Annotated in this window: 49 protein-coding genes, 4 tRNA genes and 1 riboswitch (1 of these 54 only partly in view); of the genes, 32 read left to right on the top strand and 21 right to left on the bottom strand. The window is 70.5% G+C overall.

What is annotated here, in order from left to right; translation table 11 throughout:
* The 3 genes in view from ACIBHY_RS14095 to ACIBHY_RS14085 are tightly spaced (each overlapping or abutting the next) and all read left to right on the top strand, a layout consistent with a single transcriptional unit that may run on beyond the window.
* On the top strand, window positions 1-482 hold the end of the coding sequence (locus ACIBHY_RS14095) for a D-arabinono-1,4-lactone oxidase (protein ID WP_397243398.1). 835 nt of this gene lie to the left of the window's left edge; the window shows 482 of its 1,317 coding nt (coding positions 836-1,317); its start codon lies beyond the left edge, outside the window; it ends in the stop codon at window positions 480-482.
* Window positions 482-1,138 carry an HAD family hydrolase gene (locus ACIBHY_RS14090; RefSeq protein ID WP_397307029.1) on the top strand — a complete coding sequence of 219 codons (657 nt, stop codon included), beginning with the start codon at window positions 482-484 and terminating at the stop codon, window positions 1,136-1,138. Before ACIBHY_RS14095 ends, ACIBHY_RS14090 begins: the two co-directional genes overlap by 1 nt.
* Window positions 1,135-2,118, top strand: coding sequence for a branched-chain amino acid transaminase (locus ACIBHY_RS14085; RefSeq protein ID WP_397306841.1), 984 nt, complete (start codon window positions 1,135-1,137; stop codon window positions 2,116-2,118). The genes ACIBHY_RS14090 and ACIBHY_RS14085 overlap by 4 nt, the downstream gene beginning before the upstream one ends.
* Before the next feature lie 47 nt (window positions 2,119-2,165).
* Here the strand turns inward: ACIBHY_RS14085 and ACIBHY_RS14080 are convergent, their stop codons facing one another.
* Both ACIBHY_RS14080 and ACIBHY_RS14075 read right to left on the bottom strand, forming a co-directional pair.
* Complete coding sequence (locus tag ACIBHY_RS14080) at window positions 2,166-3,272, bottom strand: FAD-dependent oxidoreductase (RefSeq protein ID WP_397306840.1); 1,107 nt, start codon at window positions 3,270-3,272, stop codon at window positions 2,166-2,168.
* Window positions 3,273-3,284: 12 nt separating this feature from the next.
* On the bottom strand, window positions 3,285-4,616 hold the full coding sequence (locus tag ACIBHY_RS14075) for a hypothetical protein (RefSeq protein ID WP_397306839.1): 1,332 nt from the start codon (window positions 4,614-4,616) through the stop codon (window positions 3,285-3,287).
* A gap of 287 nt (window positions 4,617-4,903) precedes the next feature.
* Here ACIBHY_RS14075 and panD point away from each other — a divergent pair, with 287 nt between their 5' ends.
* On the top strand, window positions 4,904-5,266 hold the full coding sequence (gene panD, locus ACIBHY_RS14070; RefSeq protein WP_397243406.1) for an aspartate 1-decarboxylase: 363 nt from the start codon (window positions 4,904-4,906) through the stop codon (window positions 5,264-5,266).
* Window positions 5,267-5,593: 327 nt separating this feature from the next.
* On the opposite strand, the gene ACIBHY_RS14065 is transcribed toward panD, so the two are convergent.
* The 5 genes from ACIBHY_RS14065 to ACIBHY_RS14045 form a co-directional block, all read right to left on the bottom strand.
* A tRNA-Val gene (locus ACIBHY_RS14065) sits at window positions 5,594-5,668 on the bottom strand.
* A 22-nt stretch (window positions 5,669-5,690) separates the two neighbouring features.
* Window positions 5,691-5,762, bottom strand: a tRNA-Gly gene (locus tag ACIBHY_RS14060).
* Window positions 5,763-5,811: 49 nt separating this feature from the next.
* Window positions 5,812-5,882, bottom strand: a tRNA-Cys gene (locus ACIBHY_RS14055).
* Between the two features lie 16 nt (window positions 5,883-5,898).
* Window positions 5,899-5,970: transfer RNA gene (locus tag ACIBHY_RS14050), tRNA-Gly, on the bottom strand.
* 82 nt (window positions 5,971-6,052) lie between these two features.
* The gene (locus tag ACIBHY_RS14045) at window positions 6,053-7,882 is read right to left on the bottom strand and encodes an N-acetylmuramoyl-L-alanine amidase (RefSeq protein ID WP_397306838.1); all 1,830 of its coding nucleotides are present in this window, start codon (window positions 7,880-7,882) and stop codon (window positions 6,053-6,055) included.
* A gap of 190 nt (window positions 7,883-8,072) precedes the next feature.
* Between ACIBHY_RS14045 and ACIBHY_RS14040 the strand changes: the two genes are divergently transcribed.
* Window positions 8,073-8,360: a hypothetical protein gene (locus ACIBHY_RS14040; RefSeq protein WP_184962258.1), complete on the top strand. Its 288-nt coding sequence runs from the start codon at window positions 8,073-8,075 to the stop codon at window positions 8,358-8,360.
* A 26-nt stretch (window positions 8,361-8,386) separates the two neighbouring features.
* On the top strand, window positions 8,387-10,195 hold the full coding sequence (gene glmS, locus ACIBHY_RS14035; protein WP_397306837.1) for a glutamine--fructose-6-phosphate transaminase (isomerizing): 1,809 nt from the start codon (window positions 8,387-8,389) through the stop codon (window positions 10,193-10,195).
* 3 nt (window positions 10,196-10,198) lie between these two features.
* Here the strand turns inward: glmS and ACIBHY_RS14030 are convergent, their stop codons facing one another.
* Window positions 10,199-11,386 carry a cytochrome P450 gene (locus ACIBHY_RS14030; protein WP_397306836.1) on the bottom strand — a complete coding sequence of 396 codons (1,188 nt, stop codon included), beginning with the start codon at window positions 11,384-11,386 and terminating at the stop codon, window positions 10,199-10,201.
* Between the two features lie 52 nt (window positions 11,387-11,438).
* On the opposite strand from ACIBHY_RS14030, the gene ACIBHY_RS14025 reads away from it, so the two are divergent.
* Entirely contained in the window at window positions 11,439-12,239 is an 801-nt protein-coding gene (locus ACIBHY_RS14025) for an SAM-dependent methyltransferase (RefSeq protein ID WP_397243414.1), read from the top strand.
* Between the two features lie 34 nt (window positions 12,240-12,273).
* Here ACIBHY_RS14025 and ACIBHY_RS14020 read toward each other — a convergent pair whose 3' ends face one another.
* Window positions 12,274-13,656, bottom strand: coding sequence for an alpha/beta hydrolase (locus ACIBHY_RS14020; RefSeq protein ID WP_397243416.1), 1,383 nt, complete (start codon window positions 13,654-13,656; stop codon window positions 12,274-12,276).
* 80 nt (window positions 13,657-13,736) lie between these two features.
* On the opposite strand from ACIBHY_RS14020, the gene ACIBHY_RS14015 reads away from it, so the two are divergent.
* The 5 genes from ACIBHY_RS14015 to ACIBHY_RS13995 all read left to right on the top strand — a co-directional run bounded on the left by ACIBHY_RS14015 (window position 13,737) and on the right by ACIBHY_RS13995 (window position 19,933).
* Window positions 13,737-14,306, top strand: a complete 570-nt coding sequence (locus tag ACIBHY_RS14015) for an ArsR/SmtB family transcription factor (protein ID WP_397243418.1) — start codon at window positions 13,737-13,739, stop codon at window positions 14,304-14,306.
* An 85-nt stretch (window positions 14,307-14,391) separates the two neighbouring features.
* Window positions 14,392-15,318 carry a Bug family tripartite tricarboxylate transporter substrate binding protein gene (locus ACIBHY_RS14010; protein ID WP_397306835.1) on the top strand — a complete coding sequence of 309 codons (927 nt, stop codon included), beginning with the start codon at window positions 14,392-14,394 and terminating at the stop codon, window positions 15,316-15,318.
* Between the two features lie 24 nt (window positions 15,319-15,342).
* Window positions 15,343-15,544: riboswitch (cobalamin riboswitch) on the top strand.
* A 112-nt stretch (window positions 15,545-15,656) separates the two neighbouring features.
* Window positions 15,657-17,819, top strand: a complete 2,163-nt coding sequence (locus ACIBHY_RS14005; RefSeq protein WP_397243422.1) for a ribonucleoside-diphosphate reductase subunit alpha — start codon at window positions 15,657-15,659, stop codon at window positions 17,817-17,819.
* A gap of 38 nt (window positions 17,820-17,857) precedes the next feature.
* On the top strand, window positions 17,858-18,814 hold the full coding sequence (locus ACIBHY_RS14000) for a ribonucleotide-diphosphate reductase subunit beta (RefSeq protein WP_397306834.1): 957 nt from the start codon (window positions 17,858-17,860) through the stop codon (window positions 18,812-18,814).
* A 54-nt stretch (window positions 18,815-18,868) separates the two neighbouring features.
* A complete protein-coding gene (locus ACIBHY_RS13995; RefSeq protein ID WP_397306833.1) occupies window positions 18,869-19,933 on the top strand; it encodes a mechanosensitive ion channel family protein in 1,065 nt (354 codons plus the stop codon).
* 86 nt (window positions 19,934-20,019) lie between these two features.
* On the opposite strand, the gene ACIBHY_RS13990 is transcribed toward ACIBHY_RS13995, so the two are convergent.
* Window positions 20,020-20,856: a cytochrome c biogenesis CcdA family protein gene (locus ACIBHY_RS13990; protein ID WP_397306832.1), complete on the bottom strand. Its 837-nt coding sequence runs from the start codon at window positions 20,854-20,856 to the stop codon at window positions 20,020-20,022.
* Window positions 20,853-21,608, bottom strand: coding sequence for a DsbA family protein (locus tag ACIBHY_RS13985; RefSeq protein WP_397306831.1), 756 nt, complete (start codon window positions 21,606-21,608; stop codon window positions 20,853-20,855). Before ACIBHY_RS13985 ends, ACIBHY_RS13990 begins: the two co-directional genes overlap by 4 nt.
* Before the next feature lie 111 nt (window positions 21,609-21,719).
* Here ACIBHY_RS13985 and ACIBHY_RS13980 point away from each other — a divergent pair, with 111 nt between their 5' ends.
* Window positions 21,720-22,511: an alpha/beta fold hydrolase gene (locus ACIBHY_RS13980; protein ID WP_397243432.1), complete on the top strand. Its 792-nt coding sequence runs from the start codon at window positions 21,720-21,722 to the stop codon at window positions 22,509-22,511.
* A 135-nt stretch (window positions 22,512-22,646) separates the two neighbouring features.
* Entirely contained in the window at window positions 22,647-23,255 is a 609-nt protein-coding gene (locus ACIBHY_RS13975; protein ID WP_397306830.1) for a helix-turn-helix domain-containing protein, read from the top strand.
* Here the strand turns inward: ACIBHY_RS13975 and ACIBHY_RS13970 are convergent.
* Window positions 23,209-23,991, bottom strand: coding sequence for a DeoR/GlpR family DNA-binding transcription regulator (locus ACIBHY_RS13970; protein ID WP_184962234.1), 783 nt, complete (start codon window positions 23,989-23,991; stop codon window positions 23,209-23,211). The two genes, ACIBHY_RS13975 and ACIBHY_RS13970, sit on opposite strands and share 47 nt — an antisense overlap.
* 48 nt (window positions 23,992-24,039) lie before the next feature.
* Here ACIBHY_RS13970 and ACIBHY_RS13965 point away from each other — a divergent pair, with 48 nt between their 5' ends.
* The 7 genes from ACIBHY_RS13965 to ACIBHY_RS13935 all read left to right on the top strand — a co-directional run bounded on the left by ACIBHY_RS13965 (window position 24,040) and on the right by ACIBHY_RS13935 (window position 33,693).
* Window positions 24,040-25,968, top strand: coding sequence for a DUF5107 domain-containing protein (locus ACIBHY_RS13965; RefSeq protein ID WP_397306829.1), 1,929 nt, complete (start codon window positions 24,040-24,042; stop codon window positions 25,966-25,968).
* Window positions 25,969-26,163: 195 nt separating this feature from the next.
* Entirely contained in the window at window positions 26,164-27,450 is a 1,287-nt protein-coding gene (locus ACIBHY_RS13960) for an extracellular solute-binding protein (RefSeq protein ID WP_397306828.1), read from the top strand.
* 14 nt (window positions 27,451-27,464) lie between these two features.
* Window positions 27,465-28,391 (top strand): carbohydrate ABC transporter permease, encoded by a 927-nt coding sequence (locus tag ACIBHY_RS13955; protein ID WP_397306827.1) that lies wholly within the window; start codon window positions 27,465-27,467, stop codon window positions 28,389-28,391.
* Window positions 28,388-29,203, top strand: a complete 816-nt coding sequence (locus ACIBHY_RS13950; protein ID WP_397306826.1) for a carbohydrate ABC transporter permease — start codon at window positions 28,388-28,390, stop codon at window positions 29,201-29,203. The genes ACIBHY_RS13955 and ACIBHY_RS13950 overlap by 4 nt, the downstream gene beginning before the upstream one ends.
* Before the next feature lie 13 nt (window positions 29,204-29,216).
* Window positions 29,217-30,701 carry a right-handed parallel beta-helix repeat-containing protein gene (locus tag ACIBHY_RS13945; protein WP_397243444.1) on the top strand — a complete coding sequence of 495 codons (1,485 nt, stop codon included), beginning with the start codon at window positions 29,217-29,219 and terminating at the stop codon, window positions 30,699-30,701.
* 26 nt (window positions 30,702-30,727) lie between these two features.
* A complete protein-coding gene (locus tag ACIBHY_RS13940; protein ID WP_397306825.1) occupies window positions 30,728-32,746 on the top strand; it encodes a DUF5107 domain-containing protein in 2,019 nt (672 codons plus the stop codon).
* The gene (locus ACIBHY_RS13935) at window positions 32,743-33,693 is read left to right on the top strand and encodes a Gfo/Idh/MocA family protein (RefSeq protein ID WP_397306824.1); all 951 of its coding nucleotides are present in this window, start codon (window positions 32,743-32,745) and stop codon (window positions 33,691-33,693) included. Before ACIBHY_RS13940 ends, ACIBHY_RS13935 begins: the two co-directional genes overlap by 4 nt.
* Here ACIBHY_RS13935 and ACIBHY_RS13930 read toward each other — a convergent pair.
* The 4 genes from ACIBHY_RS13930 to ACIBHY_RS13915 form a co-directional block, all read right to left on the bottom strand.
* Window positions 33,647-34,645 carry a hypothetical protein gene (locus ACIBHY_RS13930; RefSeq protein ID WP_397306823.1) on the bottom strand — a complete coding sequence of 333 codons (999 nt, stop codon included), beginning with the start codon at window positions 34,643-34,645 and terminating at the stop codon, window positions 33,647-33,649. The genes ACIBHY_RS13935 and ACIBHY_RS13930 overlap by 47 nt on opposite strands.
* Before the next feature lie 122 nt (window positions 34,646-34,767).
* Entirely contained in the window at window positions 34,768-36,390 is a 1,623-nt protein-coding gene (locus tag ACIBHY_RS13925) for a substrate-binding domain-containing protein (protein WP_397306822.1), read from the bottom strand.
* A 13-nt stretch (window positions 36,391-36,403) separates the two neighbouring features.
* Window positions 36,404-37,303: a carbohydrate ABC transporter permease gene (locus ACIBHY_RS13920; protein WP_397243454.1), complete on the bottom strand. Its 900-nt coding sequence runs from the start codon at window positions 37,301-37,303 to the stop codon at window positions 36,404-36,406.
* Window positions 37,300-38,271, bottom strand: a complete 972-nt coding sequence (locus ACIBHY_RS13915; protein ID WP_397097121.1) for an ABC transporter permease — start codon at window positions 38,269-38,271, stop codon at window positions 37,300-37,302. The genes ACIBHY_RS13920 and ACIBHY_RS13915 overlap by 4 nt, the downstream gene beginning before the upstream one ends.
* Window positions 38,272-38,407: 136 nt before the next feature.
* Between ACIBHY_RS13915 and ACIBHY_RS13910 the strand changes: the two genes are divergently transcribed.
* Window positions 38,408-41,161, top strand: a complete 2,754-nt coding sequence (locus ACIBHY_RS13910; RefSeq protein WP_397306821.1) for a glycoside hydrolase domain-containing protein — start codon at window positions 38,408-38,410, stop codon at window positions 41,159-41,161.
* On the opposite strand, the gene glgC is transcribed toward ACIBHY_RS13910, so the two are convergent.
* Window positions 41,130-42,365 carry a glucose-1-phosphate adenylyltransferase gene (gene glgC / locus ACIBHY_RS13905; RefSeq protein WP_379623734.1) on the bottom strand — a complete coding sequence of 412 codons (1,236 nt, stop codon included), beginning with the start codon at window positions 42,363-42,365 and terminating at the stop codon, window positions 41,130-41,132. The two genes, ACIBHY_RS13910 and glgC, sit on opposite strands and share 32 nt — an antisense overlap.
* A gap of 92 nt (window positions 42,366-42,457) precedes the next feature.
* On the opposite strand from glgC, the gene glgA reads away from it, so the two are divergent.
* The gene (gene glgA, locus ACIBHY_RS13900; protein ID WP_397243458.1) at window positions 42,458-43,633 is read left to right on the top strand and encodes a glycogen synthase; all 1,176 of its coding nucleotides are present in this window, start codon (window positions 42,458-42,460) and stop codon (window positions 43,631-43,633) included.
* A gap of 7 nt (window positions 43,634-43,640) precedes the next feature.
* Here the strand turns inward: glgA and ACIBHY_RS13895 are convergent, their stop codons facing one another.
* Window positions 43,641-44,006: a PH domain-containing protein gene (locus ACIBHY_RS13895; RefSeq protein ID WP_397243460.1), complete on the bottom strand. Its 366-nt coding sequence runs from the start codon at window positions 44,004-44,006 to the stop codon at window positions 43,641-43,643.
* A 100-nt stretch (window positions 44,007-44,106) separates the two neighbouring features.
* Between ACIBHY_RS13895 and ACIBHY_RS13890 the strand changes: the two genes are divergently transcribed.
* A complete protein-coding gene (locus ACIBHY_RS13890; protein ID WP_397243462.1) occupies window positions 44,107-45,585 on the top strand; it encodes an Nramp family divalent metal transporter in 1,479 nt (492 codons plus the stop codon).
* A 14-nt stretch (window positions 45,586-45,599) separates the two neighbouring features.
* Window positions 45,600-45,902 (top strand): hypothetical protein, encoded by a 303-nt coding sequence (locus ACIBHY_RS13885; protein ID WP_397306820.1) that lies wholly within the window; start codon window positions 45,600-45,602, stop codon window positions 45,900-45,902.
* Here the strand turns inward: ACIBHY_RS13885 and ACIBHY_RS13880 are convergent.
* Window positions 45,895-46,299 carry a nitroreductase family deazaflavin-dependent oxidoreductase gene (locus ACIBHY_RS13880; RefSeq protein ID WP_397243466.1) on the bottom strand — a complete coding sequence of 135 codons (405 nt, stop codon included), beginning with the start codon at window positions 46,297-46,299 and terminating at the stop codon, window positions 45,895-45,897. The two genes, ACIBHY_RS13885 and ACIBHY_RS13880, sit on opposite strands and share 8 nt — an antisense overlap.
* 144 nt (window positions 46,300-46,443) lie before the next feature.
* Between ACIBHY_RS13880 and ACIBHY_RS13875 the strand changes: the two genes are divergently transcribed.
* The 6 genes from ACIBHY_RS13875 to ACIBHY_RS13850 are packed head-to-tail and all read left to right on the top strand — an operon-like array spanning window position 46,444 to window position 53,733.
* On the top strand, window positions 46,444-47,442 hold the full coding sequence (locus ACIBHY_RS13875; protein WP_397243468.1) for a LacI family DNA-binding transcriptional regulator: 999 nt from the start codon (window positions 46,444-46,446) through the stop codon (window positions 47,440-47,442).
* The gene (locus tag ACIBHY_RS13870) at window positions 47,439-48,701 is read left to right on the top strand and encodes a sugar ABC transporter substrate-binding protein (protein ID WP_397243470.1); all 1,263 of its coding nucleotides are present in this window, start codon (window positions 47,439-47,441) and stop codon (window positions 48,699-48,701) included. Before ACIBHY_RS13875 ends, ACIBHY_RS13870 begins: the two co-directional genes overlap by 4 nt.
* 2 nt (window positions 48,702-48,703) lie before the next feature.
* On the top strand, window positions 48,704-49,582 hold the full coding sequence (locus ACIBHY_RS13865) for a carbohydrate ABC transporter permease (protein WP_397243472.1): 879 nt from the start codon (window positions 48,704-48,706) through the stop codon (window positions 49,580-49,582).
* Window positions 49,579-50,400, top strand: coding sequence for a carbohydrate ABC transporter permease (locus ACIBHY_RS13860; RefSeq protein ID WP_397243474.1), 822 nt, complete (start codon window positions 49,579-49,581; stop codon window positions 50,398-50,400). The genes ACIBHY_RS13865 and ACIBHY_RS13860 overlap by 4 nt, the downstream gene beginning before the upstream one ends.
* A gap of 12 nt (window positions 50,401-50,412) precedes the next feature.
* Window positions 50,413-51,924, top strand: a complete 1,512-nt coding sequence (locus ACIBHY_RS13855) for a glucoamylase family protein (protein WP_397243476.1) — start codon at window positions 50,413-50,415, stop codon at window positions 51,922-51,924.
* 18 nt (window positions 51,925-51,942) lie between these two features.
* Window positions 51,943-53,733, top strand: coding sequence for a hypothetical protein (locus tag ACIBHY_RS13850; protein ID WP_397243478.1), 1,791 nt, complete (start codon window positions 51,943-51,945; stop codon window positions 53,731-53,733).
* Here ACIBHY_RS13850 and gnd read toward each other — a convergent pair.
* Window positions 53,720-54,748: a phosphogluconate dehydrogenase (NAD(+)-dependent, decarboxylating) gene (gene gnd / locus ACIBHY_RS13845; RefSeq protein ID WP_397306819.1), complete on the bottom strand. Its 1,029-nt coding sequence runs from the start codon at window positions 54,746-54,748 to the stop codon at window positions 53,720-53,722. The genes ACIBHY_RS13850 and gnd overlap by 14 nt on opposite strands.
* A gap of 49 nt (window positions 54,749-54,797) precedes the next feature.
* Window positions 54,798-55,409, bottom strand: a complete 612-nt coding sequence (locus tag ACIBHY_RS13840; protein WP_397243482.1) for a TetR/AcrR family transcriptional regulator — start codon at window positions 55,407-55,409, stop codon at window positions 54,798-54,800.
* Between the two features lie 42 nt (window positions 55,410-55,451).
* Here ACIBHY_RS13840 and ACIBHY_RS13835 point away from each other — a divergent pair, with 42 nt between their 5' ends.
* Complete coding sequence (locus ACIBHY_RS13835) at window positions 55,452-55,859, top strand: RidA family protein (RefSeq protein WP_397243484.1); 408 nt, start codon at window positions 55,452-55,454, stop codon at window positions 55,857-55,859.
* The last annotated feature ends 91 nt before the right edge of the window (window positions 55,860-55,950 follow it).

The following is a 55,950-nucleotide window of genomic DNA, read 5'->3' as shown; positions in this document are numbered from 1 at the left end:
AGCGCGTCTCCTACGTGGACACCGCCCACCGGGTCTTCGCCTTCCCGCAGCCGATCAAGTTCCTGGCCATGGAGCACGCGCTGCCGCTGGAGAACATCCCCGCCGCGCTGGCCGGGCTGCGCGGCGCGCTGCGCCGCTTCGGCCACTACTCGCCGTACTCGGTGCTCGTGCGCGTCGGCGCCCCCGACGACTCCCCGCTCAGTCCCGCGTACGGCCGGCGGACCGGCTACGTCAACCTGTGCGTGCCCAGGACGGCGGGCTACATCGAGATCCTGCGCGTCGCCGAGCCCGTCCTGCGCGACCTCGACGCCCGGCCCCACTGGGGCAAGGCGCACACCGCCACCGCCGAGATCCTGCGCCCGCGCTACCCGGAATGGGAGAGCTTCGCGCGCGTGCGCGCCGCGCTCGACCCCGACGGCGTGTTCGCCAACGACTATCTCGGCCGCGTCCTCGGCCCCGTCCACGCAGGGCAGCCCGCGTGATGGCCGTCCGGGGACTGTTCTTCGACTTCGACGGCCTGCTCTGCGACACCGAACGGGCCGCCAGGCAGTCCTGGCGCGACCTCTACGCCCGCTTCGGCCTCGCCTTCCCCGAGTCGGTGTGGGCGGCGATGACCGGACGCTCCTCCGGCGCCGAGATCGCGGCCGGGCATCTCGGGCGCACGCTCGGCCGCGCGGTGACCGAGGAAGAGGTCGCCTGGCGGCTGGCCCGCAAGCAGGAGCTGTCCGACGCCGAGCCGCTGCGGCCCGGCGTACGGGCGCTGGCCGGGGAGGCCGCGCGGCGCGGCATCCGGCTGGCGGTGGTCTCCGGCTCGCCGCGGACCTGGGTGGCCGGGCACCTCGGGCGGCTCGGGGCGCTCGAGTGGTTCGACCACCTGGTCACCGCCGACGGCGGCATCGCGGTGAAGCCCGCTCCCGACCTGTACCTGCTGGCCCTGCGGCGGTGCGGGCTGCGGGCCGAGGAGGTGCTGGCACTGGAGGACTCCGAGGTGGGGGTCGCCGCCGCGCGGGCCGCCGGACTGCGCTGCGTCGCCGTGCCCAGCGCCGCCGGCCGCCACGCCGACCTCGGCGCCGCCAGCGCCGTTCTCGACACCCTGTACCAGATCTCGCTCGACGGCCTGGAGGTGGCGGCCGCATGACGCACGCACTGGAGAGCCAGGCACTCGACTCCCTGGCCGCCCGCGGCAGCGGGCACCCGGAGTGGATCTGGCGCGACGGCGCCCTCGTGCCGTGGGAGCAGGCCACCGTGCACGTCAACGCGGTCGGCCACGCCTCGGTCGCCGCCGTCTTCGAGGGCATCAAGGCCTACCTCGCCGCGGACGGGCGCCGCCTGCTGGCCTTCCGGCTCGACGACCACCTGCGCAGGTTGTTCGACTCGGCGCGGCTGTGCCGGCTCGACCTGCCCGGCAGCGTGGACAGCCTGCGGGAGGCCATTCTCGGCCTGCTGCGCGCCAACGCCTGCCGTACCGACACCTACATCCGGCCGTGGGCCTTCCCGCGCGGCGTGATCCGCGAGCAGATGGTCCCGGCCGGCACCCGCTGCGAGATCGTCGTCGACAGCTGGCCCTTCCACAGCCACCTGCTGACGCCGCGCGGCTGCCGCGCCGCGGTCAGCTCGTGGATCCGGGTCAGCGACGCGTCCATGCCGCCGCGGGCCAAGACGTTCTCCAACTACCACAACGGCCGGCTGGCGATGATGGAGGCCAGGGAGAACGGCCACGACTGGCCCATCCTGCTCAACGACCGGCACAAGGTCAGCGAGGGTCCCGGCGCCTGCGTCGCCCTCGTGCGCGACGGTACGGTGATCACCCCGTCGCTGACCAGCGGCCTGCTGGCCGGGCTGACCAGGGACAGCGTCTGCGCGCTGACCGGCGACCTCGGGCTGGCACTGGAGGAGCGGGAGGTGGACCGCAGCGAGCTCTACCTGGCCGACGAGGTGTTCTTCATGGGCACCGCCTGGGAGATCCTGCCGGTCACGACCGTCGACGGCCGCCGCGTGGGCGACGGGACGATGGGACCGGTGACGGCGCGGCTGGAGCGGGAGTACGCGGCGATCGTGCGCGGACGCTCCGAGCGCCACCCGGAGTGGCTGACCGAGATCCCGCTCGACCCCGGCTGAGGGGGCCCGCCCGGACCGCCGGGCCCCCTCGCCGTTCAGATCGCCGTTCAGATCGCGAAGGACTTCACCATGTCGACCGTCTCCCGCGCGCACCCCCACGAGAAGCTGAACCCGGCGCCGCCGTGCGCGTAGTTGTGCACGATCCGGGTCCCCGGCTCGCTCTCCAGGCAGACGTTCTGCTTGCGGAAGGGCCGCAGGCCGGCGCGTACCGGCTCGACCGGGTCGATCTCCGCCTTGCCGATCGCCGGCATGAACTGCACGCACCGGTTGTACATGTCGCGTACCGGCTGGTGGTTGTCGAGGTTGATGTCGGTGCTCCACTGGTCGGGCTCGGCGAGGCCGCCCAGCACGACGAGGTTCTCGCCGCGGGGCACGATGAACACGATGTCCTGCTCGTCCCCGTTGCGCTCGTCGTGGGAGACGCAGTGCGCCTCCTCGATCTTCGGGATCCGGGTGCCGTCGTTGAGCACCCGCACCAGCGCGCCGCGCAGCGGGTACATGGGTACCCCGTGCAGTTCCGCCGCGCCGAGGCCGGTGCAGTTGACGATCGCGTCCACGCCGTACGCCTGGTGCAGCTCGCGCTCCTGCTCACGCAGCAGGCCCGAGACCCGCGCCCGCACGACCTTGACCCCGGCCTCCTCCGCCTGCCGCAGCAGCCAGCCGGTGTAGGTGTCGGTGTCGATCATGGGGGCGAGGTGCCGGTAGGCGTCCTGGATCCCGTACGTCGGGTTCACGCCGTTGGCCGAGGCGAGGCCGGGGTCACGCTCGAACCCGCGTACCCTGACGGCCAGTTCGTTCATCTTGTTCTGGTCGTGGACGTGCTGCTCGACACGGTGGGTGAAGTAGAAGTTCGAGACCCGCATGAACACGCCCGTCGACGGGTCGGCGGCGAGGCCGTCGAAGATCTCGTACGACTCCATGCACCACCCCTTCGAGCGCGACAACGAGATCTGGTCATGGTGGTAGCCGCACACCGCCGGCGGCCACTCCCACAAGGCGCCCGCCACCACGGACACGCACTGCGAGGCGTCCTTCTCGGCGGCGACGACGACCTCGAACCCGGCCCGCGACAACGACAGGGCCGTGGTCAGGCCGCTCACCCCGGCGCCGATCACAAGGACGCGCTCGGCCCGTTTCCTGATGATGTCGGTCATGGCTGCAACCCCTCATTCGTGCGGAAAGGTGAAGACGCTGGTGGTACGCATCGGCGGCTGCGTGGACGGGCTGATGATCGGCCCCGAGCCGGCCGGGATGGCGCGGATGAACGACGAGCCCGCGTAGCCGCGGTCGGTGAAGAAGAAGCTCCAGGCGGCGATCCAGTCGGCCACCTCGCCGCTGCCGGCGTCGCAGACCGGCTCGGACTGCGGCGTCACCCGCCGCTGGACGATGTAGCCGTCGCCGGTGTGCGCCGCCACCGCCTCCCGCCACTCCCGCTCGCCGGCCGCCCACCCGGCGACCGTCCCGGTGCCGGCGTAGCCGACGCGCGGCTTGAGGATGAGCGAGTCGCGCTCGGCCAGCGCCTGCTCGACCACGTCCGCGCCCGACAGGGCCCGCGTCCACGGCAGCACCCGGTCGATCAGCGCGGCCTCCTCGGCCGTGAACGCCTCCCGCCAGCGCGGGTCCGACAGCAGGTACATGCAGCCCTTGTTGGAGTAGAGATAGCTGTCGAGCGTTGAATGGAGAACAGTCCGGCCCGATTCGTGGGCCCGCACAATCGGCTCCAAGAGCTCTTCCCCTGACGGGTCAGAACATATTTCGTCGACCGAGAAATAGCGCAGGACCATGTCGACCGGCGTGCCGTCCAGAAAGAGCTTTCCGGCCTTTTCCTTGAACTGCCCTGCCTCGGCGAGCCGTACGTCGAGACCGGCCGCGCCCATTTGCTCCCGCAGCACCTGCATACGGTGCCCATAGGCGGCCAGGCCGTCCGTCCATTCGGTCATGGCCACCACCGGGCTGTCGCCTTCCGCCACGGGCGCGGCGATGTCGCGCAGGGCGGCGGCGAACTCGGCGGCCGTGTCGGAGAACCCGAGCCGGTGCTCCTCGGCGAAAGCCCGGAACTCGGGCACCTCCAGCAGCGCCCGGTTGACCGCCGCCTGGTCGAGCCCGCCGAGCGCGCTGCAGATGTTGAGCTCCAGCAGCTTGAACGCCGAGCCGTCGAAATACACGTCAGGCCGGGCGTACCTGGGCGGATTGCGGGTCGCGTTCCTCGTCATGACCGCGGCGTGCCGGGGACTGACACCCAGCGTCGCGCAGTACGCCGCCAGGTCGCCGTCGAACAACCGCCACGGCAGCGACACCAGCAGATCCAGGAACGGCCGCAGATCGGCGGCGAACTCACGCAGCCGGGCCTCGCCGGCGAACCACGGCCGATCCGCCAGCCGCTGCCCGTAGGCGTGGGCGAAGGCCGGGGAGAACGGCGCCCGCCGTACCGCGTCACGCAGGCCGGAGCGCTCGTCCAGACATTGATCGATGTAATGCTTGGTCACGGAATTCGGCATGGCGGAATCCCCTTCTGAACATACGTGGGAAAACGGCGCGCCCGTACGGCGTGCGCCAGAAGTTCATCCCCGATTACCCCTTGGACGCGACGTTATGGGCCCCGGCGGCGGCTGCCAATCTATTCGGGCTGAGCCGAATCGAGGGCCTTTCAGTATTCCTTAAAGATGCACCGCAGAGTTTTTCGCTGGTCGTCGGGGGTGGGGCTGGATAAACTCGGCGCGGGCGTCGGCCCTGTATCCATCGACTTTCCGACGGCTTTCCATCGACCCAGACAGGGGCTCACCGCATGTTGCGCACCTTCATGAATTCCAAGATCCACCGGGCCACGGTCACCGACAGCGACCTGAACTACGTGGGCTCGCTCACGCTCTCGCCCGAACTGCTGGAGGCGGCGGGTATCGGCGTGCACGAACTGGTGCACGTCGTCAACGTCAACAACGGCGCCCGGTTCGAGACGTACACGATCCTTGGGACGCCGGGCGCCAACGAGGTCGTGGTGAACGGCGCCGCGGCCCGGCTCGTCCAGCGCGGCGACACCGTCATCATCATCACCTACGCCCAGCTGGCCGAGAACGAGATCGCCGAGCACCGGCCCCGCGTCGTCCTGGTGGACGAGCAGAACCGCATCCTCGAACCCGCCTTGACCTGACCATCCAGGAAAACCCGGCGCCGGCCCCGCCCGCCGGCGCCGGGGACCCCTCCTGGGGGCATCCTGTCCGGGTGACGACTCACGGGGACCGTTCCGCTGCTCCGCTCCGCCCAGGCGGTCCGACCGGCGAGGTGCGGTTCAAGGGCGATGAGGGAAAGAGCGGGCGCCGGCCTTCCGGATGATCCTGCTCTGGGGAGCTGCGTGCCGCCGAGATCACCGGACAGTGGCACGGGATGGCGGCGTCCGGAGGCGCGTCGAAGGTGAGCAACCAGGTGCGCGAGCGGGGCGAGGATCCTGGACGGGCTGAGACTGGCCCGGTGGCCGTGCTGGTGGACGATACTGGGATTGAACCAGTGACCTCTTCCGTGTCAGGGAAGCGCTCTCCCGCTGAGCTAATCGTCCTGGGATTATTCAGTTGTTCACGAGCGGAAGACGGGATTCGAACCCGCGACCCTCACCTTGGCAAGGTGATGCTCTACCACTGAGCCACTTCCGCATGGCGCTTGACCTACTTTAGCGGATCCTGGCGGTCCGCTGTACAACCGAGGTGGAGACGGGATTTGAACCCGTGTGGACGGCTTTGCAGGCCGCTGCCTCGCCTCTCGGCCACTCCACCAGGAGATCGCACTCCGAGCGGAAGACGGGATTTGAACCCGCGACCCTCACCTTGGCAAGGTGATGCTCTACCACTGAGCCACTTCCGCGTGTGTCCGGCGGCGAGCGCCGGTCACGGGAAAACCATATCGCTTCCGTGGAGTGCCCGTGCGCAACGCGCGTGTGCGCGCCTCACCTGACGACCCGTACGTCCTCCGCCCGTACGAACATCACCCGGTGCCCGAGCTGGATCTGGTGGTAGCGCAGCCGGCCCTTGACGGTGTCGTGGTGGGCGGGGTGGATGGAGTCGGCGCGGTGGTAGGTGCCGGTCAGGGTGAGGTCCGCGGAGTAGGACTGGCCGCGGCGGATGACGTAGTTCAGGGGGACGTGGCGCTGGAAGCGGCTCCTTGACCCGGCATAGGCGGATTTTTCGGGGTACGCCCGGCCGTACACCCGCACCTTGTCCTTCACCGGTGTCACCAGCGGGCCCTCGGCCGGGATGGCGGTCGGTGCGGACGGCGGGTTGCGGAACCAGGCCCTCTGGCCCAGGTACCAGATCGCGGTCCACTCGCCCTCGCGCCCGGCCACGGCGAAGCGCTGGCCGGTCGAGGCGCGGGCGCTGTGGTCGTACACGCTGTAGGTGCTGTCCTTGCCCACGCGCTTGCCGATGTCGTCGACGAGCGGCGCGTCCTCGCGCGGCGCGGTGCGCAGCCACACCGACGCCGAGCCCTGCGACGGGCAGGCGCGGGCGGGGCGCTTGCTCGAACAACCGGTGTAGCGCTCGCGATGCTCGTCGAAGTCGGGGCGGATGATCACCGAGTCGCCGTTCCCCGCCGGCTTGAGCGGGGCGTCCATGAGGGCGAAGTAACGGGCCCAGTCCCAGTACGGGCCGGGGTCCTCGTGCATGCCGGGCACGGTGCCGGGGGTGGTGCCCGGCACGTTGTCGTGGCCGATGATGTGCGCGCGGTCGAGCGGCACCTTGTACACCGACGCCAGGTGCTTCACCAGCCGTGCCGACGAGCGGTACATCGCCTCGGTGTACCAGGTGCCGCCCCGCGCCAGATAGCCCTCGTGCTCGATGCCGACGGAGCGCGAGTTGATATCCCAGTTGCCCGCATGCCAGGCAATGTCGCGATTTCGCACGTGTTGGGCGACATGTCCGTCGCGGGAGCGGATGGTGTAGTGCCAGCTGACGTATCGGGGGTTGCCCACCATGGACGGCACGCCCGCGTAGGAGCCCTCGGTGTCGTGGATGACGATGTAGTCGACGCGCCGCGGCCGGTTCAGGCGGTCGTGGTTGCCGTAGTCCTTCTTCTTGCCGAACTTCTTGAAGGCCGCGGGCATCCACTCGCAGTCCAGCGACGCCGGGCACTCGGCCGGGTTGGCCGCCTTCCGCATCGGGCGCGCGGGCGGCACCGCCTCGGGCGCGGCGGTCAGCCGGACGAGGGAGCCGTCCTCGGTACGGCGGGCTGCACCCGTCCTCATCAGCGCGAACACCTCGTCCGCGAACCCACGCGACCCCGCGTACCGCACCACCGCGTCATACCAGTCGGCCGGTGCCGTGCTGGGCCGCGCCTGATAGGAGGCCAGCAGCGCCGCCCCGCCCTTGATGTTCGCGGCCGGATCGCGCCGCAGCCGCGCCGCCCCGATCCCGCTCAGCCGCGCCGCCTCCCGCAACGTGTCCTCGGAAGCCTCGGAAGCCTCGGGAACCCCGGGAACCTCGGGGGTCGCGGTCAGCCGCATGGGGCGGGCGTCGTCGCCGCGCGGGTCGCCGTCGTGATGACGGCCTTCCGGTACGGCCGCGCCCCCGTCCACCAGGTGCATGGGCCCGTACCCCCCGGACACGCTCGGCCGCCCGGCATGGTCGTCCCACCGCGACTGCAGGTAGGAGACCCCGAGCAGAACGCTGACCGGAACGCCGTACTCCCGGGCCGCCTCGGCGAAGTCGCCCTGCCGTCCGGGCTGGGGGGTGGGTGCGGTCAGGAGGCCGGTGGCGAGGGTGAGGGCGATCCAGTGTGGCATGAAAACTCCCACGGAAAGGCAGCATGCAACTACATAGAGTAATCATGCCCTGTGAGAAGAGTGTCACCCGGGGCGTGCGATGCGTATGTGGTCCGATTTTGCGGCCTTGCGAGGCAAAGGCATGGGACGAAGTCGCCAATTCCTGCCCGATTTCGGGCAGGAAGTTGTTTGAACGGTCCCCAGATGCGTAATGTCCTCGACTGTGTCCACGGCACGGCATCCCTACGAAGAGCTCATCGCGCACCTGACCAGGACCAGTCCGCTGGGCCCCGGTGAGGCGGCCCGCGTGGTCGCCGAGGTGCTGGCGTACTTCTCCGAAACGGTGGAGGAGTTCGTCCGGCGGCGGCACGCCGAGTTGAAGGCCCGCGGCCTCACCAACGACGAGATCTTCCCCAGGATCGCCGCCGAGTTGCCGGGACGCCGGGTCGCGGCACCGGAGCTGTCCCTGCGCCAGCTGCGCCGCATCGTCTACGGATAAGAGAGGACGCCCGTATGTGCGGAATTGTGGCTTATGTCGGTCCGAAGGACGCCGCCCCCATCCTGCTGGAGGGGCTGCAGCGCCTGGAGTACCGCGGGTACGACTCGGCCGGGGTCGTCGTCTCCAACAAGGGATTCAAGGTCCGCAAGGTCAAGGGCCGGGTGGCCGACCTGGCGCAGGCCGTACCCGCGCGGTTCAAGGGCACGCTCGGCATCGGTCACACGCGGTGGGCCACCCACGGCGTGCCCAGCGACGTCAACGCCCACCCGCACCTTTCCGCAGACGAGCGCGTCGCGGTCGTCCACAACGGCATCATCGAGAACGCCACGGAACTGCGCGCCAAGCTGGAGGCCGACGGCGTCGCCTTCGTCTCCGAGACCGACTCCGAGGTGCTCTCCCACCTGATCGCCCGCACCGTCGAGGAGACCTCCAGCCTGGAGGAGGCGGTCAGGAAGGCGCTCAAGAGCGTCGTCGGCACCTACGGCATCGCCGTCCTCGACGCCGAACGGCCCGGCGAGGTCGTCGTGGCCCGCAACGGCAGCCCGATTGTGCTCGGCATCGGCGAGAAGGAGATGTTCGCCGCCTCGGACGTGGCCGCGCTGGTCCGCTACACCCGCCAGGTCGTCCACCTGGAGGACGGCGAGCTGGCCGTGCTCAAGGCCGACGGCTTCCACACCTTCGCCAGCGGCGGCCTGGAGACCGCGAAGGAGCCGCTGACCGTCGACGTCGAGGCCGGGCACTACGACACCGGCGGCTTCGAGCACTACCTGCTCAAGGAGATCTCCGAGCAGCCCGAGACCGTCGCGCGCACGCTGCGCGGCCGCCTCGACGAGCGCTTCCACATCGCCCACCTGGGCGGGCTCAACATGGACGCGCGCGAGACCCGCTCCTTCCGCCGCGTGAAGATCATCGGCTGCGGTTCCGCCTACTACTCCGGCCAGATCGGCGCCCAGCTCATCGAGGAGCTCGCCCGCATCCCCGCCGACGCCGAGCCCGCCTCGGAGTTCCGCTACCGCAACCCCGTCGTCGACCCCGACACCCTGTACGTCGCGATCAGCCAGTCGGGTGAGACCTACGACACGCTCGCCGCCGTCCAGGAGCTCAAGCGCAAGGGCGGCCGTGTCATCGGCATCGTCAACGCCGTCGGCAGCGCCATCGCCCGCGAGGTGGACGGCGGCATCTACCTGCACGCCGGGCCTGAGGTCTCGGTCGCCTCCACCAAGGCCTTCACCTCGACGGCGGTGGCGTTCGCGCTGCTGGCCCTGCACTTCGGCCGCGTGCACGACCTCTCGCCCGCCGACGGCCGCCGCATCGTGGACGGCCTGGCCAAGCTGCCCGACCAGATCGAGGAGATCCTCAAGCAGGGCGACCGGATCAGGGACTTCGCGCGGAAGTACGCGGGCCGCCCGTCGATCATGTTCGTCGGCCGGGTGCGCGGCTACCCCGTGGCCAGGGAGGGCGCGCAGAAACTCAAGGAGATCTCCTACATCCACGCCGAGGCCTACCCGGCCAGCGAGCTCAAGCACGGGCCGCTCGCGCTCATCGGCCCCGAGATGCCGACGGTGGCGATCGTCCCCGACGACGAACTCCTGGACAAGAACCTCACCACACTCGGCGAGATCCGCGCCCGCGGCGGCAACGTCCTCATGATCGGCCACCGCGAGCCCGACGCCAAGCTGGCCGACGACGCGATCGTCGTGCCGAAGAACGAGATCGAGCTGGACCCCATCCTGCTGACGATCCCGCTGCAGCTGCTGGCCTACCACGCCGCCGTGGCCCTGGAGCGGGACGTCGACAAGCCCCGCAACCTGGCCAAGAGCGTCACCGTCGAGTAGGGGCTACCTGCGCACGGGCAGGTGGAGCGGGCGGACCATGATGCTGCCCACCGTCCATTCCACCTCCTCGGCCGGTACGGCCAGCCGCAACCCCGGCATGCGCGCGGCCAGCACGCCCAGGAACTCCTGCACTTCCGCCGTGGCCAGGTTGGCGCCCGCGCAGTAGTGGGCGCCGCGGCCGAAGGAGAGGTGCGACTGCCCGGCGGCGCGGTCGAAGTCCATGGTGGCGGGGGAGGGGAAGACCTCGGGGTCGAAGTTGGCCCCGGAGAAGGAGGCGATGACGCCTTCGCCCTTCCTGATCGGGCCCGAGGGCAGCTCGACGTCCTCGGTGGCGACGCGGATGAGCGGGCTGTCGCCGGGCTGCTCCACGCGGAACAGCTCCTCGGTCGCCTTCGGGATCACGCCGGGGTCGGCGACCAGGCGTGCGAAGCCGTCGCGGGGAGCCAGCAGCCGCAGTGCCGCCCTGGACAGGATCGAGCCGGTCGTCTCGTGCCCGGCCAGGAACAGGCCGAGCGTCATGCGGACGAGCTCTTCCTCGGTGAGCCGGTCGGCGCCGTCCCTGGCCTCGATCATGGCCGCGAGCAGGCCGTCGCCCGGGGCGTCGCGGTGCTCGGCGATCATCGTGGCGCAGTAGGCGTAGAACTCCGCGGCCGAACCGGCCTTCTCCTCCTCGGTGAGTCCGGAGGAGGAGAGCATGGCGTCCGACCAGCGCCGCACGCGCTCGCTGTCGATGCCGGGCACCCCCATGACATCGCAGATCACCTGGACGGGCAGCGGGAAGGCGAACTCGGTCACGAAGTCGAACTCGGCGGGCAGCCGGTCGGCGAGATCGGTGGCCAGCTCGCGCAGGCGGGGGCGCCAGCCGTTCACCTGACGCGGGGTGAAGGTGCCTGACAGCAGGCGGCGCAGCCGGGTGTGGCCGGGCGGGTCCATGCCGATCAGGCCGCCGGGCGCCTCGGCGATCGTGAAGCCGCTGAACATGCGGGGCGCGCCGGGGTAGGACAGGTCGCGGCTGAAGCGCGGGTCGGTCAGCACCACGACGGCGTCCTCGTAGCGCGTCGCCAGGTGGACGTGGTCGCCGCTCGGTACCCGGACCAGGCCGAGCGGTTCCTTCTCGCGGCGGACGGCGTACAGGTCCGATGGGGCACCCCTCGGACCGGACGGAAAGGGAAAATGCTCTAAATCGGCCATGAATCGGACGGTATCCAGTGAAGTCATGGCTGAGAAGACCTAAGATCATGATGTGGCCTTCGACCCGCAGACGCCGAATCTGGCGCGGATGTATGACTACATGCTCGGCGGCAAGAACAACTTCGGCGTCGACCGCGACGCGATCGACCAGCTGTCGAAGCACATCCCCGAGGCCATCCCCATAGCCAGGGCCAACCGCGCCTTTCTGCAGCGGGCGGTGCGGGCGCTGACCGAGGCGGGTGTCAGGCAGTTCCTCGATCTCGGCAGCGGTCTGCCCACGCAGGGCAACGTGCACGAGATCGCGCCCGAGGCCCGGGTCGTCTACGTCGACAACGACCCGGTCGTGGCGGCCCATGCCCGCGCGCTGCTGGAGGAGTCGGGCCGGGTCGTCTTCCTGCGCGCCGACCTGCTGCGGCCCAGAGAACTGCTGGCCAGCCCCGAGGTGACCGGGTTCCTCGACCGGACGGAGCCGGTCGCGGTGCTGCTGGTGTCGATCCTGCACTTCGTCCAGGACGCCGACGACCCGGCGGGCATGGTCGCGGTGCTGCGCGAGGCCGTGCCGCCGGGCAGCTACTTGGTGCTCACCCACGCGGTGCCGACGCTCGGTGACCCTGAGGCGGAGGAGGAGGCCAAGAACATCTACCGTGGCTCCTCCGCCGGCGGGGCCGTGGGGCGTACCGAGGCGGAGATCCTGGGCTTCTTCGGCGACTTCGAGCTGGTCGAACCGGGACTGGTCGAGGTGACCGAGTGGCGTCCCGACGCGCCCCGGCTGGTGGGTGAGGACCGGCTGCCGCCGTACCTGCGCGCCGCGATGGGCCGCAAACCGGGTCACAGCACGAGCCGTCCCCACTAGCCCGGTCACGGCGCCCCCGCCCCCACCCGTCCGGTCACGGCGTCAGCAGTCCCCAGTAGAGCGCCCAGGGCAGGAAGGCGGCGGCGCCGGTCAGCAGGACGGCCAGCCGTACCCGCTCGGAACCGCGGGCCCGGCGCGCGGCGGGCACCGTGAGCACGGCCGCGACCAGCGCGAGCACCGCGAGGGCCTGCAGGACCAGCCAGACGAGCGGGCGGCCGGCCACCAGCGGGCCGGGCGAGCCCAGCTTGCCGCCCGTCATGACCGAGTAGAACAGGTAGGCCAGCGCGCCGAAGGCCGCCACGGGCGCGGCGATCGCCACCGTCCGCGGCCAGCGCGCCCCCGCTTCCGCCGGGGTACGGCCCCGCACCCGCCTGACCAGCGCCCACACCGGGTAGCCCAGGAAGGCCACGAGGAACAGCAGGAGCGCCCCCACCTGCACCGCGGCCGACTCCCACCAGGCCGGCGGCGGGACCGCGACGGTCATCGACGCCTGGCCGGGCAGTTCGCCCACGCTCTCCGCGGTCGGCAGCCGCCCGGCGGCGACGCGCTTCACCCAGGTCCCGACGGCCTCGGCGTAGCCGGGCGCGAGCTCGGGGGAGCGGGTGACGCCGCGGTCGGGCGTGAGGTGGGCGGCGTGGTCGGCGCCGGCGAAGTAGCGCAGCGTGTAGTTCTCGTGCGCGAGGCCCTCGGCCAGCAGCCCCGGGGTCTCCCGCGGCGGGGTGAGCAGGTCGTGGGCGCCCCAGATGCCGAGCACGGGCTGGGTGACCCGGGCGAGCACGGCCTGCGCGTCGTGCCAGGGCATCGGGAACTGCCCCGCCCCGGCCAGCAGCCGGTAGACGGCGGGTACACCGCGGTCGGGCACCGGGCCGCTGACGCCGGCGTTGCGCAGCCCGGCGGCGACCGCCCAGGTCTGCTGGCGCAGCGGCTGCATGGCGTTGCCGCCGACGATCACCACGAAGGCGACGTCCTTGGAGCGGGTGGCGGCCAGCGGGGCGACCCAGCCACCCTCGCTCAGGCCCCAGATGCCGACGTTGCCCCGATCGACCCCCGCGAAGGCGCGCAGGGCCGCGTGCGCGCCGAGCGCGTCGCCGGCCAGTTGGCCGTAGTCGCGGACGGTCATCGAGTAGCCCTCGGAGCGCTTGTCGTAGACCAGCACGGCCAGGCCCTGGCGGGCGAAGGCCTCGGCCTCGGTCATCAGCTTCGTACGCGGGGTGCCGCCGCCTGATCCGTGCACGAGCACCAGGCCGGGCAGCGGCCCGCGCGCGCCGGAGGGGACCAGCACGCTGCCGTGCATCTGGAGCCCGCCGCTGCCGCGGAAGGAGACCTCGGTGACGGTCAGCCCGTCGGCGGCCAGCGCGGGAACGGCCGGAACGAACGCGCAGACGAGCGCGAACAACATGATCACTAACCTCTTCATGCTGCCGACGCTACTCTGCAGAGATTTGTCGGCAAAGACATGTCTGCAGAAATCATCCGGCAGGACTAAGCTCTCTCCTCATGAGGGATGAGGATGGGGCGCCGCTGTATCTCGACGATCACGAGCGTCTGAAGGCCCTGGCCCATCCGATGCGCCGGCGCATGCTGTCGCACCTCAACGTGCACGGCCCCGCCACCTCCACCACGCTGGGCGAGCTGCTCGGCGCCAAGACCGGCACGACCAGCTACCACCTGCGCCAGCTGGAGAAGTACGGCTTCATCGAGGAGATTCCCGAGCGTTCGGCCGGCCGCGAGCGCTGGTGGCGCAAGGCCGACATGCCGCGCGACATCCGCACGCCGAACTTCCGCGACGTGGCGCCGGAGAGCCGCGCGGTGCTGGAGGAGTTCTACCGCATCGGCATGGCCGAGGACCGCGCGCTGATGGACCGCTTCGGGGCCGCCTACCGGCGCGATCCCGACTGGGCCAAGGCCTCACGGGGGTTCGGCCGGATGACCAAGGAGGGGTTCGACGCCTTCTTCGAGGAGTACATCGCGCTGCTGTCCAAGTACAGTCACCAGGCCGACGACGCGCCCCCGGACGCCCGCCCGCTCTACATCAGGTTGTTCGCGCTGCCGGCCGATGAAACGTGAAGAGTGCCCCCCGATGTGTAACACCGTGTGATCTGCCAATAACCTCATGTAATGGGAGGTCTATCGGGGTTCGGGGAGGGGCATCATGCGGCGTCGGCAGTTCTTCGCACTCGGGCTCGGCCTGGCCGCCTGTGTCTCCGGATGCGCCGGCGCGGGTGGCGGCGCGAACGGCCTCGGCCCCGTCGGCGTCGTCCCCGGCGGTGAGCGATGGGCCGCGGTCGCACAGGCGCTCTACCGCACCCTGCGCAGGACCGGCTACCCCGCCACCGGCACGGGCGGCACGACCACCGTCACCGTCACCGGCCTGCCCGCGCTGGCCGCCGCCGAGCTGAACGACCAGCGCCCCATGCACGTCGCCACCACGCCGCTGGCCAGGCTCACCGGCAACGTCGAGGTGCTGGTGGTGCCGGCCAACTCACGGCTGAAGGACTTCGACGCCTTCGCCGCCCACCTGCTGGCCCAGCCGGAGCGCACCTACCTGGCCGGCGGGCCCCTGGGCGAGCCCGATCACCTGCTGTTCGGCCTGGTGGCGCAGGGGCTCGGCGTGGACGTCAGGAAGATCGACTACACCGGCTACCCGGGCGCCCAGGAGGTGGCGGCAGCCATGCAGGGCGGCAAGGTCGCGGCGGCCACCGGGCGGCTGCGCGACTGGCGGGCCCGGCTCGACTCCGGCCGGATCAGGCCGCTGGCCGTCTCCTCGGCCGCCCGGGTCCCCGGCGTCGACGCCCCCACGCTCCTGGAGTGCGGGGTTCGCGTCGACTTCGCCGACTGGTGCGCGGTGGTCGGGCCCGCGGCGATGGACGGCGAACGGCGGGGCGCCGCGGTGCGCATGATGGAGGAGGCGACCCGGTCGGCGCCGTGGCACGAGGCCTGCCGTAACGGGGGCTGGGAGGCCATCCCGCTCAGCGGCGACGACTTCTCCACATGGCTGGCCACCGAGTCCGCCCGTACCCGCAGAGTACTCCGTGAACTCGGCATGCTCGACACGCCGAGCACAACATACCGGGGATAGTTGCGGGATCGGCCACTAGATGTAGGATCCTGCACTGTCGCTGGTTCGCCTCCCCGGAGGCGGAGCAAAAGGGAACCTGGTGCGATTCCAGGGCTGCCCCGCAGCGGTAAGCGGGAACGACCGCCGTCATCAGCACTGGACCATGGTCCGGGAAGCGACGGCCAGTAGGACTCACGCGTTGAGACGCCCGCGAGCCCGAAGACCTGCCAGCGGTTGTCCTGTCCATTGGGCCTCGAGGGAGGGCCCGGGGGCTGCGCGGCCGGGGGATCTCCGTACTTGCCGTGTGCGCTCTCGCGTGCCCTCGCAGGGGGAAAGCTCGCTCGCGAGGAGTGTTGCACGTGACGCAGATCGTTGAGATGGATCGGCGGCTGGCCATCGAGGAGGCGGCGGCGCGCGTGATCGCCGACCCGGCCAACTCCCGGGTCGCCGCACGGTTGCTGGCCGAGGAGATCGCCGACGAGGCGGCGGGCCACGGTGTCCGCTCGTTCTCGGACTCCGTCGCCGCCACGCACGCGGCCGGGCTCATCCAGGACGCGCTCGCCGGTTTCGTCCGGGAAAATCGTGAAGAGCTGGACGCCCTCATCGACGCCGACGCCGACGAGCGGTTCGAGTACTTCGGCCTGCGCACCGTCTACGACCGCTACCTGCTGCGCCACCCCGAGACCCGCAAGGTGCTGGAGCGCCCGCAGCACTTCATGCTCCGCGTCTCCTGCGGCCTGTCCCAGACGGTCGGCGAGGCCGCCGAGCTGTACGCCTTGATGTCGACGTTGTCCTATCTGCCGTCTTCTCCGACCTTGTTCAACTCCGGCGCGCGCCGGCCGCAGCTGTCGTCGTGCTTCCTGCTGGACTCGCCCCGGGACGAGCTGGAGTCCATCTACGACCGGTACGGGCAGGTCGCCCGCCTGTCCAAGTACGCCGGCGGCATCGGCATCTCCTGGACCCGGGTCCGCTCGCGCGGATCGCTCATCAAGGGCACGAACGGGCACTCCAACGGCATCGTGCCGTGGCTGCGCACGCTCGACTCCTCCGTGGCCGCCGTCAACCAGGGCGGCCGGCGCAAGGGCGCGGCCTGCGTCTACCTGGAGACCTGGCACGCCGACATCGAGGAGTTCCTGGAGCTGCGGGAGAACACCGGCGAGGACGCCCGCCGTACCCACAACCTGAACCTCGCCAACTGGGTGCCGGACGAGTTCATGCGCCGCGTGGAGTCCGACGGCGTGTGGTCGCTGTTCGACCCCAAGACGGTCCCGCACCTCACCGACCTGTACGGCGACGCCTTCGACACCGCCTACCGCGCCGCCGAGGCGCAGGGCCTGTACACGCGGCAGATGCCGGCCCGCACCCTGTACGGCCGGATGATGCGCACGCTCGCCCAGACCGGCAACGGCTGGATGACCTTCAAGGACGCCGCCAACCGCGTCTCCAACCAGACGGCCAGGCCGGAGAACGTCATCCACCTGTCCAACCTGTGCACCGAGATCCTGGAGGTGACCAGCGACGGCGAGACCGCGGTCTGCAACCTCGGCTCGGTCAACCTGGCCGCCCACGTCACCGGCGCCGGCCTGGACTGGGAGCGCCTGGCCGGCACCGTCCGCACCGCGGTGCGCTTCCTCGACCGCACCATCGACCTGGGCTTCTACCCGACGCCCGAGGCCGAGAAGGCGAACAAGCGGTGGCGGCCGATCGGGCTCGGCGTCATGGGCCTGGCCGACGTGTTCTTCGCGCTGCGCCTGCCGTTCGACTCGCCGGAGGCGCTGGCGCTGTCGACCAGGATCGCCGAGGAGATCGCCCTCGCCGCCTACGCCACCTCCGCCGATCTGGCCGTCGAGCGGGGCCGGCACCCGTCCTACGACGACACCCGCGCCGCCCAGGGCGTGCTGCACCCCGACCACTACGGCGTCGGCGCCTCCGAGCGCTGGGACGCGCTGCGCGCCAGGATCGCCGAGACCGGGCTGCGCAACTCGCTCATGATCGCCATCGCGCCGACGGCGACGATCGCCTCCATCGCCGGGTGCTACGAGTGCATCGAGCCGCAGGTGTCCAACGTGTTCAAGCGCGAGACGCTGTCGGGCGAGTTCCTGCAGGTCAACCGGTACCTGGTGCGCGACCTTCAGGAGCGCGGGCTGTGGACGCAGGACCTGCGCGACGCCATCAAGCGGGCCGACGGCTCCGTCCAGGACATCCCCGGCATCCCGGATGAGCTGAAGGTGCTCTACCGCACCGCGTGGGAACTGCCGCAGAAGGCGCTGATCGACCTGGCCGCGGCGCGCACGCCGTACATCGACCAGTCGCAGTCGCTGAACCTGTTCATGGCGACGCCCACCATCGGCAAGCTCTCCTCGATGTACGCCTATGCCTGGAAGAAGGGCATCAAGACCACCTACTACCTGCGCTCACGACCGGCCACCCGGATCGCGCAGACCACCGTTCAGACGACCCCCGTCCAGGAAGCGATCGCCTGCTCCCTGGAGAACCCCGAGTACTGCGAGGCGTGTCAGTAATGCTGCTAGACCCCGGAATGGACCTGACGCTCCGTCCGATGCGCTACCCCGACTTCTACGAGCGCTACCGGGCGGCCATCCGCAACACGTGGACGGTCGAGGAGGTGGACCTGCACTCCGACCTGGCCGACCTGGCCAAGATGTCGCCGCAGGAACGCCACCTGATCAACCGCCTGGTCGCCTTCTTCGCCACCGGCGACTCCATCGTGGCCAACAACCTGGTACTCAACCTGTACCAGCACGTCAACGCTCCTGAGGCGCGCCTCTACCTGTCGAGGCAGCTGTTCGAGGAGGCGGTGCACGTGCAGTTCTACCTGACGCTGCTCGACACCTACCTGCCCGACCCGGACGAGCGGGTCAAGGCGTTCGCCGCGGTGGACAACATCCCCTCCATCCGCGACAAGGCCGAGTTCTGCTTCCGGTGGATCGACTCGCTGTCCAGCCTGCAGCGGCTGGAGACGCGGGAGGACCGGCGCACCTTCCTGCTCAACCTGATCTGCTTCGCCGCGTGCATCGAGGGCCTGTTCTTCTACGGCGCCTTCGCCTACGTGTACTGGTTCCGCTCCCGCGGCCTGTTCGGCGGCCTGGCCACCGGCACCAACTGGGTCTTCCGCGACGAGTCGATGCACATGGAGTTCGCCTTCAGCGTGGTGGACACCGTGCGCGCCGAGGAGCCGGACCTGTTCGACGACGAACTGGGCGAGCAGGTCACCCAGATGATCGAGGAGGCGGTCACGGCCGAACTGGCCTTCGCCCGCGACCTGTGCGGCGACGGCATCGGCGGCATGAACGTCGAGCACATGCGCGAGTACCTGGAGTACGTGGCCGACCAGCGGTTGTCCAGGCTCGGCCTGAAGAAGAAGTACGGCACCGCCAACCCGTTCGCGTTCATGGAGCTCCAGGACGTGCAGGAGCTCGCCAACTTCTTCGAGCGCAGGGTGTCGGCCTACCAGGTCGCGGTCGAGGGCAACGTGTCCTTCGACGAGTCCTTCTGAGATCTCCGGCACCATAGGGGGAGTGTGATTTTTCGCGACAGGTGAGGAGTGACTGTGTCGACCTGGGCGATCCTGGCCCTCTCGGTGGCAGGGGCGATCATCGTCGTGGAGGTGGCCCGCAGGCTGCTGTCCAGGGCGGGCGCCAAGTGGGGCCTGGCCAGGCACCTCGTCGAGCACTGCACGTGGGCGGGCTACGCCACGGCCGTGGTCATCGCGGCCAACGTGGCCTTCGTGCCCGCCATGTTCGGCGGGACGCCCCAGGAGCGGACGATCGGCGAGAGCGTCGACCGGGTGCTCGGGCTGATCACGATCGCCTGCGTCACCTGGCTGATCGTCGGCGCCTCCTACGCCGTCACGGATGTCATCCTCGACCGCCTCGTGCTGGTCGAGGGCGAGCGCAACCGCCGCGCCCGGCGGATCATGACGCAGATCGCGCTGGTCCGCCGGGTCGCCACCGCCGTCATCATCGTCGTGGCGCTCGGTGCGATGCTCTTCTCCTTCCCGCAGGTACGCGCGCTCGGCGCCGGTCTGCTCGCCTCGGCGGGCATCGCCGGCGCGATCGTCGGCATCGCCGCCCAGTCCACGATCGGCAACATGCTGGCCGGGCTGCAACTGGCCTTCAGCGACGCGCTGCGCCTGGACGACGTGGTCGTGGTCAACAACGAGTGGGGCCGCATCGAGGAGCTCACGCTCACCTACGTCGTCCTGCGGCTGTGGGACGAGCGGCGGCTGGTGCTGCCGGTCTCGTACTTCACCACGAACCCCTTCGAGAACTGGACCCGGCACGGCAGCCGCGTCCTGGCGGTGGTTCACCTGCGGGTGGACTGGGCGGTGCCGGTCGACGCCCTGCGCGAGGAGCTGTACCGCTTCATCCAGGAGAACCCGCTCTGGGACCAGAAGGACTGGACCCTCCAGGTGACCGACGTGCTGCCCAACGGCCTGGTGGAGCTGCGCGCGCTGATGAGCGCCGCCGACTCGGCCTCGGCGTGGGACCTCAAGTGCGACGTGCGCGAGCACCTGGTCGGGTACGTGCGCGAGAACCATCCCGAGTCGCTGCCGCGCTTCCGCGTGGACCTGCCGACCGGCGCCCAGACGACGTCCTGGTCAGCCGAAGCCTGACCCGCCCTGCTCCTGTTCCCGGGCCTCGTCCCGGGCCGGCTTCTGGCCCTGGTCAGCCGGAGCCTGGCTGGGCCGTCCCCGTCCGGTCATCGGCGGGCGCGGGCCAGACCCCAGACGGTGGCCGCGACGAGCGCCACCGCCCCGGCCCCGACCAGCACCAGATCCGGTACGCCCGCCGCCCACGCGCCGACCCGGTCCTCGAAACCCTCCGGCACCGGCCCGGCCAGCGCGGCGGTGCCGTCGGTCACCAGGAACACCACGCCGAGCGCCACGAAGACCAGCCCCGACAGCGTGGAGGTCGTGTGCAGGCGAACGGGGCCGATCCGCAGCCGGCCGATCCCGACCGGCCCCAGCTCGACCCCGCGTCCGCGCAGCCACCGGCGCCGCCCCAGGTCGTAGCGCTCCCACAGCAGGGCGAGCAGCAGCAGCGGCGCCGCCATCCCGGCCGCGTACACGGCCAGCAGCACCGCCCCCCGCACCGCGTCACCCGAGGCCGCGGCCACGGTGAGCACCGCGCCCAGGATCGGGCCCGCGCAGAACCCGGCCAGCCCGGAGACCGCGCCCAGCCCCAGCACCGCCCAGGGCGAGTCGCCGCCCAGCCGGGAGCGCAGCCGCTCCACCGGCCCGAGCGTCCAGCCCCGCCCGGCGATCTGCAGCACGCCGAAGCCGATCAGCGTCCACCCGGCCACCGTGACCAGCAGCTCGCGGTGGCCGTAGAAGACCCGGCTGGCCAGGGCCGAGCCCATGCCCAGCGGGACCAGCACCGTGCACAGCCCGGCGTAGAACAGCGCCGTCCTGCCCGCCAGCGCCCGGCCGGTCGGGAAGGCGTAGCAGAAGAAGGCTGGCAGGAGCATCGCGCCGCACGGGCTGACCAGCGAGAACAGGCCGCCGAGGAACGCGGCGGCGTAGCCGATCTCGGTCAACGCGCCCGCCTGGCCTTCTCGATCGCCTTCTGGAAGGCGGCCACCGGCTGGGCGCCGAACAGCAGTTCGCCGTTGATGAGGAAGGCGGGCGTGCCGGGCAGGCCGAGCTGGAGCGCGAACTCCAGGTCGGCCTGTACGGCCTGCCGTACCGACGGATCCTTGCGGTCACGCTCGAAACGCGCGACGTCGAGCCCGGCCCGAACGGCGGCCTCGCGCAGACCGGCGTCGCTCAGCGCCACCTCGCCCGAGTAGAGCACGTCGTGAAACGGCCAGAAGCGGTCCTGGCGGGCGGCGGCCCGGCCGGCGTGGGCGGCGCGGGTGGAGTCGCGGCCCCTGATCGGATAGTCGCGCCAGAAGAGGCGGGCGATGCCGGTGTCCAGGTATTGGGTCTTGAGCGCCGGGGCGATCTCGCGGGCGTAGCGGCGGCAGCTCGGGCACTTGAAGTCGCCGAACTCCTCGATCGCCACGAGCGCGCCCGGCCGGCCCAGGGACAGGCCCGCCTCGACGCCGGGCGCGGTCGGGCCCACCCAGGTGGGCACGTCCGAGGCGGTGGGGGAGGGCGTGGAAGGGGAGGGCACGGAGGAGCCGGAGGAGGGAGCGGGGCCGGGCGTGGCGGGCTCGGCGGGTCCCGCGCTCGGACCGGGGTCGCGGCGCAGCGCGGCCACTCCCAGAACGGTCAGCGCCGCCGCCCCCGCGAGCGCGTCTGCCAGCACCCGCCGCCGTGATCGCTCCCGGGGCAGGTCATCAGTCATCCCCTCCATCTTGGCATCCGATGAGCCCGCCGTTGACGCGATATATCTTGACTATCCCGAAGACGCGATATATCGTCTCTCACGATACGCCGACAGAGTGGGTGATCGCGCATGACAAAGCTCGCCTCAGCGGACGGGACGCTGATCAGCTACGAGAGCATCGGAACCGGACCCGGGATCGTCGTCCTCGGCGGTGGCCGGGTGGCCGGGCGCGGATACCGGGCGCTGGCCTGGTATCTGGCCGACTCCTTCACCGTGCACCTCCTGGACCGCGACACCCGCCTCGCCGGTTACAGCATCGACCGGGTCTGCGACGACGTCATCACGGTCATGGCGGAGACCGGGTCCACGCGCCTGTTCGGGCACAGCTCCGGCGGGCTGGTCGCGCTCGAGACCGCGCTGCGGCACCCAGTGGAGAAGCTGGCCGCCTACGAACCGGCCGTGAGCGTCAGCGGAGGGCTGCCCCGGGACTGGCTGCCCGCCTTCGAACGGGCGGTCGCCGAGGGCCGCACGCTGGAGGCGCTCGCCCGGCAGATCAAGGGGCTGGAGATGGCGGGGCCGTTCGGCGGGCTGCCGCTCTGGCTGATCAAGACCATGATCGCGCTCACGCTGCGCGGCGAGCGCCGCCAGGGGTACGTGGAGGTGCTGCCCAGGGTGCCCGCCGAGATGCGGGAGGTGCTGAGGCTCGACTCCGACGGCCTGCGCTACCGGGACACGGCCGCCGAGACCCTCCTGCTGACCGGCGAGCGCGGGCCGGCGTACCTGCTGAGTGCCGCGGCCGTCCTGAACGACGTCATCCCGGCCTCGCGGCTGGTCGAACTGCCCGGACTCACCCACGACGCGCCGAACGACAGCGCCCCGGCCCAGGTCGCCCACGCGATGCGGGGCTTCTTCGCCGCCTAGCGGTTCCGGCGACGGGGCCGGGCGGCGCCGCGGGGGCGGCCGCCCGGCAACGCCGGTCGCGCGGAACGCCGGTCGCGCGGAACGCCGGTCGCGCGGCTTGGCAACGCCGGTTGCCGTATCCGGGACAATGGGGGTATGGAAGACGTCATCGCCCAGGTGGGGCCCCGGCTCAAGCGGCTGCGGACCGAGCGCGGGGTCACGCTGTCCGCGCTGGCCGAGGCCACGGGCATCTCCAAGAGCACGCTGTCACGGCTGGAGTCGGGCCAGCGCCGGCCCAGCCTGGAGCTGCTGCTGCCGATCGCCCAGGCCCACCAGGTCCCGCTGGACGAACTGGTCGGCGCGCCCGAGGTGGGCGACCCCCGGGTCAGGGTGGTGGCGCGCACCGTCAACGGGCGCACCGTGCTGCCGCTGACCCGCCAGCCCGGCGGGCTGCAGGCCTACAAGATGGTGATCCCCGCCGACCAGTGCGTCCCGGAGCCGCGCACGCACGAGGGCTACGAGTGGATGTACGTGCTGTCGGGACGGCTGCGCCTCGTGCTGGCCGACCACGACATCGTGCTCGGCTCGGGGGAGGCGGCGGAGTTCGACACCCGGCTGCCGCACTGGTTCGGCAGCGCGGGCGACGGGCCGGTGGAGATCCTCAGCCTGTTCGGCCGCCAGGGGGAGCGCATGCACGTACGCGCCAAGCCCGCCGGGGTCACACCTGAACGATCCGCACCCCGGACTCCGCGAACCGGGCGGTGAGGTCGGCCGGCGCGGTCGAGTCGGTCACCAGGACGTCGATCTGGGCCAGCGGGCAGATGCGGGAGAAGGCCCGCTTGCCCAGCTTCGACCCGTCCGCGACGATGATCACCTGGCGGGCCTTGGCGGCCATGAGCTGGTTGATGGCGGCCTCACCCTCGTTGTGCGCGCTGGCGCCGTGGTCCACGTCGAGGGCGTCGACGCCGAGCACCGCCACGTCCAGCGCGATGCGCTCCAGCATGCCGGTGGCCACCGGGCCCACCAGCTCATACGACTGGGCGCGGGCCGAGCCGCCGGTGGTGACCACGTGCAGGTGGGGGCGTACGACCAGCTCGTGGGCGATGTTCAGGGCGTTGGTCACCACGGTCAGCGCCGGGCCGCGCTGGTCGCCGCCGAGGTCGCGGGTGGCCAGGGCGCGCGCCACCTCGGTCGTCGTGGTGCCGCCGTTGAGGCCGACCGTCGAGCCCTCCGGCACGAGGGCGGCGGCGGCCGAGCCGATGCGCTGCTTCTCCGGCGCGTGCTGGGCGACCTTGTAGCGCAGCGGCAGGTCGTAGGAGACGCTGTGCGCGATCGCGCCGCCGCGGGTCCTGGTGAGCAACTGCTGCGCGGCCAGCTCGTCGAAGTCGCGCCTGATCGTCGCGGTCGACACGTCGAGCTTCTCGGCGGTCTCGACGACGTCCAGCTGCCCGGCCTCGGCGACCATCTCCAGCAGGACGTTCCAGCGTTCGTACCGGTTCACCTGGCCAATCATGCAGTTAATGCGCGATATGTGCAAAGATATGCCGAAATGCTGAGCATCTCCTCTGTCCGGCTCCCGGTTTCGCCGCTCGGCCCGGAGAACCCGCTGCCGCCGCTCCACACGCTGACCGACCCGCGCGGCGGCCTCGAGACGACCGCGGCCGACGCCGAGATGGCCGCTCAGCTGGCCTATGGGCATGCCGGGTCGCTGCTGCCGTACACCTTCCAGGACGGCTACGGGCGTGAGCGGGCCGAGCGGGAGCTGAAGACGGCTGTGCTCGACAACGGCGTGCTGCGCGCGGAGTTCCTCCTGGAGTACGGCGGGCGGCTGCGCTCCCTGATCCACCAGCCGACCGGCCGCGAACTGCTGCACCGCCCGCCGCACCTGCAACTGGCCAACCTCGGCCTGCGCAACGCCTGGTTCGCCGGGGGAGTGGAGTGGAACCTCGGCACGTTCGGCCACACCGCGCTGGCCTGCGCGCCCCTGCACGCGGCCCGCGTGACCAGGCCGGACGGCGTGCCGGTGCTGCGCATGTACGAGTGGGAGCGGCTGCGGCGCCTGGTCTACCAGATCGACGCGTGCCTGCCGCCCGGCTCGCCCGTGCTGCTCGTGCACGTGCGCGTGTACAACCCGTTCCCCGTGGACGCGCCGGTCTACTGGTGGTCGAACGCCGCCGTGCCGCAGACCCCGGGCACGCGCGTGCTCGCCCCCGCGAGCCAGGCCTACCACTTCTCCTACGACGGCCGGCTGCGCCGCGTGCCGGTGCCCAGCTGGCAGGACTCCGACCAGTCCTACCCGGGCCGCAACGAGCAGGCCGCCGACTTCTTCTACGAGCTGCCCGACGGCGAGCGCCGCTGGATCGCCGCCGTCGACGAGTCCGGCGCCGGGCTGGCGCAGGTCTCCACCGATCTGCTGCGCGGGCGCAAGCACTTCCGCTGGGGCGCCAGCCCCGCCGGGCGCAACTGGCAGGACTGGCTGTCCGGCCCCGACCGCCCCTACCTGGAGATCCAGGCGGGCCTGGCGCGCACGCAGCTCGAACACGTCCGCCTCGCGCCCCGCTCGGCCTTCTCCTGGACGGAGGCCTACGGGCTGGCCGAGGTCGAGGACGCGCACGGCGAGTGGGAGCGCGCGGCCGCCGGTGCGGGCGAGGCGGTCGAGCGGCTGATCCCCCGCGACCGGCTGGCGTCCGAGCACGAGCAGGCGGTACGGCTGGCGGCAGCCGTACCGGAGGAGACGCTGCACGTCGGCAGCGGATGGGGCGCGCTCGAACGCCGGGCCCTCGCCAAGCGGCGCAGCAGAGCGCTGAACCTGCCCGCCACGCCGTTCGCCGACACCACGATCGGCCGCGACCAGCAGTCGTGGCTCTCGCTCGTGCGCAAGGGCTTCATCCCGACCCCGGCCCCGGCGTTGCCGCCCTCCTCCTACACCGTCGGACCCGAGTGGCGGGCCCTTCTCGAGGCGGCGGAGCCGACCTGGTTCACCCGGTTCCACCTGGGCGTGAACGTCTACCACGACGGCGACCACGACGGCGCGCGCGCCGCCTGGGAGGAGTCGCTGGAGTGCGCGCCCAACGCGTGGGCGCTGCGCAACCTGGCCGTCCTGGAGCCGGAGCCCGGCGCGGCGGCCGAGCTCTACCTGAAGGCGCACGCGCTCTCGCCGCGCCTGCGCCCGCTGACCATCGAGACGCTCTCGGCGCTGCTGGCCGGCGGCCGCCCCGCCGACGCGCTCGCGCTGATCGACAAGCTGGGCCCGGCCGACCGCTGGCACGGGCGCATCCGGCTACTGGAGTGCCGGGCCGCCCTGGACGGCGGTGACCGGGCCAGGGCCCGGCGCATCCTCGACACCGGCCTGGTCGTCGACGACCTGCGCGAGGGCGAGGACTCGCTCGACGCCCTGTGGTGGGACTACCACGGGCAGCCGCACACGCACGCCTCGCGCCTGCCGTGCCGCTACGACTACAGCGTCAAGCAGTACTGACCGTCTTCGCCTCCTGAGGTCTTTCAGCACCTCCAGTGCAGCTTTTCTCGCACTCCTTGCAGGAGTGTGCATCTTTATGCGCAAAAAGCGTCGCTTAGTGCACGATGTGATCAAAGTGTTGCATGTACTGCCTTGTTTGGCGCTTTAAGCCGGTTCTAGGGTGCCGCAACAGGTAATCGCGAAAGGTGAACCGATATGCGCGCACCCAAGGTCCTGGCGGCCGGTGTCGTGGCCGCCCTGGCGCTGACCGCCTGCGGCGGCGGCGACAAGAGCACCACGGAGGAGAAGGGCGGCCAGTTCACCTACTGGTCGATGTGGAAGGAGAACGAGCCGCAGGCCAAGGTCATCAAGGCCGCGATCGACAAGTTCCAGGCGGAGACCGGCACCAAGGTCACGGTCGAGTGGCAGGGCCGCGACATCCGCACCAAGATCGGCCCGGCGATCGCCGCGAACAAGGCGCCCGACCTGGTCGAGAACGGCTTCGACGTGATCAGCTCGCTGCTCGCCTCGACCGGCCAGGCCCGGGACCTCACCCCCGTCTACGACAGCGAGGTGCCCGGCGAGGGCAAGAAGGTCTCCGAGGTCATCCCCGCCAAGTACCTGGACGCGATGCCGAAGGACCCCGACGGCGTCACCCGCTGGATCGTCCCCTACGTGCTCAACTCGGCCGTGTTCTACTACAACAAGGCCGACGCCGACCTGGCCAAGACCCCCGCCACCTGGGACGACTTCGTCAAGCTCTGCGAGACGCTCAAGGCGAAGGACAAGGCGTGCGTCGCCTCCGACGGCGACAACACCTGGACCAACTTCCTGTTCATGGACTACCTGCTGGTCCGCGACAACGGCCCCGGCACCATGGGCAAGATCGTCAACGACAAGAGCGGCGCCGCCTGGGACCAGCCGGGCATTCTGGAGACGGCCAAGCGCATCGAGGCGTTCGTCAAGGCGGGCCACATCCTCAAGGGCTACGACGCCAGCAAGTACCCCGCCCAGCAGACCAACTGGGCCACCGGCAAGGCCGCCTTCCACCTCGACGGCACCTGGGTGCCCAGCGAGGCGCAGAAGAACCTGGCGAGCGGCTTCAAGGTCGGCGAGTTCGCGGTGCCCACGACCAAGGGCAACAACACCGAACTCGACATCATCCCCCTCGGGTTCGCCATCCCCAAGCGGGCCAAGAACCCCGAGCCCGCGCAGAAGTTCATCGCCTACTTCCTGAAGAAGGACAACATCTCCGGCATCTCGACCGAGGCGAAGAACATCACCCCGCGCGCCGACGTGCCCGCCCCCGAGGAACTGCTCGACGCGCAGAAGCTGCTCACCGACAGCCCGAGCCGCCTGCCCATCGACGGCGTCTCCGGCGACTACCTCGACAAGGCGCTCTTCCCCGCCTTCAGCGAGCTGTGGCTGGGCAAGGCCACGGCCGAGCAGTTCATCACCAAGGCCAAGGAAGGCCACCTCGCCTACTGGAAGGCCAACGGCTAGTGGCGGTCACCTCCATGGCCGCACCCCGGCGGGCCCGCGCGGCCCGCGGGGGCCCGCTGGAACGGCAGGCCAGCCGCCTGTTCTGGCCGTTCGTCGGCCCGGCGCTGGCCTTCTACGCCCTGCTGTTCCTGGCTCCGATCGCCTACGCCGCCTGGACGAGCCTGTACAAGTGGGACGGCATGGGCGCCATGCAGTGGCGCGGCCTGGGCAACTACCAGACGCTGCTGGACGACCAGGCCTTCCACCACTCGGTGATCAACACCGTGAAGATTCTGGTCGTGGGCGGTGTCTCCACCTTCGCGATCAGCTTCCTGCTCACGCTGGCGCTGCGCGAGATGGCCGGCAAGATGTTCGCCCGCTCGGTGCTCTTCTTCCCGTGCCTGGTCAACGCGCTGGTCTTCGGGATCGCGGCCGGGTTCCTGTTCGGGCCGACCGGGCCGGTCAACAAGATGCTGAACCTGCTCGGCATCGACGCGGTGCCCAAGTGGCTGTCGATCGACAACCTGCCCGCGATGATCATCGCCACCATCGTGTGGACGGCCACCGGCTACTACACCACGATCATCATGGCCGCCGTCGACCAGATCCCGACCTACCTGTACGAGGCGGCCGAGCTCGAAGGCGCCAACGCCTGGCAGCGGTTCCGGCACGTCACGCTGCCGCTGTCGTGGGAGGTCGTCAGCGTCTGCGCGGTGCTCTGGACGGTCAGCTCGGTGAAGGTCTTCGAGATCGTGCTGCTGTTCGGCGGCGGCGCCACCGTCAGCAGCGCGCCCATCCAGACCTGGACCACGGCCATGTACGTCTACTACTCCGCCTTCCCCGGCAGTTCGGTGCCCAAGCTGGGCCTGGCCGCCGCGGCCGCCGTCGTCAGCCTGATCATGGTCGGCGTGTTCGTGCTGATCCTGCGGCGAATGATGCGCAGGGAGCGGGTGTCGCTGTGAGGCGGATCGGGCACACGATCGTCTGGCTCCTGGTCGCCGCCGACCTGGCGCTGCTGGCCTGGATCTTCGTCACCTCGCTGCGCGACACCCAGTCGATCTTCAACGAGCCGTTCGGGCTTCCGGTGCCGCCACAGGGCGGCAACTGGGCCAAGGCCTGGGCCGACGGCGGCTTCAGCAGCGCCGCGATCAACAGCGTCGGGGTCGCCGCCGTCTCCTCCCTGATCGCCGTCGCGCTGGCCGCACCCGCCGCGTACGCGCTCGCGCGCCGCCGTACCAGGACCTCGAACGCGCTGACCATGACCTTCGCGCTCGGCCTCGGGGTGCCGGGGCAGGTGCTGCTGGTGCCGTTGTTCGTCGGGCTGGCCGCGGTGGAGCTGACCGACAGCTTCGTCGGGCTGACCGTCGTCTACATCGGCCTGGCCATGCCGTTCACCGTCTACCTGCTGACCGGGTTCTTCGCCGGCATCCCCGTGGTGCTGGAGGAGGCGGCGGCCATCGACGGGGCCTCCGGGCTGCGCGCCTTCGTCAAGGTCGTGCTGCCGGTCGCGCGGGGCGGGCTGATCACCGCGTTCCTGCTGCAGTTCATCGGCGCGTGGAACGAGACGTTGTTCGCGATCGCGCTCATGACCAGCGACGACAAGATCACGCTGCCGGTGGCGCTGGTCAACTTCGTCGGCCTCCAGCAGTACGCCGGGCGCGACTGGGGAACCATGTTCGCCGGCATCTGCATCATCCTCGCCCCCATGGTCGCGCTGTTCTCGTGGCTGGGCACCCGCATCATCCAGGGCATGACCGTTGGCATTGGGAAATAAGGAGATTTTTCGCGTGAAAGCTCTGCTTGTCGGTTTGGCGCTGGTCGGGCTCACCGCCACGCCCGCACTGGCCCAGCCCACCCCCAGCACGCCCACCCTCGGCCACGGCCGCGCCGTTCACGTCGACTGCCAGTCGCGCAAGACGCCCAAGGGCACCGTCGGCCGTCCGCTCACCTCTCTCGCCCAGGTCAACGCCCTCGCCCTGCGCCCCGGCGACCGCGTGTTGTTCAAGCGCGGCTCCACCTGCACCGGCGCCCTCGCCCCGCAGGGCTCGGGCCAGGCCGGCGCGCCGATCCGCGTCGACGCCTACGGCCGCGGCGCCAAGCCCCGCATCCAGGGCGGCGGCGCCGACGACGCGGTCAAGCTGCACAACCAGCAGCACTGGGAGATCGCCAACCTCGACGTCGCCAACACCGGCGCCACCGCGGGCAAGCGCCGCGGCGTGCGCGTCAGCGCCCGCGACGCCGGTACCCTCCGGCACATCGTGCTGCGCGACCTCGACGTGCACGACGTCAACGGCGACGACTCCAAGGACGAGTACGGCTCGGCCGGCATCACCATGTGGGTCGAGGGCAACACCACCCCCACGCTCTTCGACGACGTCCTGATCACCGGCAACACGGTCACAAGCGTCGACCGCTCCGGCATCTTCCTCTTCTCCACCTGGAACCTCTCCGGCTGGGGCCGGGAGCCGGGCAACCGTCACGTTCCCTGGACCGGCGTCAAGGTCGAGCGCAACACCGTGACCGACGTCGGCGGCGACGGCATCGTGCTGGGCAGCGTCACCGGCGCCCTGGCCGAGCACAACCGCGTGCACGGCTTCCAGCGCCGCTCCCAGGGCTACAGCGTCGGGCTCTGGACCCACAACTCCGACAACGTGGTCATCCAGTTCAACGAGGTCAGCGGCGGCGAGACCACCCGCGACGGCATGAGCTTCGACGTGGACGAGAACGGCTTCGGCACCGTCTTCCAGTACAACCGCAGCCACGACAACCAGGGCGGCTTCCTGCTCCTGTGCAACGCCGCCGGGAAGATCAAGGACGCGGTCGTGCGCTACAACCTCAGCGTCAACGACCACTTCCGCGGCGTCGAGAACTGCGGCGGCGGCATCGAGAGCGCCGCGATCTACAACAACACGTTCGTGATCGGCGACGGCGTCACCCAGACCGTCATCAACGAGAACAACGCCAACCCGCGCAACGTCCTGTTCGCCAACAACATCGTCGTGACCAGGGGCACCGGCAAGGCTGCGTTCAAGCTGCGCTCCGGCGGATACAAGCTGGAGAACAACCTCCTGAACGGCGTGGCCGTACCGGACGGCGCGACCGGAACCGTCACCGGCGACCCGCTCCTCACCGACGAGGGCAAGCTCCAGCAGGGCTCGCCCGCGCTCCAGAAGGGCCGGGAGATCGCGGCCAACGGCGGCCGCGACCACTTCGGCAACCCGGTCACCTGTACGCCCGACATCGGCATGCACCAGCTCACGACCTGCAACTGACGATCCACCCACTCGGGGACCACCACATGACCAGCACTCTGCGCGGCGGCACGCTGCGCCTGCCCGCGACCGATCCGCCCCGGCACGGCCCGCTGCCGATCCTGCACGGAACCCGGGTCAGGCCCGGCATCACCGGCGCCGATCCCGAGATGACCGCGCAGATCGGTTACGGCCAGCCGTACTCGCTGCTGCCGTACACGCCGCAGGACGGTTACGCGCGCACCCGCCGCGAGCGCGAGCTGCCCGTGGTGGTCCTCGAGAACTCCCAGCTCACCGCCACCTTCCTGCCCGGGTACGGCGGGCGGCTGTGGTCACTGGAGCACCGCCGGAGCGGCCGGGAGCTGCTGCACCGCAACCCCATCCTCCAGCCCGCCAACCTGGCCCTGCGCGACGCCTGGCTGGCCGGTGGCGTCGAGTGGAACCTCGGTGCCACCGGCCACTGGCCCCTGACCTGCTCGCCTCTCCACGCCGTCCGCCTGACCAGGGCGGACGGGACGCCGATGCTGCGGCTGTACGAGTTCGAGCGGATGCGCCGCCTGCTATTGCAGATCGACGCGTGGCTGCCGGAGGACTCCCCGGTGTTGTTCGTCCGGGTCACCATCCGCAACCCGGCGCCCGCCGAGGTGCCGGTCTACTGGTGGTCCAACATCGCCGTCCCCGAGGGGCCCGGCGTGCGGGTGGTGGCGCCCGCGGACCGGGCCCACCACTTCGACTACACCGCCGAGCTGCGCGTGGTCGGCTTCCCGGTGCTGGACGGCATCGACCGCAGCTACACCGACGAGGTGCCGCGCTCGGCCGACTACTTCTTCGAGATCCCGCCGGCGGAGCGGCGCTGGATCGCCGCCCTCGACGCCGGGGGCCGGGGCCTGGTCCAGACCTCGACCGACCCGCTGCGCGGGCGCAAGCTGTTCCACTGGGGCACCGGCGCCGGCGGGCGGCGCTGGCAGGAGTGGCTGAGCGGGCCGGGCTCGCGCTATCTGGAGATTCAGGCGGGGCTGGCGCGTACCCAGCTGGAGCACGTGCCGATGCCGGGCAACACGTCGTGGACCTGGGTGGAGGCGTACGGGCTCCTGGAAGCCGACCCCGACCGGGTGCACGGGTCGTGGGACGAGGCGCGTTCGGCGGTGTCGGAGGCGCTCGACCGGCTCGTTTCCCGGGAGACGCTGGAAGAGCAGGCCGAGGGCTTCTCCGGGGAGGCGGTACGGCTGGCCCACGGGTCCGGGTGGGCCGCGCTGGAGACCGCCGCCGGGGCGCTGCCCGAGCTGGACGGCCTGCCGTACGGGGAGATGGGGGAGGAGCAGGCTCCTTGGGCGGAGCTGCTGGCGACCGGCAGGCTGCCGGTCGGCGACCCGCCCGCCGCGCCGGTGACCGGGCCGAGGTGGCGCGCGCTGCTGGAGGCGCACCCCGCCGACTGGCACGCCCGCTACCACCTGGGCCTGGCCCGCTATGCCGACGGCGACACCGAGGGCGCCCGCGCGGCGTGGAAGGAGTCCCTGGCCCTGCGGCGCACCCCGTGGACGCTGCGCTGCCTGGCCGAGAGCCTGCGCCTGGAAACAGCCGAGAGCCCGCATCCGGAGACGGACGCCGGCTCGCGCCTGGAATCGGACGGCGCGGCCTCCGCGACGGATGGCGCTCGGTCTGAGGTGGCTGAGCTGCTGGCCGAGGCCTGTTCACTGGCGCCGCAGGTGCCGGAACTCGCCGTCGAGACCCTGCGCGCGCTGCTCGCCGCCGGGCGCCCGGCCGATGCGCTGGCCCTCATCGACGCGCTCCCCGCGGAGCAGCGTTCCCGCGGCAGGGTTCAGCTGATCGAGACGCAGGCCGCTCTGGACGCGGGCGACCTGGAACGTGCCGGGAACGTTCTCACCAGCGGCATCGAAGTGGACAACCTTCGCGAAGGTGAGATATCCCTGGACGCCGTCTGGTTCGCCTACCACGAGCGCCGCCTGTCCGGCACCGGCCCGGTCACGCCGGAGCTCGCCGAACGGGCACGCAGGGAGAACCCGCTGCCCAGCCGTTACGACTTCAGGATGCAGGTGTCCGAATGAGATGGGGTATCGCCGCCACCGGCGGAATCGCGCGGACCGTCGGCAGGGTCATCGCCGCCGAGCCGGGCATGCGCGTGTCCGCCGTGGGCTCGCGCTCGAAGGAACGCGCCGCCGTCCTGGCCCAGGAGCTGGACGCGGAGCTCGCCTTCGGCTCCTACGCGGAGCTGTGCGCCGCCGACGAGGTGGACGCGGTCTTCGTCGCCACCCCGCACGCCCAGCATCTGGAGATCGCCGCCGCGGCCATCGCCCACGGCAAGGCCGTGCTGTGCGAGAAGCCGCTCACCGCCCGCCTCGACGAGGCCGAGCGCATGGTCGCCCTCGCCCGCGAAGCCGGGGTGTTCCTGATGGAGGCGATGTGGATGCGGTTCAACCCGCTCATCCAGAAGATCGCCGCCGACGAGCGCTTCGGTGAGATCCGCGGGGTCCAGGCGGCGTTCGGGTTCCCGCAGCCCTACGACCCCGCCCACCGGCTCTGGGATCCGGCCCTGGGCGGCGGCGCCCTGCTCGACCTGGGCGTCTACCCGTTCGCGCTGGCCCAGCTGCTGCTCGGCACGCCGGTGGACATGCACGTGACCGGCTCACTCGGCCCCTCCGGCGTGGACGCGGAGGCGGGCGTGCTGCTGGCCTACGGGGGCGGCCGCCGGGCGCTGCTGGACACCTCGCTGCTCAGCCCGCACCCCAACAGCGCCACGGTGATCGGCACCGAGATGCGCGCCGACATCCCCGCCGCCTTCTGGGCGCCCCGCCGTATCGTCCTGACCAGGCCGGGCGCCGAGCCGGAGGAGCACGTGCTGGACCCAGAGGAGAACGGCTACCGCGGCGAGGTCCGCGAGGTCGCCCGCGCCGTCGCGGAAGGCCGCACCGAGAGCACGATCATGCCGCTGGACGACAGCCTCGCCGTCATGCGTCAGCTGGAGGAGGCCCGGCGCCGGCTCGGCGCCCGATGATCCCCTCGGCCGCCCGCCGCAGCCTCGGCAGGAACGCGCGCACCTGGTCCGCGCGTTCCTCCAGCGACCCGATCCGCAGGTCGGCGAGCATCTCGTGGAAGCCGGGGGCGTCGCCGCCCAGGATGAGCAGGCTGCGCGCATAGGTGACGGCGATCCAGAACATCGCCTCGCGGTGCAGCCCGCGCTCGATCAGCTCCCGGCTGCCGTCCACCGCGATATGCCTGGCCTGCGGGGAGATGTCCGATGCGAAGGAGTACGGCGAGCCCTCCACCCGGGCCGCCTGGTCGAACACCCTGGTCATCGCCGCCAGGTGCCGTTCGACCCGGCCCGGGGACAGGTGCTCGCTGCCCAGCAGCTCCAGCAGCCGCTCGTAGAGCGCGGCGCGGCCGTACGGCATGAGCATGATGCGCACCGCCGGATAGCGCAGCCGCACCGTCGGGTTGCGCAGCCCCGCCGTGAGCAGCACGTGCGTGGTGACGCCCGTCGCGAACAACAGCCGCAACACCTTCATCGGGTACGGCTGCGCCTCGTCCATGGCCGCCAGCCCCTTGAGTATGCCGCTCTCCGCGTGCTCGCGGCGTTCGCGCACCCAGCGCGGCTCGGCCCAGGCGGGCTCCACGGCGGCCTGCAGCTCGCGCAGCCGCCCGGTGGGGTCGGCCAGCACGTTGTCGTCCTTGAACGCCCCGGCCAGGTGGTAGTCGCCGAGGATCGCCGCGGCCGACGGAATGCGCTCCCACGTGAGGTAGGTGGCCTCCAGCAGGGCGCCCTCGAAGCGGAACTTGCCCAGCTTGTGCCGCTCCTCGGCGACGAGGACGAAGACGTCCACGTCCGAGGCGGGCGGCAGGTCGTCGTCACGGGCGAGCCAGGTCGCCGACCCGCTGAGGAACGCTCCCTCGCACTCGATCCCCGCCACCCAGCGCGCCGCCGCCTGGCGCGCTTCTTGCACGTTCACGCGTGTTTCCTATTCGTCCAGGGACCGGGCACTCTACCGATTCGGCGGGGTTTGGGGGAGAGTTTCGGACGCCTGGATACGCGAGGGGCCGGTGTGGCAGTCCACACCGGCCCCGGCGAAGATCAGCCCGCCTTGGCGATCGACTCCTCGAACTCCTTGCGGATCTTGTCGCCGCCGCCGCTCTTCCACTCCTCCACGACCGACTTGAAGTCCGTCAGCGGCCGGCGGCCGGTGACGGCGTCCTCGATGTACTCGTAGACCTTCGAGGTGAGCGACTGGCCCTTGTCGATGTTGGTCTCGGAGTAGTGGCCGAGGATCGGGCTCGGCTGGGAGATCTCCAGCAACTGCTGCTGGGCGGTGTGGATGGCCTTGGTGGTCTCGTCCATGCCCGGGTAGTAGAGGAACTCGGGCGACTGGGTCATGAACTTCAGCTGGTTGCTGAAGGCCAGTTGGGTCTCGCCCTCCTTGGTCTTGACCGGCGCGCCCTTCTCCATCTTGTGCTGGGTTCCGGCGACGCCGTAGTTGAGGAAGAACCACTCCTCGCTGCCGAACGGCGCGGCCAGGTAGTCCAGCACCTTGAGCAGCATCTTGGTCTTCTTCTCGTCGTTCTTGTTGCTGATGCCGGTGAAGCCGACCGAGCCCCTGGCCAGGTTGTGCACGCCCTTGCCGCCGTCGTGGCCGAAGGGGACGAACGTGGTCATCTCCCAGGCGGTGCCGTAACCCGGCTGGTTGGGGACGCCGACCCAGCCCGCGCCCGACAGGACCTGCGCCGCGACCGTGCCCTGCGCGACCTTCGACGCGATGTCGGTGATCTTCGGGTCCGGGTAGAAGACACCGGCCTGGAACGCCTTGATCGCCATCTCGATGGCCGAGACGTACTCCTGGGTCTCGAACATGTGGGTGAGCTTGCCGCCCTCCAGCTTCCACGTGTTGACGCCGCGGAAGATCTGGTTGAACTGGGCGACGGCGTTGACGTAGGCGGGCTCCAGCGCCCAGCGTCCGGCCTTGGCGTCGGTGAGCTGCTTGAACTTCTCGACCAGCTCGTCGGGGGACTTGGCGGTGAAGCCGTCGACGGAGTCCCAGGACTTCTTGTTGCCGGCGTAGACCTGGCCGAAGAAGCTGTAGGGCACCGGGACGCCCCAGATCTTGCCGTTCATCACCGCGGCCTGCCAGGTCATCTCCTGGAAGTTGGCCAGGTTCGGGTACTCCTTGACCGCGTCACCCGAGACGAACGGCGTCAGGTCGACGAACTTCGCCTCGGCGAGCTGGGCGATCTTGGTCAGGCCCTGGTTCGGGGCCACCCACATGAAGTCCTTGATGTCGCCGCCCGCGACGATCGTGTTGAACTTCGTCGGGTAGCCCTCGTCGTTGCCGGTGTCGAGCTGGAAGGTGACGCCGAGGCGCTTGTTGACCTCCTGCCAGAAGGCGTTGCCGCTCATCTGGGGCACGATCGGGCCGTCGTAGTAGGTCAGGCCGGTGATCGTGGAGCCGTCGCCGGGGACCGCCTTGACCGACTTCACCGGGCTCGCGGGGAACTTCAGGAAGCCCGGGTCCAGGCCCTGGGCGTTGCCGGGCAGGTCGGGGGTCGGGCCCGCGAACGGCACGTACGTGGGCATCTTCAGCGGGCCGCCCGCGGCCCCGGCCTTGGAGCCCGCAGTGCCGCCGCCCGAGGTGGAGCAACCGGTGACCGCGACGGCCGCGGTCAGCCCGGCCAGGCCCAGGAAGGAACGCCGGTTGAGGTTCATGTGCAGGCTCCTTTTAGCCCTTGATGGCGCCCGTGAGGACGCCCTTGACGAAGTACTTCTGGAGGAAGGGGTAGACGCAGACGATGGGGGCCACGGCGCAGACCAGGACCGCCATCTTGATCGCCTGACCCGGAGGCAGGTGGGCGATGCCGAGGTCACCGGCGTTCATCTCGCCGGCCTCGATGATGTAGGAGCGCAGGATCATCTGCAGCGGATACTTGTCCGACTGGACGTAGAGCATCGCGTTGAAGAAGGCGTTCCAGTAGCTGACGGCGTAGAAGAGGCCGACGACCGCCAGCACCGCCTTCGACAGCGGGAGGATCACCTTGCGCAGGATCGTCATGTCGGTGGCGCCGTCCATGCGGGCGGCGTCGAGCAGTTCGTCGGGCACGTTCATGAAGAACTGCCTGACCACGATCACGTTGAAGGCGTTGAGCAGTACCGGAAGGACCAGAGCGGCGTAGGTGTCGAGCATGCCGAGCTGCTTGACCATGAGGAAGCTCGGGATGATTCCCGGTGCGAAAAGGAACGTTCCCAGCATCATCAGCACGATCCAGCGGCTGCCGAGTGAGCCGGGGCGGCTGGTGCCGTAGGCGATCATGATGGTGGCGAGCATGCTCAGCGCGGTGCCGATCACCGTGACGCCGACCGTCACGAGCGCGGCTTTGGTCACCACGCCGCCCGACATCAGGACCTGGTAGGCCTCCAGCGTCGGCTCTGATGGGATGAGCACCCAGCCGCCGGCCGCGCGCAGTTCGTCGGCGCCGGCCAGGCTGGTGCCGACGGCGAGCACGAACGGGTAGAGGACGAGCACGCAGATGATCGTGAGTGCGATGCCCTTGGTGGCGCGGCCGAGGATCGTGGGCTTTTCCATCCACGGCGGCATCGGGGGCAGCGCGAACGGATTCCTCATCGGTTGTAGACCCCCTGCTCTCCGAGCCGGTGCGCGAGTTTGTTGGCCGCGAGCATCAGCGCGGCGCCGATGATGCCCTTCATCAGGCCGGCGGCGGTGCTGATCCCCCAGTTGCCGTCGATCACGCCGTTGTAGAAGACGTAGGTGTCGATCACCTCTGAGGCGTTGGCGCCGACGAATTTTCGTTGCAGCAGGATCTGCTCGAAGCCGACCGAGAGGATGTCACCCAGCCGCAGGATGAACAGCATGATCAGCACGGGCCTGATGCCGGGCAGCGTCACGTGCCACAACCTGCGCCACTTGCCGCCGCCGTCCACGGCCGCCGCCTCGTAGAGGTTCTGGTCCACGGCGACCAGGGCGGCCAGGAACATGATCGTGCCCCACCCGCAGTCCTTCCAGATGACCTGGCTGGTCATCAGCAGGGAGAACGTGTCGGGGTTGTTCATGATGTTCAAGATGCCGATGTCGTTCTGGCGCAGGAACATGTTGAGCGAACCCGCGCCGCCGAAGACCTGCTGGAACATGGCCACGACGATGACCCACGACATGAAGTGCGGCAGGTAGACCACGGTCTGCACGAGGCGCTTGAGCCGGTTGCCGAGCATGCCGTGCAGCAGGAGCGCCAGCGCCAGCGGCGCGGGGAAGTACAGGAACAGCTGGAGAAGGGTGATCTCCAGCGTGTTGCCGACCGCCTTCCAGAAGGCCTCGTCCGCGAGCATCGCGGTGAAGTTCTCGAACCCGACGAACGAGCTCCCGGTGAACCCCAGGAACGGCGCGTAGTCCTGGAACGCCACGACGTTGCCGAGCAGCGGGATGTAGAAGAACAACACGAAGTACAGCGCACCCGGCAAGGCGAGGAAGAACAGGGTCTTGTCCCTACGCCAGCGCCCGGCGCGCTTCCCGCTCGCCTCGCCCTCGGTACGGCGTTGCCCCTGTGGGGGGCGCACTGCCGACTCGACCGTCGTCACGTCTCACCTTCGTCCGGATTATTGGGGGATTGATCCGACATCGTGCGAGATGCCAACCGCCCTGGTCAATAGTGTTCGCAGTATTTATGAAAGAGACATCTTTAATCACCGTTGGGCACACGTTAGCCTGTCCGCCATGCTGCAACCCCACGAGGCCGTCTCCTTCTGGGCTCCCGTCGAGCTCGGCAACCACCGCGTGACCGTCCTGGTCGAGACGGAAAGCCCGCTGGTGACGGTGCCCGTGCCATGGATCCCGCCCCAGCACCACCGGGGCTCCGGCCTCGTGCGAACGGCCGGCGGCGAGGAGGCCGGCCGCGCGCACGCCGTCCCCGGCGGCTACGCCTTCGCGCCCACCCATGGCAGGGGACGCTACGTTCTCTACTACACTGCGTACGAGAACGCGGCGACCCCGCAGTACCCTCAGCACGAGTACCTCCCGCCCACCGGTGACCTGCCCGAAGGCCCCTCGGGCACGTGCGTGGTGGAGTCCTACGAGGCCCGCACCGAGCACGACCGCTACACCGACATGGAGCGTCCCGCCCCCGCGCAGGAGGGCTTCCTCGCGTTCGGCGAGAGCCGCGAGCACCCCATCCGGATGCGCGCCCTGCCCGCCCGCTGGCTGGAGCGCGAGCCCGGCCCCGTCCGGCTGCGGGCCGACCGCGGCGACCACCTCGCCTTCCAGATCGGCGTGTACGGCTCCCGCCCCCTGCGCGACGTCCGCGTGGAATGCGACCTGCCGGGCTTCACCTGTCACACCCTCGGCGGCACCGACCACCTCGGCCGCGACTTCACCCGGCGCCTGGATGTGAGCGCGCACACAGTGCAAGCGCTCTGGTGCGGAGCGCTCATTTCCGAAAGCGAGTTCACTGTCCGGGTGTTCACGGAGGGTGAGCAGCCGCTGACGGTCGACTTCGTGGTGGAGCTCAGCGATCGGACCTCCGACGACCACGGCGACGGCGATCCGGCCAAGCTGTCACGGCTGCGCTGGCTCGACTCCCGGCGCTTCGCCGACGACACCGTGGTGCGCCCGTTCACGCCGGTCACCGTGGACGGCGCGCGGCTCGGCGTGCTCGGCCGCACGGTCACGCTCGGCCCCGACGGGCTGCCCGCCGCCCTGACCTCGTACTTCACGCTCGAGGTGACGCTCGGGCAGGAGGCCGTGCAGGTGCTGTCGGGGCCGGTCGGCTTCGAGGTGCCCGGCCACGCGTGGGCGAGCGACGGGTGGCGGATCACCTCCCGGAGCGCCGCGGCCGTGACCTGGGTGTCGCGCTGGCGGGCCGGGGACCTGACGCTCGACCTCGACGGGCGGCTGGAGTTCGACGGGACGCTGGAATACCGGCTCGACCTGTCCGCGCATGCCGATGCCGACCTGGACGACACCCGGCTGAGCGTGCCGCTGGCGGCGCTGCCGTACCAGATGGGGCTGGGGCGGCCCGGAGGGGCGCGCGCCGAGCTCGACTGGCGCTGGGACGTCAGCCGCAACCAGGACGCGCTATGGGTCGGCGCGGTCAACGCCGGCGTGCAGGTCAGGCTGAGCGACGAGCACTACACGCGCCCGCTCAACACGAACTTCTACCACCAGCGTCCGCTCGTGCTGCCCGGCTCGTGGCACAACGGCGGGCGCGGCGGCGTCCGCCTCGACGACGAGCGACTGCTCTGTTACGGCGGGCCGCGGCGCATGGCGGCAGGGGAAAGGCTCCGCTTCGACGTACGGCTGACGCTGACCCCGTTCAAGCCGATCGACACCGCCGCCCACTTCCGCGAACGCTACTTCCACGCCTACCGGCCCGCCCGCGAGGTCCTGGAGGCCGGGGCCACCGTGGTGAACACCCACCACGCCACCGAGGTCAACCCCTACATCAACTACCCGTTCCTGGCCGTCGACCGGCTCAAGGAGTACGTGGACGAACTGCACGCGGCGGGCCTGCGCGGCAAGGTCTACTACACGGTGCGCGAGCTGACCACACGGGCGCCCGAGCTGTGGGCGCTGCTCAGCCTGGGCGACGAGGTGCTCGCCGCCGGGCCGGGCGGCGGCGGCGCCTGGTCGCGCGAGCACGTCGGCGACGGGCGGCTGCCCGCCTGGTTCGCCACCGCCACCGACGACTCCTCGCTCATCACCAGCGGCCAGTCGCGCTGGCACAACTTCTACGTCGAGGGCCTGGACTGGCTGGTGCGCAACGTCGGCGTCGACGGCATCTACCTCGACGACCTCGGCTTCGACCGCGAGGTGATGAAACGCGTCAGGCGGGTGCTGGACCAGCGGCCCGCCCCGCTGATCGACCTGCACTCGGCCAACCAGTTCAACGCCAAGGACGGCTACGCCAGCAGCGCCAACCTCTACCTGGAGCACATGCCGTACGTGGACCGGCTGTGGTTCGGCGAGTACTTCGACTACAGCGCGCACCCCGACCAGTGGCTGGTCGAGACGTGTGGCATCCCGTTCGGCGTGATGGGCGACATGCTGCAGGACGGCGGGCACCCCTGGCGCGGCCTCGTCTACGGCATGACCAGCCGGGTCTACGGCGGCGGCGGCGGCGACCCGCGGAGCATGTGGCGGCTCTTCGACGCCTGCGACCTGCCGTCCGCGGCGATGTACGGCTACTGGTCGCCCTCGGCGCCGGTCCGGGCCTCGTCGCAGGCCCGCGCGACCACCTACGTCGGGCCTGCCGGCTCCCTCGTCGCCATCGGCAGCTGGCACGACGGGCCGGCCGACGTCAAGCTGGAGATCGACTGGGACGCTCTCGGCCTCGACCCGCGCACCGCCGTGGTGCGCTCGCCCGCCGTCGAGGGGCTGCAGGAGGCGGCGCTGTTCTCCGCCTACAAGCCGGTGCCCGTCGAGGGCGGACGGGTGCTGTGGATCAGCGGTCCACGATCTCGTTCTTCCCGATGATCACCACGCCGCCCCTGGTCACGGCGAAGCGCGTCCGGTCGTAGTCCAGGTCGAAGCCGATCCTGGCGCCGTCCGGGATCACCACGTTCTTGTCGACGATCGCCTTCCGCACGATCGCGCCCCGGCCGACCTTGACGTTGTCCATCAGCACCGAGTCCTCCACCAGCGAGTGCGAGTGGAGGACCACCTTCGGCGACAGGATCGAGCGGACCGCGGTGCCGCCGGAGACGATCACGCCGGGGGAGACGAGCGAGTCGATCGCCCGGCCCACCCGGTCGCCGTCGTTGTGCACGAACTTCGCCGGAGGCAGCGGGTCGTGGCCGGTGAAGATGGGCCAGCGGTCGTTGTACAGGTTGAAGACCGGGTGCGCGGCGATGAGGTCCATGTGGGCCTCGTAATAGGCGTCGAGCGTGCCGACGTCGCGCCAGTACCCCCGGTCGCGCTCGCTGGAGCCCGGCACCACGTTGTTGGCGAAGTCGTAGACATCGGCCACGCCCGACTTCACCAGCATCGGGATGATGTTGCCGCCCAGGTCGTGCTTGCTGGTCGGGTCGAGGGCGTCCTCGCGCACCGCGTCGATCATCGCCTGGGTCTTGAACACGTAGTTGCCCATCGAGGCGTAGACCTCGTCGGGCGAGTCGGCCAGGCCCACCGCGTCCTTCGGCTTCTCGCGGAAAGCCACGATCTTGCGTCCGGCCGGGTCGGTCTCGATGACCCCGAACTGGTCGGCCAGCGACAGCGGCTGCCGGATCGCGGCCACCGTGACGTCCGCGCCCGACGCCTCGTGCTGGGCGACCATCTGGCGCGGATCCATCCGGTAGATGTGGTCGGCGCCGAACACGATCACGTGCTCGGGCATCTCGTCGTAGATCAGGTTGAGGTTCTGGAACAGCGCGTCGGCCGAGCCCGAGAACCAGCGCGGGCCCAGCCGCTGCTGCGCCGGGACCGGCGTCACGTAGTTGCCCAGCATCGCCGACAGCCGCCACGTGCGCGACACGTGCCGGTCGAGGCTGTGGTTCTTGTACTGCGTGAGCACCACGATCTTCAGGTAGCCGCCGTTGGCCAGGTTGGACAGCACGAAGTCCACCAGCCGGTACATCCCGCCGAAGGGCACCGCCGGTTTCGCCCTGTCCGCCGTCAGCGGCATGAGCCGCTTGCCTTCTCCACCGGCCAGCACCACCGCGAGAACCCTGGGGGACGTCATGACCAGGAAGCTACCCCGAAATCCGGCAAGTACGAACAACCTCGCGGACCGAGCGCTGCGTCCTGCCGCCGACCTTGGTTAAGGTGGGCTCCGTGCGCGTCGATCTGCTCAGCCGGGAGTATCCGCCGGAGGTCTACGGCGGAGCCGGAGTCCACATGGAATACCTGGCCCGCGAGCTGCGCCGGCTGGCCGACGTGCGGGTGCGCTGCTTCGGCGCGGCCCGCCAGGAGCCCGGCGTGTCCGCCTACCGGGTGCCGGGCGGGCTGGAGACGGCCAACGCGGCGCTGCAGGTGCTGGGCGTCGACCTGGAGATGGCCGCCGCCTGCGAGGGGGCGTCCGTCGTGCACTCCCACACCTGGTACGCGAACTTCGCCGGCCACCTGGCCAAGATGCTCTACGGCCTGCCCCACGTCGTCACCACTCACAGCCTGGAGCCGTTGCGGCCGTGGAAGGCCGAGCAGCTCGGCGGCGGCTACACGGTCTCCTCCTGGGCCGAGCGCACCGCCCTGGCCTCGGCCGACGCGGTGATCGCGGTGTCGGAGGGCATGCGCGCCGACGTGCTCGCCGCCTATCCCGAGATCGGGCCCGACCGGGTGAGCGTGATCCACAACGGCATCGACACCGTCGAGTACGCGCCGGACCCGGGCCTCGACGTCCTGAAAAAGCACGGCATCGACCCCGCGCGGCCGTACGTGATCTTCGTGGGCCGGATCACCCGCCAGAAGGGGCTGGTCCACCTCCTGCGCGCGGCGCGGTCCTTCGCGCCGGGCGCGCAGATCGTGCTGTGCGCGGGCGCGCCCGACACACCCGAGATCGCCGCCGAGGTCACCGGCCTGGTCGAGGGCCTGGCCGGGGCCCGCGACGGCGTCGTCTGGATCTCCGAGATGCTGCCCAAGCCCGAGGTCATCCAGCTGCTCACGCACGCCCGGGTGTTCGTGTGCCCGTCGGTGTACGAGCCGATGGGCATCGTCAACCTGGAGGCCATGGCCTGCGAGACCGCCGTGGTGGCCACCGCCACCGGCGGCATCCCCGAGGTCGTGGCCGACGGCGAGACCGGCCTGCTCGTCCCCCTCTCCGGCGGCCCCGACGGCGAGCCCCACGACCCCGATCGCTTCGCCGCCGACCTCGCCGAGCGTGTCAACGCCGTCCTCGCCGACCCGGGCCGCGCGCGCGACCTGGGCCTGGCCGGCCGGGCCAGGGCCGTCGAGCACTTCTCCTGGGGACACATCGCCACCCGCACCCTGGATCTGTACTCGTCCCTGGTGTGAGCCGGCGTCAGCGGGAGATGTGGTGGAGGATGACGTTGTGCACGTGGTGGGCCTTGTTGTCGCCGCGGAAGTCCACCTCGTAGGTGTGCGTCCCGACGTGGATGGCGATCGCCCCCGAGGAGAAGAAGCTGCCCGCGAACGACTTGTTGCTGACCACGCTCACCGCTGAGATCTTGCTGTACGGGATGCTCGTGATCGCGATCCGCTTGCCCACGAACGACTTGTCCTGGACGATCACCCGCCGGTCGGTCAGCCCGAGGAAGCCGGTGCCCGCCCCGATCGCGTCGTAGACGGCGATGATCTGCTCGCCGGGCATCAGGCCACTCTCGATCTGCTTGAACTGTTCTTTCCGGTCATAGGGGATGTCAGCCATGCCGGGCCAACGAACGACCCGGCGACCGCGGTTCCATACGGCCAAATGGGTCTTGTCCGCCTCCGGGTTCGGGATCACCCTGAAAGCCAGGAGGCCTGCCATGACGCATCCCCTCGGAGTCAGCCGCCCCGATCTCACCGTCGCCGACCTGCCCACTCCGGAAGAGGTCTTCAAGGTCGCCCGTATCGGGCCGAAGGAGCTGGTCAAGTACGCGGTCGGCCCGAGCCTGATCGCCCTCGGCATCTCCATCGGCAGCGGCGAGTGGCTGCTCGGTCCCCTCAACGTCGGCCAGTACGGATTCGTCGGCGTCGGCTGGGTCATCCTGGTCTCCGCGCTGCTGCAGACGTTCTACAACGTCGAGTGCTCCCGGTACGTGCTGGCCACCGGCGAGACCCCGGTCGTGGGGTGGGGCCGGGTGCCGCCGGGCTGGTTCCTGTGGGTGCCGCTGTCCGTGCTCGTGGTGATCTTCGCGTTCATCGCGGGCGGCTGGGCCGCCTCCGCCGGTCAGGGCGTCTACGCCCTCGTCCACGGCACGATCGCCCCGGCCGGCGCCGAGGAACCGCGGTTGTGGGCCATCGCCCTGCTCGTCCTGGTCTTCGTCATCGCCGCCTCGGCCCGCCGCATCAGCCGCGCCCTCGAACTGGCCAACTGGGTGATGGTCGGCGCGATCCTGCTCGGCCTGCTGGCGATCGACCTGTTCGTGGTGCCGTTCTCGCTGTGGTGGGAGGGCATCCGCGGCTTCTTCACCCCGGCCGCGCCGCCCGCCGGCATCACCGCCACGCAACTCGGCGCGCTGGCCGGGTTCACCGCGCTGGCCTCGGGCCTCAACTGGTACGTGATGGGCCACTACCGCGACAAGGGCTACGGCATGGGCTTTCGCGCAGGCTTCATCTCCGGCCTGCGCGGCGGCCGCAAGGAGATCCTGGCCAGCGGCGTCACCTTCCCCGACGACGACCGCAACCGCGGCCTGTGGCGCCGCTGGTACCGGCTGCTGCTGACGGACATGTGGGGCGTCTTCTTCGTCGGCGCCATGCTGGGCATGCTGCTGCCCACGATCCTGATGGCCCAGGCCGTGGCCCTGTCGGGGGAGAAGCCCACCCGGGCCAACGTCCCGACGTTCGTGGCCGCCGCGCTCGGCGACGAGTACGGCCGCGCGCTCTTCTACGTCGCGCTCGTGCTCGGCGTGCTGATCCTCTTCTCGACGCAACTCGGCATCTTCGAGGCGATGGTCCGCGTGACCACCGACGCCGCCCACGCCACCAGCCCGCGCCTGCGCGCGCTGATCGAGGGCGACCCACGGCGCTTCTACTACCCGTTCATGATCGTGCTGCTCGTGATCATCTCGATCGTCATCCATCTGGCGCTGCCGGTCGGCCTCGTGGAGTGGTCGGCCAACCTGTCCAACCTGGGCGCGCTCATCTACCCGTTCATGCTCATCTACCTCAACAGCAGGCTGCCGCGCCCGGCCCGCCCGCGCCCGTGGCACTACGTGATCCTTGTCCTGAACTTCCTGTTCTTCGGCTTCTTCTTCGTCAATTTCGTCGCCGACACCTTCGGAGCGCCGCTGGTCACGTTCTAGGCCACGATGGCGGGATGCGACCTTCTGACGACGTGCTGGCCGCCTTCGGGCTCGCGGGACCCGCCCGCCCGACCGACGGCGGCCGGGGAGAGAGCTTCCGCGCCGGCGACGCGGAGGCGGTGATCGTCGCCGACGGCCTCCTCTACCACGGGGCCGATCCCGCGCTGGTCGAGCAGGTGGACGGCGGGGCCCGCATGGTGGCTCGGGCGCTCGTCTTCCGGCTGGCCACCTCGGTGCTCCTGACCGGGGCCGTCCCGCGCGAGGAGGTGGAGCGGTTCGCGCGGGCCACCGGCGTGGTGGAGGCGGCCGTCAGGTGACGGGTTCGAGCACGACCACCGGGATCGGGCGGTCGGTCTTTTGCTGGTAGTTGTCGTAGTCGGGCCAGACCCTGGTCATGGCGCCCCACATCCCGGGCTTCTCCTCGTCGGTGGCGGTCCTGGCCCGCGCCTTGAAGAGCCGGTCCTTGACCTGCACCTCGGCCTCCGGGTCCGCCAGCAGGTTGGCGTACCAGTCGGGATGGTCCGTGGCGCCGCCGTTGGAGGCGACCACCGTGTAGGCGTCGCCGTACCTCTGGTAGATGAGCGGGGTGGTGTAGGGGCGGCCCGACCTGCGGCCGCGGGTGGTCAGGAGCAGGACCGTGGTGCCGTTCCAGTCGTGGCCCTCGGCCCCGCCGGTCTGCTGGTATCTCTCGACGTGTTCCTTGCCGTACAGCATGTGATCGCACCTACCCGCGGCGGCGTGACCTCACCGTTACTCGCCGGGGTCTGTACGAGAAGTTGACGCGGCTGGCACACTCCTTTCCTGTAAGCGCTTACACGAGGTTGTGTGTAACCGCTTACACAGCGAGGGAGACAGACGATGGACGTGACGATCTACGAGGTGGCCCAGCGGGCAGGGGTGTCGATCGCGACGGTGTCGCGAACGCTGCGCGGCACCGGTCCCGTGGCGTCGAAGACGCGCGAGAAGGTGCTCAAGGCCGTGGAAGAGCTCAACTTCACGCCCAGCAGGCTCGGCGTCAGCCTGGCTGAGGGCCGCCACGCCGCCAACGGGATCGTCTTCCCCAATCTGTCCGGCCCCTACTACACCGAGGTCCTGCTCGGCTATGAGGAGGTCGCCTCCGAACTCGGCCGCTCCGTGCTCATCCTGTCCACGACCGGGCGTACGCGGGTGCGGGACCTGGTCAAGGATCTGGCCGGGCGCGTGGACGGGCTGCTGATCTTCGGCCACACCGCGCCGGACGACGTCATCGCCGAGCTGATCCAGGTGGGGATGCCGCTGGTGTTCGTCTCGCGCGAGCCGCTGGCCGGAGCCGACACCCTGCGCGCGGAGAACACCGCCTCGGCCCGGCTGCTGGCCGAGCACCTGGCCCTGCACGGCTACGAGCGCTTCGCCTTCCTCGGCGCGCCGCTGGTCACCGGCGACGACGTGGACGAGCGCTGGCAGGGCGTGCGTTCGGTGCTCGGCGCCGCCATCGAGGCGGTGCCCACCGGCCACTACACCGTGGACGACGGCCACCAGGCGGCACTGCGCCTGCTCAGGTCCGGCGACCGGCCGCGGGCCATCATCTGCTCCGACGACGAGGTGGCGCTCGGCGCGCTGCTCGCCGCCGAGGAACTGGGCCTCGCCGTACCGGATGACGTGGCCGTCACCGGCTGGGACGACATCATGGCCGCCCGCCACGCCCGCCCGGCGCTGACCACCATCAGGCAGCCGATGCGCGAGCTCGGCGCCCGCGCGGCCCGCGCGCTCGACGAGCTGATCACCGCGGCCCGCTCCACCCCGAACCACCTCACTCTGACCACCGAGCTGGTGATCCGTTCCAGCTGCGGTCATCACCCCCAGGAGGAACCCCGATGAACACCACCACCAGGCGCTCGGCCGCCGGCCTGCTGGCGCTGGCGATCCTGGCCGCGGGATGCGGGCGCGAGGCGAACAAGGCGCCGGAACAGGCCAAGGACGTCGCCGCCGGCAAGGTCGCGGGCGAGGTCACGGTCTGGGCCATCGGTGAGGAGGGCAAGGCGCTGGGCGCGTTCGCGAAGGACTTCGAGTCCGCCAACCCCGGCGTGAAGGTCAACGTGACCCCGATGGGCTGGGACGTCGCCCACGACAAGATCACCTCGGCGATCGCCGGATCCGCCACCCCCGACGTGAGCATGATCGGCTCGACCTGGGCGGGCGAGCTGTCCAAGACCGGCGCGCTGGAGCCCACGCCCGGCAACCTCATCGACAAGGCCGCGTTCTTCCCCGGCGCCTGGCAGACGGTCGACGTCAACGGCACCGCGTACGGCGTGCCGTGGTACGTCGAGACCCGCGTCCTCTACTACCGCAAGGACCAGGCCGAGAAGGCCGGCGTCGAGCCGCCGAAGACGTGGGCGGAGTGGAAGACGTTCATCAAGGCGCTCCAGGACAAGGGCGGCGCCAAGAAGGGCTTCAACCAGGGCTACACCGAGGGCTCCTGGCAGGAGATGGTCCCGCTCATCTGGCAGGCCGGCGGGGAGATCGTCAAGGACGGCAAGTACACCTTCGACACGCCTGAGGCGATCACGGGGCTGAAGCAGTACGCCTCGTTGTTCCAGGAGAAGCTGGCGCCCAACGACACCCCGAAGGGCGGCTTCCCGCAGAACTTCATCAAGGGCGAGGTCGGCGGCTTCGTCTCCGGGCCCTGGATGGCCGGGGTGCTCAACAACGACGGGGGAGCGGGGTTCAAGGACAAGTTCGACGTCGTGCCGTACCCGAAGGGGCCGGTCAGCGGCACCAGCTTCGTCGGCGGATCCGACCTGGTGGTGTTCAAGAAGGCGCGGAACCGGGACGCGGCGTGGAAGTTCGTCCAGTGGCTGAGCGAACCCAAGGTGCAGGCCAAGTGGTACACGACGGTGAAGGCGCTGCCGGCCGTACAGTCGGCCTGGCAGGAGCCCGAGCTGACCGCGGACCCGCAGCTGAAGATCTTCGGCGAGCAGCTGAAGGACGCCAAGACGCCGCCGCCCTACCCGACCTGGGAGCAGCTGGCCAAGGTCATGGAGGGTGAGCTGGAGAAGCTCGCGCTCGGCAAGTCCACGCCCGAGCAGGCGGCCAAGGCCATCCAGGCGCAGGCCGACGCGATCGGCACCGGCCTGTAGTCATGATCCACGCTCGGAGGACCGGGCTCGGCTGGGTGTTCGTGCTGCCGTTCCTGCTCATGTTCGTCGTGTTCTACCTCGGGCCGCTGCTGGCCGGCCTCGGGATGAGCTTCACCGACTTCCGCAGCACCGACGTGGCCGACGTGCTCGGCGTCGACCCCGTCGGTGTGCGGAACTACATCCGCCTGGCCCAGGACGAGGCCATGGTCAAGGCGGCGGTCAACACGCTCGTGTTCGTCGTGGTCTGCCTGCCGCTGACGATCGGGCTGGGCCTGGCCGCGGCGGTCGCGCTCAACTCGGGGATCGGACGGCTGCCGGCCGCCTTCTTCCGGCTCGGCTACTACCTGCCGCACATCACCAGCATCATCGGCATCGCGGTCGCCTGGAAGTTTCTGCTGGAGCCCGAGGCCGGACTGGTCAACCGGCTGCTGGAACTGGTCGGCGTCCAGGGACCGGCCTGGCTGCAGGACCAGCGTACGGCGCTGCCGTCCATCATCGTGATGACGGCCTGGCGCGGGTTCGGCTTCGACATGGTCGTCTTCCTGGCCGCGCTCCAGGGCATCCCGCGCGAGCTGTACGAGGCGGCGGAGGTCGACGGGGCCGGGCGGTGGCAGCGGTTCTGGTCGGTCACGGTGCCGCAGCTGCGGCCGGTGATCCTGTTCTGCACCATCTACAGCACCGTCGGCTTCCTGCAGTTCATGGAGGAGCCGCTGGTCATGACCGGCGGCGGGCCGCTCAACTCGACGCTGTCGGTGTCGCTCGCCATCTGGAAGCAGTTCGGAGTCGGCAACTACGGCTACGCCGGCGCCGCGGCCACCGTGCTGTTCACGGTGATCATCGCGCTCGCGGTGCTGCAGCTCAGGATCGGGAGGTCGCGGTGAAGCGCACCCGCGGGCAGCACGTGGTCACCTACATCGGGCTCGCCACCGGCCTGCTCCTGGTGATCGGGCCGTTCCTCTGGGCCGGGCTGAGCTCGTTCAAGCCCGAGCCGGAGATCAGGCGCGACCCGCCGACGTTCCTGCCCGAGACCTGGACGCTGGGCAACTACGCCGAACTCCTCGAACGCGTGCACATCGGGCAGGCGTTCTTGAACTCCATGATCGTGGCGCTGGCCATCGTGGCGGGCAACCTGCTGTTCGGCTCCATGGTCGGGTACGGCTTCGCCAAAACGAACTTCCGCGGCAAGAACGTCGTCTTCGCCCTGGTCCTGGCCCAGATGGCGGTCCCGGCGATCGTGCTCATGATGCCGCAGTTCGTCCTGATCGCGAAGCTCGGCATGGTCAACACCTTCCTCGGCATCATCCTGCCGGGACTGGTCAACCCGCTGGGCGTCTTCCTGATGCGCCAGTTCATCGCCGACCTGCCCGACGAGCTGATCCACGCCGCGCGCGTGGACGGCGCGGGCGAGTTCCGGATCTTCTTCAGGATCGTCCTGCCCCTGTGCAAGCCGGCGATGGCCACGCTCGGCCTGATCACCTTCCTCGGCGCCTGGAACAACTTCCTGTGGCCCGCGGTGGTCGCGCAGTCCGAGGACCTCTACACCCTCCCGGTCGCGCTCAACATCCTCAACTTCGCCGAAGGCACCCACTACAACCTGCTGGTCGCCGGATCGGTGATCGTCATCGCGCCGATCCTCATCCTCTTCGTCTTCCTGCAGCGCTTCTTCATCCAGGGAATCGCCACCTCCGGCATCAAGTAAGGAGCACCCGGAATGCTGCTCAACACCCTCATGGCGGGCCTGCTGGCCGCCACCCCCACGCACGTGACGAACCCCGACTTAACCCTCTACAAGTACGCCAAGGACACGTGGCGCTCCATGAACGCCATGGTCGAGCCCGCCACCGGCCTGCCCGCCGACAAGGTCACCGGCGACCTGCGCACCCGGGCCAAGGTCACCTCGCCCACCAACATCGCCACCTACGTCTGGAGCACGCTCACCGCCCGCGACCTCGGCCTCATCGGCTCCGGCGACGCCTCCAGACGCGTGGCCAGGGTCCTGGACGCGCTGGAGAAGCTGGAGCGCAACACCCCCACCGGCCAGTTCTACAACTGGTACGACCCGGCCACGCTCAAGCTCGTGCGCGTCTGGCCCGACAGCGGCAACCCCATCCAGCTCTTCGCCTCCAGCGTCGACAACGGCTGGCTGGCCACCGCGCTCATGATGATCCCCAAGGCCATGCCGCAGCACGCCGGCAAGGCCGGCCGCCTGGCCCGCTCCATGAACTTCGCCTCCTACTACGACCCCGCCGCCCGCCCCGACGCCGGCACCGGCCTGCTGCGCGGCGGCTTCTCACCGGAGAAGCCGGAAGGCTGCTCGGTCGAGAGCGACTACGCCGGCACCGGCACCGTCGTCTACTCCACCTGCCACCACTACGGCGCGCCCGCCGAGACCCGCATCGCCACCTACGTCGGCATCGCCCTCGGCCAGGTCCCGCGCGAGCACTACTTCGGCATCTACCGCACCTTCCCCGACAACGCCTGCGACTGGGCCTGGCAGGACCAGAAACCGGTCGGCTCCTGGAAGGAGCACCTGGGCGTCAAGGTCTGGGAAGGCACGTACGGCTACCGCGGCATGCGCTACGTCCCCAACTGGGGCGGCTCGATGTTCGAAGAGCTGATGCCCGACCTGGTGGTGCCCGAGTCGAAGTGGGCGCCGCGCAGCTGGGGCCGCAACCACCCGGTGTTCGTCCAGGCCCAGATCGAGCACGGCCTGCGCGAGGCCAGGTACGGCTACTGGGGCTTCTCGCCCTCCAACGACCCGCACGGCGGCTACCGCGAGTACGGCGTGGACCCGCTCGGCATGGACGCCGCCGGCTACACCACCGACAGGGAACGCACCGCGACCGACCCCGGCTACGAGGGCTGCCGCCCCGCCCAGCCGGAACCGGCCGCCTACGGTGACGGGATCGTCACGCCGCATGCCGGCTTCCTGGCTCTGCCGTACGCGAAGAAGGCGGCCATGGAGAACCTGGCCGGGCTGAAGAAGAACTTCGACGCCTATGGGCCCGGCGGCTTCTACGACGCCGTCGCGGTCAGGTCGGGCGTGGTGTCGAAGTGGTACCTGGCGCTGGACCAGGGGATGGTCATGGCCGCCCTGGGCAACGTGCTCGCTCGCGACAACATGCGCCGCTACTTCGGCACGCCCGCCGTCGAGGCGAAGCTCCGTCCGGTGATGGGGCTCGAAGAATGGGACGTCGAGGGCGTCCCGCCTGTCTCCCAGTAGAAGAGGAAACCAATCTCGATGAGTACGGCCGATGCCGCACGCCGTGACTGGCAGGAACGTGTCTACCAGGCCTCGGGGGAGGTCACACCCGTCGGCGAGATCCGGCTGCCGGCCCCTGAGGGGCTGCGGGCGGATCCCGGCGCCGGGCACGTGACGCTGACCTGGGAGCCGGTACCGGGCGCCATCGGGTACCTGGTGCACCGGGACGGAGAGTCGGTCAAACAGCCCGACGTCGACGTGCCCGCCGTCCCGGAGTGCCGCTATGTCGACACCGGACAGGGTCCCGCCGCCTACACGGTGGCGGCGATCGCCGCCATGGAGGTGACCGGCGCCTTCTCGGCTCCGGTGCGGGCGGCGCCGGAGCAGGGCCCGGCCGCCGTCACGGTCGTGGTCGAGGCCGGCCGCGTCACCCGCGCGCTGCCGCGCCCCTGGACCGCCATGATCGGCTCCGAGCACCTGTCCCACATGCTGTCCGGGGACACCACCGGCGGCCGTCCCATCGGGGCCGAGCTGACGGCGGCGCTGCGGACGATGCGGGAGGAGTTCGGCATGGAGAGCGTCCGGGCCCATGCCATCCTCTGCGACGACCTGGGGGTGTACAAGGAGGTCGACGGCACGGCGGTCTACGACTTCACGCGGGTCGACCGGGTCTACGACACGATCATGGAGTTCGGGCTGCGGCCGGTCGTGGAGCTCGGCTACATGCCGCGCGACCTGGCCACCGATCCGTCCAGGACGGTCTTCGGCTACGAGGCGATCATCTCACCGCCCAAGGACTTCGAGGCGTGGAGCGACCTGGTCAGGGCCCTGGTGGAGCACCTGGCCGAGCGCTACGGCATCCAGGAGCTCATCGATCGCTGGTCGTTCGAGGTCTGGAACGAGGCCAACCTGGCCGTGTTCTGGTCCGGCACGCCGGAGGAGTACTTCCTGCTCTACGACGTGACGGCGGCGGCGGTGAAGAACGTCCACCCGGACCTGCGCGTCGGCGGCCCCTCCTCGGCCGCCAACGGCTGGGTCGAGGAGCTGCTCGCGCACGTGGCCGAGTCCGGCGCCGCGCTCGACTTCGTCTCCACGCACACCTACGGCAACGCCCCTCTCGACTGGCGGCCCGCCCTGGCCAGGCACGGCCGGGAGGGCGTGCCGATCTGGTGGACCGAGTGGGGCCCCACGCCGACGCACTTCCACGGCATCGGCGACGGCCCGTTCGGCGCGACGTTCCTGCTGCACGGCATGAAGGCGGTCGCGGGCCGGATCGAGGCGCTGTCGCACTGGGTGGCCTCCGACCACTTCGAGGAGCTCGGCCGTCCGCCGCGCCTGTTCCACGGCGGCTTCGGCCTGCTGACCGTCGGCAACCTGCGCAAGCCCCGCTACCACGCGCTCACCCTGGCCCACCGGCTGGGCGAGGAGGAGCTGGCCGCGCGCGCCGAGGGCGACGCCGGTGGCGTGGAGGTGTGGGCGGCCCGCCACGGCGACGGCCGGATCGGCGTCCTGATCTGGAACGGCACGCTCAACCAGGCCCAGGCCGACGGCGCCGCCGAGCTGGCCCGCACGGTCACGCTGTCGATCCCGGGACTGGCGGGCGAGCACGTGGTGACCCATCAGCGCATCGACGAGCGCCACTCCAACATCAGGGCGGTGTGGCAGGCGATGGGCGGCGGCGACTGGCCCGCCGGCGGCCAGTGGGAGGAACTGGCCTCGGCGAACACCCTGGACGAGCTGACCCCGCCCGCCCGGGTGTCCGGCGCGCTGACGCTGGAGTTCGACCTGCCCATGCCCGGGGTGTCCTTCGTGGAGCTCACCCCGGCCTGACCTCGTCCTTCTCGTCGTGACCGCCGAACCCCTTGCGCTGGGCGGACTGCACCTTCCCGGCGAACAGCGCCGCCCCCTGCGAGGCGAAGCGGCTGTAGAGCGCGGCGGTCAGGACGGGGGAGGGCACGCCCTCCTCGATGGCGGCGATGCTCGTCCAGCGCCCCTCTCCCGAGTCCGACACCCGGCCGGCGAACCGCTCCAGGTCCGGGTCGGCGTGCAGCGCGGCGGCGGTCAGGTCGAGCAGCCACGAGCCGATCACGCTGCCGCGCCGCCACACCTCGGCCACCTCGGCCAGGTCGATCCCGTCGTACTGGTAGTACTGCGGTTCGCGCAGCGGCGCCGTCTCGGCGTCCGCCTCACGCACGTGCCGGCCCGCCCCCGCGCCGCCGAGCACGCTCAGCCCCTCGGCGTAGGCGGCCATGATGGCGTACTCGATGCCGTTGTGGACCATCTTCACGAAGTGTCCCGCTCCGGGCGGCCCGCAGTGCAGCCAGCCCTGCTCGGCCGGCGACGGCTCACCCGTCCGTCCGGGGGTACGGCCCGCCGCGTCCGCCCCCGGCGCCAGCGCGGCGAGGACCGGCTCGACCAGCTTCACCGCCTCGTCGTCGCCGCCGACCATCAGGCAGTAGCCGCGATCCAGGCCCCAGACGCCGCCGCTGGTGCCCACGTCCACGTAGTGGATGCCCCGCGCCCCGGCCGCCCGCGCGCGGTCCACGTCGTCGCGGTAGTAGGAGTTGCCGCCGTCGATGACCACGTCACCCGGCTCCAGCAGGCCGAACAACGTCTGCGCCGCCTGACCGGTGACGGCGGCGGGCAGCATCAGCCAGACGACTCTGGGGGCCGGCAGCGCGCGTACCAGATCCTCGATCGAGGCGGTCCCCTGGGCGCCCTCGGCGGCCAGGGCCTGGACGGCGGCGGGGGCGTGGTCGAACACCACGCACTCGTGGCCGGCGCGCATGATCCGGCGCGTCATGTTCGCGCCCATCCGGCCCAGGCCCACCATTGCGATCTTCATGCTCGTCACCCTCCCCGCGGGCGGGTAATGGCATGTCCGTGTATGTCCCTTAAGGTGATTGACCCCAGCCCGCCGCGACGGAGCGGTGGCAGCGGTCCCGCTCGTCACCCGCGCTGACGAACAGCGCGGTCAGCAGGGGTACGGCGTGCCCCAGCGCCTCCGGCGGCAACGGCCCGGTGGCGACCAGCGAGGTCAGCCCGTGGCCGATGACCCAGCAGCGCGTGGCCAGCTCCAGGGGGTCGGTGCCGGGGCGGAAGCGGCCCTCCTCCGTGGCCCGCCCGGCCGCGCTGACGAGCATGTGGAGGGAGGCGTCCGCCGCGGCGGCGTCCTCCAGCTCGAAGCCGGCGTCGAACATGACCCGGTAGAGATCGGGGTCGCCGAGCGCGGCGGCGGTGTAGGCGGCGCCGAGCGCGGCCAGGTCGCGGACCGGGTCGTCGGTCAGCACGACCGCCGAGAGCCGGGCGGCCAGCCGGGTGAACCCCTCCTGCCGCGTCGCCGACCACAGGCCGTCCATGCCGCCGAAATGGGTGTAGACGGCCATGGTGGAGACGCCGGTGCCCTCGACGAGGGAGCGGAGCGTGACCGGCTGCCGGGTCCGCAGCATGTGCGCCGCCCGGTCGATCAGGAGTGAGCGGACCGCCGGGTCCTTCATCCTTGGCATGCCGTCTAGCATACATAGCATAGCTATGTTATGTTACGGGACATGGCCGTTACCTTGCACAACCCCGACGGGCTGCCCAAGCCCGACGTCTACCGTCAGCTCTCCGTCGCGACCGGCTCGCGGCTCGTCTTCCTCGCCGGGCAGGTCGCCCGCGACGCCGACGGCTCGAAGGTGGGGGAGGGCGACCTCGCCGCCCAGGTCGAGCAGTCCTACCTCAACATCGCCACCGCGCTCGCCGGCGTCGGCGGCAGCTTCGACGACGTCGCCAAGCTCACCGTCTACGTCGTGGACTGGACGCCCGACAAGATGCCGCTGCTGGGCGAGGGCGTCGCGCGGGCCGCGGCCAAGCTGGGCGTCGACCCGGTCAAGCCGATCACGCTGCTGGGCGTGGCGGCGCTCGGCGAGCCCGACCTGCTGGTCGAGGTCGAGGCCACCGCCGTGCTCCCCTAGTGTTCTGAGTTATTAATTCATGTGCAGCTTGTAGGCTTGGGGCATGCCGAGTCCGAAGCTGATGCCGTTGGTGTTGTCGGAGGATGAGTGT

Source organism: Nonomuraea sp. NPDC050547, assembly GCF_044457345.1.
In the GTDB taxonomy this organism is placed as follows: domain Bacteria; phylum Actinomycetota; class Actinomycetes; order Streptosporangiales; family Streptosporangiaceae; genus Nonomuraea.
This window is presented reverse-complemented; position numbering and strand designations above follow the sequence as displayed.

What these genes read in the sequence shown, in the direction of transcription:
- ACIBHY_RS14090 (WP_397307029.1), top strand. Translation starts at nt 482, where the DNA reads ATGGCCGTCCGGGGACTGTTCTTCGACTTCGACGGCCTGCTCTGCGAC.
- ACIBHY_RS14085 (WP_397306841.1), top strand. Translation starts at nt 1,135, where the DNA reads ATGACGCACGCACTGGAGAGCCAGGCACTCGACTCCCTGGCCGCCCGC.
- ACIBHY_RS14080 (WP_397306840.1), bottom strand. Translation starts at nt 3,272, where the DNA reads ATGACCGACATCATCAGGAAACGGGCCGAGCGCGTCCTTGTGATCGGC.
- ACIBHY_RS14075 (WP_397306839.1), bottom strand. Translation starts at nt 4,616, where the DNA reads ATGCCGAATTCCGTGACCAAGCATTACATCGATCAATGTCTGGACGAG.
- panD (WP_397243406.1), top strand. Translation starts at nt 4,904, where the DNA reads ATGTTGCGCACCTTCATGAATTCCAAGATCCACCGGGCCACGGTCACC.
- ACIBHY_RS14045 (WP_397306838.1), bottom strand. Translation starts at nt 7,882, where the DNA reads ATGCCACACTGGATCGCCCTCACCCTCGCCACCGGCCTCCTGACCGCA.
- ACIBHY_RS14040 (WP_184962258.1), top strand. Translation starts at nt 8,073, where the DNA reads ATGTCCTCGACTGTGTCCACGGCACGGCATCCCTACGAAGAGCTCATC.
- ACIBHY_RS14030 (WP_397306836.1), bottom strand. Translation starts at nt 11,386, where the DNA reads ATGGCCGATTTAGAGCATTTTCCCTTTCCGTCCGGTCCGAGGGGTGCC.
- ACIBHY_RS14020 (WP_397243416.1), bottom strand. Translation starts at nt 13,656, where the DNA reads ATGAAGAGGTTAGTGATCATGTTGTTCGCGCTCGTCTGCGCGTTCGTT.
- ACIBHY_RS14015 (WP_397243418.1), top strand. Translation starts at nt 13,737, where the DNA reads ATGAGGGATGAGGATGGGGCGCCGCTGTATCTCGACGATCACGAGCGT.
- ACIBHY_RS14010 (WP_397306835.1), top strand. Translation starts at nt 14,392, where the DNA reads ATGCGGCGTCGGCAGTTCTTCGCACTCGGGCTCGGCCTGGCCGCCTGT.
- ACIBHY_RS14000 (WP_397306834.1), top strand. Translation starts at nt 17,858, where the DNA reads ATGCGCTACCCCGACTTCTACGAGCGCTACCGGGCGGCCATCCGCAAC.
- ACIBHY_RS13985 (WP_397306831.1), bottom strand. Translation starts at nt 21,608, where the DNA reads ATGACTGATGACCTGCCCCGGGAGCGATCACGGCGGCGGGTGCTGGCA.
- ACIBHY_RS13980 (WP_397243432.1), top strand. Translation starts at nt 21,720, where the DNA reads ATGACAAAGCTCGCCTCAGCGGACGGGACGCTGATCAGCTACGAGAGC.
- ACIBHY_RS13975 (WP_397306830.1), top strand. Translation starts at nt 22,647, where the DNA reads ATGGAAGACGTCATCGCCCAGGTGGGGCCCCGGCTCAAGCGGCTGCGG.
- ACIBHY_RS13965 (WP_397306829.1), top strand. Translation starts at nt 24,040, where the DNA reads ATGCTGAGCATCTCCTCTGTCCGGCTCCCGGTTTCGCCGCTCGGCCCG.
- ACIBHY_RS13960 (WP_397306828.1), top strand. Translation starts at nt 26,164, where the DNA reads ATGCGCGCACCCAAGGTCCTGGCGGCCGGTGTCGTGGCCGCCCTGGCG.
- ACIBHY_RS13955 (WP_397306827.1), top strand. Translation starts at nt 27,465, where the DNA reads ATGGCCGCACCCCGGCGGGCCCGCGCGGCCCGCGGGGGCCCGCTGGAA.
- ACIBHY_RS13940 (WP_397306825.1), top strand. Translation starts at nt 30,728, where the DNA reads ATGACCAGCACTCTGCGCGGCGGCACGCTGCGCCTGCCCGCGACCGAT.
- ACIBHY_RS13935 (WP_397306824.1), top strand. Translation starts at nt 32,743, where the DNA reads ATGAGATGGGGTATCGCCGCCACCGGCGGAATCGCGCGGACCGTCGGC.
- ACIBHY_RS13925 (WP_397306822.1), bottom strand. Translation starts at nt 36,390, where the DNA reads ATGAACCTCAACCGGCGTTCCTTCCTGGGCCTGGCCGGGCTGACCGCG.
- ACIBHY_RS13920 (WP_397243454.1), bottom strand. Translation starts at nt 37,303, where the DNA reads ATGAGGAATCCGTTCGCGCTGCCCCCGATGCCGCCGTGGATGGAAAAG.
- ACIBHY_RS13910 (WP_397306821.1), top strand. Translation starts at nt 38,408, where the DNA reads ATGCTGCAACCCCACGAGGCCGTCTCCTTCTGGGCTCCCGTCGAGCTC.
- glgC (WP_379623734.1), bottom strand. Translation starts at nt 42,365, where the DNA reads ATGACGTCCCCCAGGGTTCTCGCGGTGGTGCTGGCCGGTGGAGAAGGC.
- ACIBHY_RS13895 (WP_397243460.1), bottom strand. Translation starts at nt 44,006, where the DNA reads ATGGCTGACATCCCCTATGACCGGAAAGAACAGTTCAAGCAGATCGAG.
- ACIBHY_RS13890 (WP_397243462.1), top strand. Translation starts at nt 44,107, where the DNA reads ATGACGCATCCCCTCGGAGTCAGCCGCCCCGATCTCACCGTCGCCGAC.
- ACIBHY_RS13885 (WP_397306820.1), top strand. Translation starts at nt 45,600, where the DNA reads ATGCGACCTTCTGACGACGTGCTGGCCGCCTTCGGGCTCGCGGGACCC.
- ACIBHY_RS13880 (WP_397243466.1), bottom strand. Translation starts at nt 46,299, where the DNA reads ATGCTGTACGGCAAGGAACACGTCGAGAGATACCAGCAGACCGGCGGG.
- ACIBHY_RS13875 (WP_397243468.1), top strand. Translation starts at nt 46,444, where the DNA reads ATGGACGTGACGATCTACGAGGTGGCCCAGCGGGCAGGGGTGTCGATC.
- ACIBHY_RS13870 (WP_397243470.1), top strand. Translation starts at nt 47,439, where the DNA reads ATGAACACCACCACCAGGCGCTCGGCCGCCGGCCTGCTGGCGCTGGCG.
- ACIBHY_RS13865 (WP_397243472.1), top strand. Translation starts at nt 48,704, where the DNA reads ATGATCCACGCTCGGAGGACCGGGCTCGGCTGGGTGTTCGTGCTGCCG.
- ACIBHY_RS13855 (WP_397243476.1), top strand. Translation starts at nt 50,413, where the DNA reads ATGCTGCTCAACACCCTCATGGCGGGCCTGCTGGCCGCCACCCCCACG.
- ACIBHY_RS13850 (WP_397243478.1), top strand. Translation starts at nt 51,943, where the DNA reads ATGAGTACGGCCGATGCCGCACGCCGTGACTGGCAGGAACGTGTCTAC.
- gnd (WP_397306819.1), bottom strand. Translation starts at nt 54,748, where the DNA reads ATGAAGATCGCAATGGTGGGCCTGGGCCGGATGGGCGCGAACATGACG.
- ACIBHY_RS13840 (WP_397243482.1), bottom strand. Translation starts at nt 55,409, where the DNA reads ATGCCAAGGATGAAGGACCCGGCGGTCCGCTCACTCCTGATCGACCGG.
- ACIBHY_RS13835 (WP_397243484.1), top strand. Translation starts at nt 55,452, where the DNA reads ATGGCCGTTACCTTGCACAACCCCGACGGGCTGCCCAAGCCCGACGTC.